The organism is Nocardia sp. NPDC050412, assembly GCF_044458825.1.
Lineage (GTDB): Bacteria > Actinomycetota > Actinomycetes > Mycobacteriales > Mycobacteriaceae > Nocardia.
Window position 1 is genome coordinate 57,672 of record NZ_JBITIJ010000005.1, and the last position, 57,671, is coordinate 115,342.

The 57,671-nt window shown below is 65.4% G+C and carries 46 protein-coding genes and 1 pseudogene (2 of these 47 cut by a window edge); 26 read left to right on the plus strand and 21 right to left on the minus strand.

The window, feature by feature from the left end; translation table 11 throughout:
* Positions 1–765: the 3' portion of an ABC transporter ATP-binding protein gene (locus ACIBI6_RS14745; protein ID WP_396956546.1), read on the plus strand. It extends 348 nt beyond the left edge of the window; 765 of the gene's 1,113 nt are visible here — the last part of the coding sequence; its start codon lies beyond the left edge, outside the window; the stop codon is at positions 763–765.
* A gap of 26 nt (positions 766–791) precedes the next feature.
* Positions 792–1,742 (plus strand): carbohydrate kinase, encoded by a 951-nt coding sequence (locus ACIBI6_RS14750; RefSeq protein WP_396956548.1) that lies wholly within the window; start codon positions 792–794, stop codon positions 1,740–1,742.
* A gap of 64 nt (positions 1,743–1,806) precedes the next feature.
* Here ACIBI6_RS14750 and ACIBI6_RS14755 read toward each other — a convergent pair whose 3' ends face one another.
* The 7 genes from ACIBI6_RS14755 to ACIBI6_RS14785 all read right to left on the minus strand — a co-directional run bounded on the left by ACIBI6_RS14755 (position 1,807) and on the right by ACIBI6_RS14785 (position 25,209).
* Entirely contained in the window at positions 1,807–2,529 is a 723-nt protein-coding gene (locus ACIBI6_RS14755) for a hypothetical protein (RefSeq protein WP_396956550.1), read from the minus strand.
* Positions 2,530–2,557: 28 nt separating this feature from the next.
* Positions 2,558–3,922 carry a flavin monoamine oxidase family protein gene (locus ACIBI6_RS14760; RefSeq protein ID WP_396956552.1) on the minus strand — a complete coding sequence of 455 codons (1,365 nt, stop codon included), beginning with the start codon at positions 3,920–3,922 and terminating at the stop codon, positions 2,558–2,560.
* Positions 3,923–4,145: 223 nt separating this feature from the next.
* Positions 4,146–5,135, minus strand: coding sequence for a hypothetical protein (locus ACIBI6_RS14765; protein WP_364345787.1), 990 nt, complete (start codon positions 5,133–5,135; stop codon positions 4,146–4,148).
* A gap of 574 nt (positions 5,136–5,709) precedes the next feature.
* A complete protein-coding gene (locus ACIBI6_RS14770) occupies positions 5,710–6,777 on the minus strand; it encodes a serine hydrolase domain-containing protein (RefSeq protein ID WP_396956555.1) in 1,068 nt (355 codons plus the stop codon).
* Between the two features lie 108 nt (positions 6,778–6,885).
* A complete protein-coding gene (locus ACIBI6_RS14775; protein WP_396956557.1) occupies positions 6,886–23,430 on the minus strand; it encodes an amino acid adenylation domain-containing protein in 16,545 nt (5,514 codons plus the stop codon).
* Positions 23,431–23,745: 315 nt separating this feature from the next.
* Entirely contained in the window at positions 23,746–24,150 is a 405-nt protein-coding gene (locus tag ACIBI6_RS14780) for a hypothetical protein (RefSeq protein ID WP_396956559.1), read from the minus strand.
* Between the two features lie 156 nt (positions 24,151–24,306).
* The gene (locus ACIBI6_RS14785) at positions 24,307–25,209 is read right to left on the minus strand and encodes a class I SAM-dependent methyltransferase (protein ID WP_396956561.1); all 903 of its coding nucleotides are present in this window, start codon (positions 25,207–25,209) and stop codon (positions 24,307–24,309) included.
* Positions 25,210–25,560: 351 nt separating this feature from the next.
* On the opposite strand from ACIBI6_RS14785, the gene ACIBI6_RS14790 reads away from it, so the two are divergent.
* From ACIBI6_RS14790 to ACIBI6_RS14800, 3 genes are all read left to right on the plus strand, one after another.
* Positions 25,561–25,791 (plus strand): hypothetical protein, encoded by a 231-nt coding sequence (locus tag ACIBI6_RS14790; protein WP_396957044.1) that lies wholly within the window; start codon positions 25,561–25,563, stop codon positions 25,789–25,791.
* 170 nt (positions 25,792–25,961) lie between these two features.
* Positions 25,962–26,240: an acyl carrier protein gene (locus tag ACIBI6_RS14795; protein ID WP_396956563.1), complete on the plus strand. Its 279-nt coding sequence runs from the start codon at positions 25,962–25,964 to the stop codon at positions 26,238–26,240.
* Entirely contained in the window at positions 26,237–26,593 is a 357-nt protein-coding gene (locus ACIBI6_RS14800; protein ID WP_396956565.1) for an acyl-CoA dehydrogenase family protein, read from the plus strand. The genes ACIBI6_RS14795 and ACIBI6_RS14800 overlap by 4 nt, the downstream gene beginning before the upstream one ends.
* Before the next feature lie 54 nt (positions 26,594–26,647).
* On the opposite strand, the gene ACIBI6_RS14805 is transcribed toward ACIBI6_RS14800, so the two are convergent.
* Positions 26,648–27,970, minus strand: a complete 1,323-nt coding sequence (locus tag ACIBI6_RS14805) for a CHAD domain-containing protein (RefSeq protein ID WP_396956566.1) — start codon at positions 27,968–27,970, stop codon at positions 26,648–26,650.
* Here ACIBI6_RS14805 and ACIBI6_RS14810 point away from each other — a divergent pair.
* The 3 genes from ACIBI6_RS14810 to ACIBI6_RS14820 all read left to right on the plus strand — a co-directional run bounded on the left by ACIBI6_RS14810 (position 27,960) and on the right by ACIBI6_RS14820 (position 31,575).
* The gene (locus ACIBI6_RS14810; protein ID WP_396956567.1) at positions 27,960–29,303 is read left to right on the plus strand and encodes a hypothetical protein; all 1,344 of its coding nucleotides are present in this window, start codon (positions 27,960–27,962) and stop codon (positions 29,301–29,303) included. The genes ACIBI6_RS14805 and ACIBI6_RS14810 overlap by 11 nt on opposite strands.
* Before the next feature lie 164 nt (positions 29,304–29,467).
* Positions 29,468–31,099: an MDR family MFS transporter gene (locus ACIBI6_RS14815; protein WP_396956568.1), complete on the plus strand. Its 1,632-nt coding sequence runs from the start codon at positions 29,468–29,470 to the stop codon at positions 31,097–31,099.
* A 44-nt stretch (positions 31,100–31,143) separates the two neighbouring features.
* On the plus strand, positions 31,144–31,575 hold the full coding sequence (locus tag ACIBI6_RS14820; protein WP_364345809.1) for a MarR family transcriptional regulator: 432 nt from the start codon (positions 31,144–31,146) through the stop codon (positions 31,573–31,575).
* On the opposite strand, the gene ACIBI6_RS14825 is transcribed toward ACIBI6_RS14820, so the two are convergent.
* The 7 genes from ACIBI6_RS14825 to ACIBI6_RS14855 form a co-directional block, all read right to left on the minus strand.
* The gene (locus tag ACIBI6_RS14825) at positions 31,553–32,461 is read right to left on the minus strand and encodes a bile acid:sodium symporter family protein (RefSeq protein ID WP_396956570.1); all 909 of its coding nucleotides are present in this window, start codon (positions 32,459–32,461) and stop codon (positions 31,553–31,555) included. The two genes, ACIBI6_RS14820 and ACIBI6_RS14825, sit on opposite strands and share 23 nt — an antisense overlap.
* A 94-nt stretch (positions 32,462–32,555) precedes the next feature.
* Positions 32,556–33,860, minus strand: a complete 1,305-nt coding sequence (locus tag ACIBI6_RS14830; RefSeq protein WP_396956571.1) for a dihydrolipoamide acetyltransferase family protein — start codon at positions 33,858–33,860, stop codon at positions 32,556–32,558.
* An 11-nt stretch (positions 33,861–33,871) separates the two neighbouring features.
* Positions 33,872–34,855 carry an alpha-ketoacid dehydrogenase subunit beta gene (locus tag ACIBI6_RS14835; RefSeq protein WP_364345815.1) on the minus strand — a complete coding sequence of 328 codons (984 nt, stop codon included), beginning with the start codon at positions 34,853–34,855 and terminating at the stop codon, positions 33,872–33,874.
* Between the two features lie 41 nt (positions 34,856–34,896).
* Positions 34,897–35,964 carry a pyruvate dehydrogenase (acetyl-transferring) E1 component subunit alpha gene (gene pdhA, locus ACIBI6_RS14840; RefSeq protein WP_396956572.1) on the minus strand — a complete coding sequence of 356 codons (1,068 nt, stop codon included), beginning with the start codon at positions 35,962–35,964 and terminating at the stop codon, positions 34,897–34,899.
* A gap of 9 nt (positions 35,965–35,973) precedes the next feature.
* On the minus strand, positions 35,974–37,428 hold the full coding sequence (gene lpdA, locus ACIBI6_RS14845) for a dihydrolipoyl dehydrogenase (protein WP_396956574.1): 1,455 nt from the start codon (positions 37,426–37,428) through the stop codon (positions 35,974–35,976).
* A gap of 155 nt (positions 37,429–37,583) precedes the next feature.
* Positions 37,584–38,783, minus strand: a complete 1,200-nt coding sequence (locus ACIBI6_RS14850) for a PucR family transcriptional regulator (RefSeq protein WP_396956575.1) — start codon at positions 38,781–38,783, stop codon at positions 37,584–37,586.
* Positions 38,784–38,794: 11 nt separating this feature from the next.
* The gene (locus tag ACIBI6_RS14855) at positions 38,795–39,286 is read right to left on the minus strand and encodes a MarR family winged helix-turn-helix transcriptional regulator (RefSeq protein ID WP_396956577.1); all 492 of its coding nucleotides are present in this window, start codon (positions 39,284–39,286) and stop codon (positions 38,795–38,797) included.
* A gap of 87 nt (positions 39,287–39,373) precedes the next feature.
* Here ACIBI6_RS14855 and ACIBI6_RS14860 point away from each other — a divergent pair, with 87 nt between their 5' ends.
* From ACIBI6_RS14860 to ACIBI6_RS14930, 15 genes are all read left to right on the plus strand, one after another.
* On the plus strand, positions 39,374–39,745 hold the full coding sequence (locus ACIBI6_RS14860) for a VOC family protein (protein ID WP_364345825.1): 372 nt from the start codon (positions 39,374–39,376) through the stop codon (positions 39,743–39,745).
* 174 nt (positions 39,746–39,919) lie between these two features.
* Positions 39,920–40,609: a hypothetical protein gene (locus tag ACIBI6_RS14865; RefSeq protein WP_396956578.1), complete on the plus strand. Its 690-nt coding sequence runs from the start codon at positions 39,920–39,922 to the stop codon at positions 40,607–40,609.
* A 5-nt stretch (positions 40,610–40,614) separates the two neighbouring features.
* On the plus strand, positions 40,615–41,757 hold the full coding sequence (locus tag ACIBI6_RS14870) for an SRPBCC family protein (RefSeq protein WP_396956579.1): 1,143 nt from the start codon (positions 40,615–40,617) through the stop codon (positions 41,755–41,757).
* Positions 41,754–42,164, plus strand: a complete 411-nt coding sequence (gvpJ, locus tag ACIBI6_RS14875) for a gas vesicle protein GvpJ (protein WP_364345831.1) — start codon at positions 41,754–41,756, stop codon at positions 42,162–42,164. Before ACIBI6_RS14870 ends, gvpJ begins: the two co-directional genes overlap by 4 nt.
* Positions 42,164–42,922: a GvpL/GvpF family gas vesicle protein gene (locus tag ACIBI6_RS14880; protein WP_364345833.1), complete on the plus strand. Its 759-nt coding sequence runs from the start codon at positions 42,164–42,166 to the stop codon at positions 42,920–42,922. Before gvpJ ends, ACIBI6_RS14880 begins: the two co-directional genes overlap by 1 nt.
* A 3-nt stretch (positions 42,923–42,925) precedes the next feature.
* The gene (locus ACIBI6_RS14885; protein WP_364345835.1) at positions 42,926–43,183 is read left to right on the plus strand and encodes a gas vesicle protein GvpG; all 258 of its coding nucleotides are present in this window, start codon (positions 42,926–42,928) and stop codon (positions 43,181–43,183) included.
* Positions 43,184–43,197: 14 nt separating this feature from the next.
* Positions 43,198–43,524: a gas vesicle protein GvpO gene (gene gvpO, locus ACIBI6_RS14890; protein ID WP_364346089.1), complete on the plus strand. Its 327-nt coding sequence runs from the start codon at positions 43,198–43,200 to the stop codon at positions 43,522–43,524.
* Positions 43,521–43,916 carry a gas vesicle protein gene (locus tag ACIBI6_RS14895; RefSeq protein ID WP_364345837.1) on the plus strand — a complete coding sequence of 132 codons (396 nt, stop codon included), beginning with the start codon at positions 43,521–43,523 and terminating at the stop codon, positions 43,914–43,916. Before gvpO ends, ACIBI6_RS14895 begins: the two co-directional genes overlap by 4 nt.
* Positions 43,909–44,703: a GvpL/GvpF family gas vesicle protein gene (locus tag ACIBI6_RS14900; protein WP_364345839.1), complete on the plus strand. Its 795-nt coding sequence runs from the start codon at positions 43,909–43,911 to the stop codon at positions 44,701–44,703. Before ACIBI6_RS14895 ends, ACIBI6_RS14900 begins: the two co-directional genes overlap by 8 nt.
* Positions 44,700–44,936, plus strand: a complete 237-nt coding sequence (locus ACIBI6_RS14905) for a gas vesicle protein (RefSeq protein ID WP_364345841.1) — start codon at positions 44,700–44,702, stop codon at positions 44,934–44,936. Before ACIBI6_RS14900 ends, ACIBI6_RS14905 begins: the two co-directional genes overlap by 4 nt.
* Positions 44,929–45,219: a gas vesicle protein K gene (locus tag ACIBI6_RS14910; protein ID WP_364345843.1), complete on the plus strand. Its 291-nt coding sequence runs from the start codon at positions 44,929–44,931 to the stop codon at positions 45,217–45,219. The genes ACIBI6_RS14905 and ACIBI6_RS14910 overlap by 8 nt, the downstream gene beginning before the upstream one ends.
* 52 nt (positions 45,220–45,271) lie before the next feature.
* Positions 45,272–46,564 (plus strand): ABC transporter substrate-binding protein, encoded by a 1,293-nt coding sequence (locus ACIBI6_RS14915; RefSeq protein ID WP_396956581.1) that lies wholly within the window; start codon positions 45,272–45,274, stop codon positions 46,562–46,564.
* Complete coding sequence (locus ACIBI6_RS14920) at positions 46,561–48,381, plus strand: hypothetical protein (protein WP_396956582.1); 1,821 nt, start codon at positions 46,561–46,563, stop codon at positions 48,379–48,381. Before ACIBI6_RS14915 ends, ACIBI6_RS14920 begins: the two co-directional genes overlap by 4 nt.
* Positions 48,378–50,006, plus strand: coding sequence for a tetratricopeptide repeat protein (locus ACIBI6_RS14925; RefSeq protein ID WP_364345849.1), 1,629 nt, complete (start codon positions 48,378–48,380; stop codon positions 50,004–50,006). Before ACIBI6_RS14920 ends, ACIBI6_RS14925 begins: the two co-directional genes overlap by 4 nt.
* Before the next feature lie 244 nt (positions 50,007–50,250).
* Positions 50,251–50,943, plus strand: coding sequence for an FHA domain-containing protein (locus tag ACIBI6_RS14930; protein ID WP_396956584.1), 693 nt, complete (start codon positions 50,251–50,253; stop codon positions 50,941–50,943).
* Between the two features lie 11 nt (positions 50,944–50,954).
* Here ACIBI6_RS14930 and ACIBI6_RS14935 read toward each other — a convergent pair whose 3' ends face one another.
* On the minus strand, positions 50,955–51,617 hold the full coding sequence (locus ACIBI6_RS14935) for a S1 family peptidase (RefSeq protein ID WP_364345853.1): 663 nt from the start codon (positions 51,615–51,617) through the stop codon (positions 50,955–50,957).
* A 46-nt stretch (positions 51,618–51,663) separates the two neighbouring features.
* The gene (locus ACIBI6_RS14940) at positions 51,664–51,912 is read right to left on the minus strand and encodes a hypothetical protein (RefSeq protein ID WP_364345855.1); all 249 of its coding nucleotides are present in this window, start codon (positions 51,910–51,912) and stop codon (positions 51,664–51,666) included.
* 283 nt (positions 51,913–52,195) lie between these two features.
* On the opposite strand from ACIBI6_RS14940, the pseudogene ACIBI6_RS14945 reads away from it, so the two are divergent.
* Positions 52,196–52,678: pseudogene (locus tag ACIBI6_RS14945) on the plus strand (dynamin family protein); the annotation flags it as partial.
* Between the two features lie 69 nt (positions 52,679–52,747).
* Here ACIBI6_RS14945 and ACIBI6_RS14950 read toward each other — a convergent pair.
* The 4 genes from ACIBI6_RS14950 to ACIBI6_RS14965 form a co-directional block, all read right to left on the minus strand.
* Positions 52,748–53,389, minus strand: coding sequence for a DUF305 domain-containing protein (locus ACIBI6_RS14950; protein ID WP_396956585.1), 642 nt, complete (start codon positions 53,387–53,389; stop codon positions 52,748–52,750).
* Complete coding sequence (locus ACIBI6_RS14955; protein WP_364345859.1) at positions 53,386–54,957, minus strand: hypothetical protein; 1,572 nt, start codon at positions 54,955–54,957, stop codon at positions 53,386–53,388. Before ACIBI6_RS14955 ends, ACIBI6_RS14950 begins: the two co-directional genes overlap by 4 nt.
* 231 nt (positions 54,958–55,188) lie before the next feature.
* Positions 55,189–55,512 carry a hypothetical protein gene (locus ACIBI6_RS14960; RefSeq protein ID WP_396956587.1) on the minus strand — a complete coding sequence of 108 codons (324 nt, stop codon included), beginning with the start codon at positions 55,510–55,512 and terminating at the stop codon, positions 55,189–55,191.
* Positions 55,513–55,687: 175 nt separating this feature from the next.
* On the minus strand, positions 55,688–56,224 hold the full coding sequence (locus ACIBI6_RS14965) for a VOC family protein (protein ID WP_396956588.1): 537 nt from the start codon (positions 56,222–56,224) through the stop codon (positions 55,688–55,690).
* Between the two features lie 536 nt (positions 56,225–56,760).
* Here ACIBI6_RS14965 and ACIBI6_RS14970 point away from each other — a divergent pair.
* Entirely contained in the window at positions 56,761–57,597 is an 837-nt protein-coding gene (locus ACIBI6_RS14970; RefSeq protein ID WP_396956589.1) for an LLM class F420-dependent oxidoreductase, read from the plus strand.
* A 71-nt stretch (positions 57,598–57,668) separates the two neighbouring features.
* Positions 57,669–57,671, plus strand: the beginning of a protein-coding gene (locus ACIBI6_RS14975) for a hypothetical protein (protein WP_396956590.1). Its footprint extends 624 nt past the window's final position; 3 of the gene's 627 nt are visible here — the first part of the coding sequence; its start codon is at positions 57,669–57,671; the stop codon falls past the right edge of the window.

Sequence of the window (57,671 nt, forward strand, 5' to 3'; positions counted from 1 at the left end):
GCCGAGGCCGCCGAACTACTCGGTCTCATCCCGTATCTGGACCGCAAACCTGCGAAACTGTCTGGCGGACAACGGCAACGGGTGGCGATGGGGCGCGCGATCGTGCGTGAGCCGCGGGTGTTCTGCATGGACGAGCCGCTGAGCAACCTCGACGCCAAATTGCGCGTGCAGACCCGCACCCAGATCGCCGCGCTGCAGCGACGGCTGGGCACCACCACCGTCTACGTCACCCACGACCAAGTGGAGGCCATGACCATGGGGGACCGGGTGGCGGTACTGCGTGACGGCCGGTTGCAGCAGTTCAGCACCCCCGCCGAGCTCTACGACCGGCCCACCAACGCGTTCGTCGCCGGGTTCATCGGATCACCGTCGATGAACCTGTTCCGGGTGCCTCTCACCTCCGGTGGCGTCGACATCGCAGGCACCACAATGGAATTGTCGCGCGAGCAGATGACCCGGCTCGCCGAAGCGAGCTTGGACACGGTGACCATCGGCATCCGGCCCGAACAGCTCGAACTCTGCCGCGACGGAACAGGTTTCACGGTCACCGTGGAACTCGTCGAGGAACTCGGCAGCGAATCGTATGTGTACGCGCGCATACCCGGTGCGCCGATCACCGGCCTCGACGGCGAGCCGTTCACCTTCGTCGCCCGCTCGGCGAGCCGTGCCCCGGCCAAACTCGCTGAGACGGTAACACTCCAGGTCAACGACCCCGCCGCAGTACATCTGTTCCATCCCGTGAACGGAACGCGAATCGCGGCCTGATACCCGGCACAAGGAGGACCACACCGGTGATCACAGTGGTTGGCGAAGCGTTGCTGGATCTCATCGCCGACTCGGATGCGCAGGTCTTCGCATCTCGCCCTGGCGGCAGCCCGGCGAACGTCGCGGTCGGACTGGCACGTCTGGGAGCGCAGGTCACCTTGGCGACCCAGCTGGTCGACGACCTGCCCGGTCGCATCGTGGGAAAGCATTTGCGGGCAAACGATGTGGTTGTCCAACGCTTGCCCGCCCAGTCGTCGGCGACCAGCATCGCCCTCGCTGCGTTGGACAACGACGGCGGCGCCACCTACGACTTCCGGATCGCCTGGGATGTCACCGAACCGCCGCGGATCCTGCCGGATTGCCTATGCCTGCACACCGGATCGATCGCAACCGCCCTATACCCCGGAGCAGCCGTTGTCGAAGACCTGATGCGGACACAGCGAAGGAGTGGTTCGGTGACGATATCGCTGGACCCGAACATTCGCCCTTCCCTACTGGGATCAATCGACGGCGAACGCGCCAGGGTCGAGCGCCAAGTCGGCCTTGCCGACATCGTCAAGGTCAGCGCGGAAGACCTGCGATGGCTGTATCCGGGCACGGACCCGCGCACCGTAGCGCGGGACTGGCTCGCCAGGGGGCCAGCGCTCGTTGTGGTTACCCTGGGCGCCGACGGCGCTTACGCCCGCACTCCGCGATTCGCGGTGACGCGGATTGCCCCGCAGGTCAGCGTGGTGGACACCGTCGGCGCGGGCGACGCCTTCACAGCGGGCCTTCTCGACGCACTCGGCGGAGCCGGGTTACTGGGGAGATCCCGTCGAGAGCAGTTGGCGGCCATTACCCGGTCCGGGTTGGAAGAAGTTCTGGATTTCGCGATCGCAGTGGCCAGTGCGACCTGTAGCAGACAAGGTGCGGACCCACCGCATTGGAGGTGGGCGGCGAACCGGCATTTCGGGCCGCGCGCTGGGCGCGATTTCTGAACGGACTCATGGCTGCATGCCCCAGTGTGCATAAGAGCGGTTCACGCAGTCCTGATCGTGGTCATCATGAGCTGGAGCGGGCCGCCTGATGGCGCAGCGCATCGTATGGCTCGAAATATGCCTCGCCCACGATGAACATTCCGCGTTGCGGCAGCCAGAAGTCACCCAACCTCGCCTGCTCGGCCAGCGGCCCAGGAGGACCGATATCGATGCCGTCGATCCGTGCAGCACTGTTCTCGACGGTCCACAGCATCCGCGGGTTGGCACGGAACCATTGACCGTTCGGGGACGTCCCGCTGAGCCGGACTCGCCCGACGCCGAGGGCCGGACCCGCAACCCGCGACATGAGCGCCAGGACGGCAGGGCGTCGCCACAAAGGCGCGGGCAGTATGCGACCGAGACCCGTCATCGCCGCCGTCGCCGCCGATCGTCCCAGTTCGAGATCCCACACAAGCCTGTCTGGCACCTCCACTGTGAACGCGGACGGACCCGTCCACGTCACCGAGATGTGTTCGACCCGTGCGTCTTCGAGGGCTGAGCCGAAATAGCGGGCGCAGCTGGCCTCCGGGGAAATATTGCTGTAGATCACCCATTCGCCGGCCGGGTCTCGATGCCACACCGAGTCGTACCCTGCGCCGACCGAGCTGGCAGGGAAGTGCCGAAGCGCCAAGTAGTGGCCGCTGACGAATGGCATCCCCATCACCCCGTAGCCGGAAAATCGCTCCTGTTCCTCACCTGATGGGAGCGTTGTGTGGACTTCGGCGATCGATCGTGGGCTTTCGGTCATCGCCAGCCTCCTCGAGGAGTCTCGAATGTCATACCGCGCTCGCGGTCTCGTACTCGAGCACTTCACTTGCCGCCCGTTCTCCCGAGCGAACGGCTCCGTCGACCCAACCGCACATGACGGCAGAGCTCTCGGTTCCGGCCCAGTGGATGCGGCCGCACGGTTCACGCAGAGCATGGCCGAATTGGCTGAGGACACCGGTGGGTGCGTGACTCAGCATCCCGCCGCCGGAGTAGCGCTCGACACTCCAATTCTGCTCGATGTAGTCGACGGGGGCGCTGGCCTTTTCACCGAACCGCTCCACGAGTGCACCGAGTATCGCTTTCCTTCGATCGGACTCATCGAGTCGTCCGATCTGCCGCGCGATGGGTCCCTCGGTGATGACACACATGACCCCGGGCCGCCCAGCGTCGGTGCAGGCATCGATGGTGATGGTTGCGGGCGACCCCGGTGCGGCCGATTGTCCCGACAACCCGTCCGCACGCCAGAACGGCTCGTCGTACACGACGGCAATCTTGACGATCGAGCCGCTCGGCATCCGCTGATGTAGGAACGATCGGTCGACCGGCAGCATCGGCTCGTAAAGGATCTGGCTCGCAATCGCCAGGGGAACCGCCACAATGACGCGGCGTGCGCGCACGGTCAACTCGTCGGAGCGTACCGTCACTCCGTCGGCGTCCTGATGGATGTGCCGGACGGGCTGTGACAGGTGGATCGAGTCGCCGATCTCGGCCGCCATCGGACCAGAGATGGCACCCATGCCGCCAACCGGTCGCGCATCTTCGGCGGCGTCCTTGACTCCCAAGACGAAGCCGGGCCCGCCCCCCGACGCCATCTGGTACAGCACAAACAGCAACGACACCTCCGAGGCGTCGGAGGTGTAACAGCCGGCTATCGCGGTCTCGAGGAGCTCATGGGCGGGCTTGGACAGGGTGTTGCTATCCAGCCACTGCGCCAGGCTGATCCGATCCCACTTGTCAGCATTTTTCGCTGTCCACGGAGCTTCGAGGGGAATCGACTTGCACATATGACCCAGCTCGAGAAACACCGCACCGAGGTTCATCGCCGCCCAAGGGCTCATCGTCCACGGGATCGTGCCCGTGTAGCGGTGTTGCTTGCCGTCGACCACCATCATGGCCTCGCCGTCGGTGTACTGCTTGTAACTCGATACCCCGAACTCGTTCATCAACGCATAGATCCGGTTCTGCCCTGGCCCTATCCAGGCGCCACCACGATCGATCCAGGCCCCGTCCGGGCGCATCTCGGTGAACGTGCGCCCGCCGGACCGGTCGCGAGCTTCCAGCAGCGAAACTGTTCGACCCGCCTGTTTCAGCCGCAGCGCGGCCGTCAATCCAGCAAACCCGCCACCAACTACGCAATAATCGACGTCTGTCATGGAGCGCCGCCCTCGGGTTGAAGTTCCGCGCAAGGCCGCCGTGCGGCCACGCGCACTGCTCACCGCACCCTCGACACAACGGGTGCAAAATCGCCGTCGATCAGGTAGAGCGTCGGATATTCAGCAATTCTAGAGCGAATCCCGAGGCAGGATAAGCCAGTGGGCCGATCCGAGCCGCCGTGCAGACGGCTCGGCCAGTGTCGTCGCATTCGAGATCGGCAGGTCAGCGGTCCGGCGTGAACGGCTCGGTGCCGAGCACCAAGCGCAGACCCGAGATGCCGGAATGCGCTCGCGCGTAGGCCAGTTCGTGGCTGATGTCACCGATGTTGTTGACGATGGGAAGCGAAATGGCGAGCGTTGACAGAGTGCCGAGCGCATAGCCATCGCGGTCGAGCAAGGCGCTGCCGCTGTCGCCCGGGATGCCGGGGATAGGCGCGATAAAGACGTGGGTCCAGCCACCGGCAGCGATATCGTCGATCTTGCTTTCACCGATCTGAGGGGACAGGCTGGCGATTCCGCCACGCAGCAGGGAGTTCCAGTAGCTGTAGAGGCGGTCGCCGGCATTCGTGCCGCTGGTATTGATGCCGACCGGGCCGCCCCAGTGCGGCAGGCTCGGATTGACTTCAGCGGCGGCCTCCGGCGCGAGGCGCACCAGCGCCAAGTCGTTGTAGGCGCAGGTATTGCGGTCCTTCTCACCAATTTCCTGCATGGTCAGCCAGCTGCTATATGCGAGCTGACCGGTGGTGGTGGTCGTCGCCCCGGAGACCGGCGATAAGTTGCGGTTGAAACTCACGGCGGTCCCGAGGGGAAGGCTACCGGCGGTGCAGCCATCGGTATCGGTGACCAGTCCCGTGGTGGCGCAGTGAGCCGCCTGGCCGATGTACACATGGCCGGTGTCATCGACGAAGACGTAGTTCGCCGTGCATTGGACCGCGCCCTCGGTATAGGTCTGTATCCCAGGGGTGATTGCGGCGGCGGCGGCGGGTGCCCATCGATGTCCGGCCTGGTCGGCGGCAACGGTCGGTCCGTAGCTGGCGCCGAAGGTGAAGGCCGGCCGTTGCGGCGACGCAGGAGTCGAAGCCGAAGCATGGTTTTCTGCCGTGCTGTCGGTGCCGGGCTGGCTGCCACAGCCGGCGGCCAAGTACGTGCCGGTCGCGGCGAGTACGCAGGTTACCGGAATGGCGAACGCGCGGCGAAAACTGGACAGCAGCATGGATGGTCTCCTAATCGTTGTGAGGTTGCCGATCTAGCCCGGGGGTGCGGTCGCGGACAGCAAAGTGCCGAGCGCGACGACGTCGCCTAGCGATTGCCATCCGGTCTCCTGCTCGCATTGCTTCCTTGGACAGCGTTGCGCAAACTCGTGGCGATGCTCGAACAAGTTTCAGAGCCCGGCAGGGCAGCTGCCGGGTAAGTCGCGATGACCAGCTGATCTGAACCGTATTCGTTTGCCATCGCGAGGTGATCAGGTATCGCTCAGAAGTAGACCAGACACTGAGATGAAATCTCGCAAATTCCCAGCATAACTACCTGAACCGGCTCGGCGAATCGCGACGCTCCCACCGAGGCGATCATGTCCGCGATACGCCTCCGGTCCTCGGCCGCGCGCGTCCCGGCTGTAATTCCAACTCTGTCAGGGGAACTCGCTTGACGAACGCGCGTGCACCAGCAATGTCCGCCGCCGCCGACCTGCCGCCGATACTGGGCCGACTGCGTGGGGGATCCAACACATTCGCCCAGCGACCACTCGGCTCGCGGTTTCGTGCTCGCCGTCCTGAGCGGATGCGCCGTCAGGCTGTCAGGGCATCGTAGGCGGCGATCAGTATGCTCAGGGCTCGCATATTGTCGTCGGTCCACAGCACCTGGTTCATCACGTACGACACCGTCATCCGGTGCTCGAAATCGACCAGAACCAGTGAACCGCCCCAGCCGCCCCACGAGCAGGTGCGACCCTCGAGTCGATAGCCCATGCCCCAGCGGATCGGCCGTTCGAGCACACGGTCCCGGCCTTGGAATTGTTCTTCGAACACGCGCTCACAACCGGGCTGCGACAGCAGGCGGACACCGCCGACGCTGCCGCCGCACGCGAGTATCGACTGGACTGCGGCGACTGAGCGTGCGTTGCCGTGACCGTTGATAGCAGGGATCTCCGCGCGCCGCCACGCCGGAGTGTTGGCATCGGACACTCCGACCGAGAATCCCTCGGGGCGGTCCCCCTCGGGCGCGGGAATGAGCGCTGCGACGCGATGGTCGTGTTCGGGGCCGAGCCCTATGTGGAAGTCCGCCCCCAATGGCACTGCCACTTCCTCGGCGAAGAATGCGCCTACGCTGCGTCCGGTCACCCGGGCGATGACCTCACCGACGAGGAAGCCGAAGGTGATCGAGTGATAACCCCCTTCGGTGCCCGGTTCCCATTCGGGTGACTGTCCGGCAAGACGCGCGGTGACGGTCGGCCAGGAGTACAGGTCGGCGGCCGTGACGGGGTCGTCCCATACCGGCAGACCCGCGGTGTGACCGAGCAGGTGACGTACCAGCACTTCATGTTTGCCCGCCGCCGCGAACTCCGGCCAGTACCTGGCGACCGGCGCATTCAGATCGAGTACGCCACGGTCGGCCAGTATGAGCGCGCACAATGCCACCATTGTCTTGGTCGTCGACCAGACGTTGACGAGGGTGTCCGCCTGCCACATCACCGTGCGATCCGCGTCGGCATATCCGCCCCAGATGTCGACCACAGGTTCGCCGTCCACGTACACCGCCGCCGACGCACCGACATCGTCGGCGTTCAGCGATGCCGCGAGCGCCTCGGCGACACCAGCGAACCGTGCATCGTAGGAACCCCGTATATCGGTAGTCACAGGCGCACCGTAGACCACGTTCACTCCACGGCGCCAATGGTTTTCACCCACTGCGGCTCGTTTGTCACCAGCGGCGCAGGATGGCGAACCGACGTCTGGCTCGTCGCGTCACAACCACTCGTGCAAGACCTCCGCGATACACCGGAGCGCCGCATCGGTGGTCATCCGCCAGTGGGTGGTGGCCACCGGATGGTTGTGTACGGAACCCGCTACTGCGGGCGTCCAGGTCGCGGCGCCGACCGAACCCGTCGGATCGTCGTGGACCGCGGTCAAGTAGACGAGGTCCCCGTCGAAGGACCGCGCACGATATGCCGCGTTGAGGGCCGCCGAACCGATCGCTGCGGCCACGACCCGTTCGATCCGCGCGGCCCCGAAGGATGCGAACGGCTCGGGGAGCGTGCTCAACCGCTGTGCCAGTTGAGACAATTCCACCGTTTCGTCCAGGCCGAATTCCGCGGCTTGATCACCGAGCAGTCCACCGAGCAGTTCTGGCACCGTAACCTCGATCCCCGCGAGGGTGGTTGCGGCGGCGGTGTCGAGTAGTCGACTGTCCATCATGCCCAGCAGCGCCACCTGTGCGCCCTCGTCCTGGAGTTGGACGGCCATGGCATGGGCGAGCACACCGCCGAGTGACCAACCGAGCAGGTGGTAGGGGCCCTCCGGTTGTACCGCACGAACGTGTTTGACGTAGTGCCGCGCCCAATCCTCGATCGAATCCGGCAGTGGGTCCGCCGAACTCAGCGCGGGTGACTGGAGTCCGTAAATGGGCCGATCCGTATCGAGATGGGCTGCCAGCCCGGCGAACGACCACGCGATACCCCCGATCGGATGGATGCAGAACAGCGGCTCGGCGGCGCCGGAGACCCGCAGCGGCAACAGCACATCGAATGCCGCGTCGGCACCGGCGCCCTCTGCGCCGCGCGCACGCAACTCCGCGACGATGCCCGCGGGGGTGGGTGCGGTGAACACCCACATCACCGGAACCGTTTCGGCCATCGCATCGGTCAACCGAGCGGTCAGCTTGGTGGCGATCAGTGAATTGCCGCCGAGTTCGAAGAAGTTGTCATCCAATCCGATGCGATCCAGACACAGTACATCCGCAAAAATCTCGCAGACCATGGTCTCGAGCGCGGTTGTCGGTGCGCGGAAGGCACGGGTCCCGAGTTCTGGTTCGGGCAGTGCCGCGCGGTCGAGTTTGCCGACCTGGGTCAACGGGACACCGTCGAGGACCACGATCGCCGTGGGAACCATATGCGACGGCAAGGTCCGTGCGGCCCAGTGGATCAGCCGATCCGGATCGATCACCCGGTCTTGGGCGGCCACCACATACGACACCAGAACCGTTGCCCCAGCGGAATTCTCCCTGCCGACCGTGACGGCGAAATCCACTGCCGCATGGGCGGCAAGTACTGCGTCGATCTCGCCGAGTTCGATTCGGAAGCCACGGACCTTCACTTGGAAATCGGTTCGGCCCCGATAGTCGAGCTCGCCGTCGCCATTCCATGCCACCAGATCGCCGGTGCGATACATCCGGGCACCCGGCTGGAACGGGTTGGCGACGAAACGATCCGCCGTCAGGTCAGCGCGACCGAAGTAGCCCCGCGCCAACTGCCCTCCGGCCAAGTACAACTCGCCCGTGACGCCGACCGGAACCGGGCGCAACCGCGAATCCAGTATGTATACCTGACTGTTCCACGCCGGTCCGCCGATCGGCACGGCCGGTTCATCGAACCTGCGCACCTGGTGGCTGGTGATCGACACCGCCGCCTCGGTCGGGCCGTACAGGTTGTACAGCGACGTATCGGGCGCCACCGCCGCGAATCGGCGCGCCAGCGCGGCGGGCAAAGTCTCACCGATCGCCAACACCCGGCGTAACGAGTCCGGCAGTCGACCCGTCAGCAATGCGTCCAGCATCGATGGCACCGCGTGCAGTGTGGTCACCCGCTCACGAGTCATCAGTTCGTTCAGGTATCCCGGGTCGCGGTGGCCGTCGGGCGCAGCGATTACCAGGCGGCCGCCGCAGACCGCGGCCGACCAGAATTCCCACACCGACAAATCGAACGTCGCCGCCGTTTTCAGCAACACCGCGTCATCGTCGGTCAATCCGAATTGCGCTGTCTTCCAGAGCAACTGATTGACGATCGCACCGTGGGAGACCGCGACACCCTTCGGGCGCCCCGTGGAACCCGACGTGAAAATCACATAGGCCGCGTGCTCGGGGCGCAACGGCGCGATCCGCTCTGCGTCGGTGATCGGGGCCGCGTCCACCGCGGACAGGTCCAGTCGATCCAGCGGCACCACCGGCGCAGCGCTGGTCCCGAAACCCGCATCGGCGTTCGTCAGCACACAAACCGGTGCCACCGTCTCCAGTATGTAGTCGCTGCGCTGCGCGGGTTGATCCGGATCGACCGGCACGTAGACACCGCCGGCCTTGCTCACCGCATACATCGCGACTACCAAGTCCACCGAACGCCGAATAGCCAACGCCACCCGCGACTCCGGGCCCACACCAAGCGAAATCAAGTACCGCGCAACCTTGTTCACGCGCGCATCCAGCTCACCGTAGGTGGTCCGAGTCCCGTCGGCGGCGACCAGCGCCGTCGACTCCGGTGTGGCAGCGACGGTCTCATCGAGTAGCGACACCAACGTGGTGGCCGTATTCACCTGGTGCGCGGTGTCATTCCACTCCGTGAGGATCCGTGTACTTTCCTCGGTCGCGAGCAGGTCGATAGCTCCGACCGGGACCTGCGGATCCGCGACCACGGCATCGAGCACCCGCACGAACCGGTCCACGAAACCGCGCACCGTCGACTCGTCGAATAGATCCGCGGCGTAGGTGAAGAAGCCACCGATACCCGTCGGCACACCGGCCTCGTCATAGCTGTCGGCCATGATCACATGCAGATCGAACTGCGACAGCTGTCGATCCGTTTCCAATGCCGTGACGGTCAAGCCCGGCAGCTCCATCCTGGCCGGGGCCAGATTCTGGAACGACAGCCCCACCTGGAACAGTGGATGCCGCGCCGTCGAGCGCACCGGATTCAGTACCTCGACCAATTGCTCGAACGGCACATCGGCATGGGCGAACGCTTGGACGTCGATATCGCGTTGCCGCGCAAGCAACTCGGTGAAACCCGTACCCGCGTCCACCCGGGTACGGAACACCAGTGTGTTGACGAACATGCCGATCAGATCGTCCAGCACCGCCTCACCGCGGCCCGCTATCGGTGTACCGATCGCGATATCGTCGGTGCTCGACAAGCGAGCCAGCAACACCGCCAATGCGGTATGCACAACCATGAACAGCGTGGCGCCCTCGGCCCGCGCCAACTTCGTCAGCGCCGTATGCGCACGCGCATCGATGCGTAACTCAACTCGACCGCCGACGAACGACTGTACCGGCGGACGCGGCCGGTCTCTCGGCAACTCCAGCTCATCCGGTAGGTCGGCAAGGGCGCCCCGCCAGTAGGCGATCTGCTCGGCTGCCAGCGACCCCGGCTGGCCCGCGCTGCCGAGCAACGCACGTTGCCACACCGTGTAATCCGCGTACTGCACGGCGAGCGGTGACCAATCCGGAGCCCGCCCCAGCGTACGAGCCGCGTATGCCGCGGCCAGATCACGAGTGAGCGGGCCACCGGAGTAGCCGTCACCCGCGATGTGATCGACGACCATCCCCAGCACGAATTGACCGTCCGCGACCCGGAACAGTACGGCGCGGACGGGCACCTCGACAGTCACGTCGAAAGTTGTCGAAACCAGTTCCAGTACAGCCGATTCGACCTCAGCGGCGCCGACGTTCCGGACCTCCAGCCGCGGCAGGTCGGAGTGTGCGGGAGGCAGGATGACCTGCACCGGATCCGCTACACCCGACTCATCCACTGCAGGCTGCGGATACACCGTTCGCAGGATCTCATGGCGCACAACGACATCGGTGAAAGCCTGCGCCAGCGCGGCGATATCCAGATCGCCGGTCAAACGGATCGCGACAGGAATGTTGTAGGCGGTCGACTCGGTATCGAACCTGTTGAGAAACCACATCCGTTGCTGGGCGGGCGACAGCGGAATACGGTCCGGCCGCGGGCCCGCCACCAGGGCGCGGCGCCTCCCGGTACCGGTGAGCTCGGCCACCTCCCGCGCGCAACCCGCGATGGTGGGCGCGGCGAACAGCACACGCACCGGAACACGGGCATCCACCGCCATGCCGAGGCGGGCCGTCACCCGCGTGGCAAGCAGCGAATTGCCGCCCAACTCGAAGAAATTGTCGTCGGCGCCGATCCGCTCGATGCCCAGCACCTCAGCGAAGACCGCGGCCACGGCTTGCTCCGCGACTGTCGACGGTTCCCGGTAGGTGCGCACCGCGAACTGCGGCTCGGGGAGGGCATTTCGGTCGAGCTTGCCGACCGCCGTCAATGGAATCTGGTCGAGCACCACGACCGACGTGGGAACCATATGCGAAGGCAGGCTCCGCGCTGCCCACCGCGCCAGTTGATCCGGATCCAGCGACCGGCCCGTCACATACGACACCAGAATCGTGGTCCCGCTGGGGTTTTCGCGCCCAAGGGTCACCGCGTAGTCCACGTCGGGGTGCGCGGTAAGCACCGCGTCGATCTCCCCGAGCTCGACGCGGAAGCCGCGGACCTTCACCTGGAAGTCTGTGCGGCCCAGGTACTCCAACTCCCAACGGGTAGTCGCGGCAGCCGGTACCTCGACCCATCGGACCAGATCACCGGTCCGGTACATTCGGTCGCCCGGCGGACCCCACGGATTCGCGACGAAATGTCCCGACGTCGAGCCGCAACGGCCGTGATAGCCGCGGGCGAGTGCCGGGCCCGCCAGATACAGCTCACCGATGACACCTGCGGGCACCGGGTGCAACCGCTCATCGAGCACCGCCGCCCACCCGCCGGGTACCGGACCTCCGATCGTTATCCGTTGTCCCGCGAGCAGAGTCGTATACGTTGCACCGATGGTTGCCTCGGTCGGACCGTATCCGTTGATGAAGCGGCGACCCGGCTGCCACCTGGCCAGCAGTTCGGCAGTGGTGGCCTCGCCCCCTGCGGACACCACCGCCAAGTCGTGCAGACCGGCGGGATCGACGGTGCCGAGCAGCGCGGGAGTGATGATCGTATGGGTCACCCGTTCGCCGCGCAGCAGGTCATGCAGTTCGCTGCCGCCGACGATATCCGGTGCGGCGATAACCAGGGTGGCACCGCTGTAGAAGGCGCTGCACCACTCCTCGACCGATTGGTCGAAACTCGGCGAACACACATGCAGCATCCGATGTTGCGGCCGGAGTCCGAGCAGGTCGACAGTGTGGCCGACGAGTCCACCGAGCCCGGCGTGGGTGACGGCGACCCCCTTGGGCAATCCGGTGGACCCCGACGTGTAGATCACATAGGCCGGGTGCGACATGCGCAGTGGCGCGCGACGGTCCGCGTCGGTTACCGCGGCCGCCGTGTGGGCGGCGCAGCGCGCGAGCAATGCCGGATCGTCGAACACCAGCCAATCCACCGTGTCGGGCAGCCCTGCCTGCTCAGCAACTGTAATGCCCACCACCGCACCGGAATCGGCCACCATGTGCCGCACCCGGTCCACCGGATAGTTCGGATCGACCGGCAGATACGCGCCACCCGCCTTGGCGACCGCCCATACCGCCGCGATCATCTCGTACGAACGTCGCATCGCCAACGCAACCACTGTCTCCGGCGCGACACCTCGATCGATCAGCACGCGCGCCAGACGCGACGACAGCTCATCGAGCTCACCGTAGGTGTACGCCCGCCCCGCGTCGCGTACCGCGACTCGATCACGCCCGAATCCGACGCCGCGGGACAGGAGATCCGGCAGCATCCCGACGGTAGCCGGAGCGCCGCTGCGGATTCGGGTCAGCTGCTCGTATTCGTCGTCGATCAACAGCGGCAGATCGCCGACCTGTGCCGTGGGCTCGTCCACGACCGCCGCCAGCATCCGAACGAACCGCCGGGCAAACATCTGCGCCGTACCGTCATCGAAAAGATCACGCGCGAAAGACAGCTCGCCGTGTATCCGGTCCGAGTCACCATCCGCGGCCGAGATCGACAGTGCCAGATCCCCGACCGCATCCGGTGGACTCTGGAACGACAGAGCCACCTGGAACAGGGGATGTCGATCCGGCGACCGTCGCGCTCCCAACAGATCGGCCAATTCGTCGAACGGAATACCGGCGTGCGCGAACCCTTGCAGCTCACGCTGGTGTGCCTCCGGTAGTAGGTCGGCGAAGCGCGCGCACCGATCCACGCGGTGACGCAGCACCAACTCGGTTCGATGGCCACCTGGCGCCGGAGTGCCGATCGCGATGTCGTCGGAGCTAGAGAGCCGCGCGAGCACTACCGCCAATGCCGTGCGCACCACCGCGGTCCATGTCACGCCCGCCGTGTGCGCAAGCCGTCGTAGACCCAGGTGTACCTCGTTCGGCACCGAGAACTCCACCTGCCCACGGACATCGGACCGCACCGCCGTGCGCGGCCGGTCTGTTGGCAGCTCCAGTCGATCGGGCAAGCCCGCCAATGCCGTGCGCCAGTATCGAGATCTGGTTATCGGGTCGTCCAATTCGGTAGCGCACAGCAGCGCGATATCGGCGGCGGTACGGTCCGGTGTCGCGAGCAGATCGCTGAGCACGCTGCGCAGCCGATCGGCCACGGCCCGCGCCGTCTCGTCGGCGACGATATCGCGCCGGTACTTCACCTGCACCAGCGTCCGGGTATCCAGGAAGACCACAACGGTGATCGGATAGTGCGTGAAGTCGGCCCCGCGCATTTGCTCGATCCGCAACCCGTCGATGGCGCCGCCGGCCTGCTGTAGCCCCTCGGCGTCGACCGGGTAGGACTCGAAGACCAGCATCGTGTCGAACAGTTCGTCACGGGGGATGGCAGCCGACGGAGCCTGCGTAGTCGGCGGGGTGGGTGAATACAGCGGGGTGGCAGCCGACGGAGCCTGCGTAGTCGGCGGGGTGGGTGAATACAGCGGGATGGCAGCCGAGGGAGCCTGCGTAGTCGGTGGGGTGGGTGAGTGCAGCGGGTGCGCGAGGCGTTGGATCGCGGCGAGTCCGAGGTGGTGATGGTCCAACAGCGACGCTTGCTCGGCCTGCAAACCCGCCAGCAGGGTCGGCACCGTCGTGCCGCGATCGAATCGGATTCGTACCGGGATGGCATCCACGAACAGGCCGATCATGTCGCCGATACCGTCGAGTTGCGGTGGTCTGCCGGAGACGGTGGCGCCGAAGACGACGTCGTCGCGTCCGGTGCTAGCGGCGACGACCAGACCCCACGCCGCCTGAATCACCGTATTCGCGGTGACCTCGGCCGTAGCCGCGTACGCGGTGAGCGCCGAGGTCTGTGCGGTCGACAGATCGAATTCACGGACGCCGAACCCGTCGCCGGCCGGTGCGGGCCATGCCAGTTCGGGGGCGAGCATGGTCGCGGTGGCGCCGGTCAACATCTCCGACCAGGCGCGCGCCGCGGCCTCCCGGTCTTGCTGCGCGAGCCAGCGCAGGTAGTCGCGGTAGGGCCGGACCGGTGCGAGCAGCGATGTGTCGCCGCCGGTCGCGTACAGAACCAGCAGCTCCTTCATCAACAGCGGCATCGACCAGCCGTCGAGCAGGATGTGGTGTCCGGTCAACACGAGGTGGCTGTATTTTTGGTGTCCGGAGTCGTTGGTGTACACCGTGAATCGCAGCAGCGGCGCCACCGCCGGATCGAATCCGCGTCGCCGCTCGGCGACCAGCAGGTCCGGCAGCTCGGCCTCGGACACGCCGTCGACAACCTGCCACGGCACCTCGACCCCGTCCACCACCAGCTGCACCGACGTCCCGTCGGCGGTGGGGACGAAGGCCGACCGCAGGTTCGCGTGCCGGTCCAGAATCGTCTGCGCGGCGCGGCGCAACCGGCCCATATCCAGCTCGCCGGTCAGCCGCGCCGCCAGCTGGATGATGTAGGCGTCGACCGAACCGTCCAGTAGTTCGATGAGCACCCGCAACGAGCCTTGCAGCGGTGACAGCGGCAGCACATCCGACAGGCCGGGATAGTTCCGCCGCCACTGGTCCAACTCGACCTGGGAGACCCGCACCAGCGGCACATCCGACGGAGTCAGACCGCCGGCGGCCGGATCCTTCGAGTGGTCGGCGATCGCGGTGAGCGCGGCCAGCCAGTCCTCGGCCAACTCCCGCACCGCCGCTTGGTCGAGGATGGCGGCGGCGAAGGCGAACGACGCCACCATCCGCGGGCCATCCTCGGTATCGCTGACGATCGTGTTGATATCGATCACCGCGGACAGTGGCAGGTCCGGATTCGGCTCAGCGGCAACGGTTCCCAGGTCACCGGTCGGCAACCAGCCCGCATCCGAACCGATGTCCGCCACCGCGGCCGCGGAGACGCGGCCGAGGTAGTTGAAGCTGATCTGCCCGAGATCACCAGCCAGCGCGTCGGCGGTATCCGGATTCAGATGCCGAAGCAGGCCGAAACCGATGCCTCGATCCGGTACGGAAAGCAGTTGCTCCTTCACCGATTTCAGCACTGCGGCGGTCGCCTCGCCACCGGCGAGGGCGGCCTCGGTGTCGGTGCCCGACAGGTCGATGGCCACCGGACTGATGCTGGTGAACCAACCCACAGTGCGGGTCAGGTCGGCGCCGGGTATCGCGTCTTCCTCGCGCCCGTGCCCCTCGAGTCGCAGCAGAGTGACCGGAGCATGGATACCGCGGCGCGCCCGCCAGGAACGCACCGCCATCGCGAGCGCGGCGAGCAGACTGTCATTGGCACTGCCCTGGTATAGCGCGGGAACCTTGGTGAGTACCGCGTCGGCGACCTCGACCGGAACCCGGATATCGAACACACCCCTGGTTTGGAAGGTATCGGCGACCGAGTCCAAGGCGCGCGTGCCGAGCAGCGGATCCGGTGTGGCCAGAACCCGCTGCCAATAACCGAGTTCCTCGGCACGGTCCGGTGTGGCAGCCGCTTCCACCAAACCGTGCGCCCAGCGCCGGAAGGAGGTGCCGACGGTGGGCAATGCCACCGGCTGCCCGGCGCTGCGCTGTGCCCACGCCAGTACGAGATCCGGGATCAGGATGCGCCACGAGACACCATCGGTCACATAGTGATGGACCGCGACCGCGACAGCGTCGCGCGCGTCGGGCCTGCGCAGCCAGGTGCACGTGATCATCCGGCCCGCAGCGGGATCCAACCTGGCCAGCGCGGAATCCATGGCCGCGTTGGCAATCCGGTTCAGCTCGGCCTCGTCGATACCAGCGGGCACCTCGATCTCGGCCACCAGCGCGTCGACCTCGATGGCGCCACGAGCCGATACCTCGAACCGCCACGAGTCGTCCACCTGCCACACCCGCGAGCGCAGCACATCATGATGATCGAGCACCGCACCGACGGTGGCCACCACACCCGCGCGATCGATACCCTCCGGCAAACCGAGCACCATGCTCTGGGCGAACCGACCGAACGAACCGTTGGCGAGGAACCAAGCAAGGACCGGGGTCAACGGAACCGGGCCGACACCACCGCCGGGCAACTCCGCCAAAACCGCCGCCGACTGCGCACCGACCACGGCAACACGAGCCAACCCCGCGACGGTCTTCTGCTCGAACACATCTCGCGTGGTGAACACCATCCCCGCCGCCTTGGCCCGCGACACCAACTGGATCGACATGATGCTGTCACCACCGACCGCGAAGAACGAATCGTCCACCCCGACCCGCTCCACACCCAGCACCTGCGCGAAGAGTTCGGCAAGCCGTGCCTGCACCGTGCCGACCGGAGCACGCGACGCAGACATCGGGAACACCGGCTCCGGCAGCGCTTTACGGTCCAGCTTTCCATTCGAAGTCAACGGAACCCGGTCCAGCACCACAATCGCCGTGGGCACCATATGCGACGGCAGGATTGCCGCCGCATGCTCTCGCAGCCCGGCTGGATCCACGACCCGTCCCGGCGTCGCCCGCACATACGACACCAATACCGTTGCACCACCGGGCATTTCGCGACCCAGCGTGACCACGAAATCGACATCGGCATGTCGCCCGAGCACGGTATCGATCTCGCCGAGCTCGATACGGAAACCACGGACCTTCACCTGGAAATCAGCGCGACCGACATAGTCGAGCTGCCAATCCGCCGACGCAACGGCGAGATTGCCTGCCCGCTGCTCCGGGGCCGCGTACCAGCGCACGAGGTCGCCGGTGCGATACATCCGCGAACCCGGCCCACCCCAGGGATTGGCGACAAACCGCTGCGCGGACAACCCGGCACGGTGCCAGTAGCCGCGAGCCAACCCGGCGCCGGCCAGATACAGCTCACCCGTAACTCCGGGCGGTACCGGATTCAATCGCGAGTCCAGCACGAACGCCGAGCTACCCAGAATCGGCTTACCGACCGTGATGTGCTGCCCTGCAACCAGTTCCACATTCGACGACATGACCGTCGCCTCGGTCGGACCGTAGGCGTTGAACAACCGGCGGCCCGGCTGCCACTTGGCCAACAGCTCCGGGGTAAGCACATCCCCACCCACGAAAAGCACTTCCATCCGGTCCGCAGCGGCCGGATCGACCGTGCCGAGCACCGCCGGAGTGATGATCGTGTGCGTCACCCCCTCGGTCCGCAGCAACTCACCGAGTTCCGTTCCGCCCATGACATCCGAGGGCACGACCACCAACGTCGCCCCCACCGAGAACGCGCACATCCATTCCATCACCGACGGATCGAAACTCGGCGAACAGATATGTAGGTACCGGTGGTGCGGCTCGAGGCAGTACTGGCCGACCGAATGATCGACCAGATCGCTCAACCCGCCATGGGTTACGGCGACTCCCTTGGGTAGGCCTGTCGAGCCCGAGGTGTAGATCACATACGCCGGATGTTGCGTCCGCAACGGCACGATCCGCTCCGCATCGGTAACCGTGTCGGCGGATTTGCCGGCGCACAACACCGCCGTCGCCGGTGCGTCCAGCACCAGCCAATCCACCTCATCGGGCAGCCGGTCGACCTGGTCGGAGCCGGTAATGCCCAGGGCCGCGCCGGAATCGGTCAGCATGTGCCGCACCCGATGCGCGGGATGAGCCGGGTCGACCGGTAGGTGCGCACCGCCGGCCTTGGCGATCGCGATTGCCGCCAGCACCATCTCGTAGGAGCGGGGCAGTGACACCGCGACCGGCAGTTCGGGACCGACACCTCGATCGATCAAGACTCTCGCCAGCCGCGACGACTGTTCGTCGAGTTCGCCATAACTGATCGACCGACCCCGGTATCGCACCGCAACCCGGTCCCTGCCCAAGGCGACTCCACGAGTCAGCAGATCGGGCAGCAACCGGGGTTCCCGCGCGTCATCGTCGTCGACCCGGGTCAGCAGGGCCAATTCGTCATCCCCGAGCAACGGCAGGTCACCGATCGGGTCCCCAGGGCGGTGCACGGCGGCCGCCAGCAGCCGGAGGAATCGTTCGGCGAAAATCTCCACGGTGCGCCGGTCGAACAGATCGCTCGCGAAAGAGAGGTTCGCGGCGATGCGGGCGCTGTCCGGGTTCTCTCGAATGTGCAGGGATAGATCGAACGGCCTGCGTGCGACCGGAGTCCGAGCACCGGCGGACAACATCACCTGTGCCAGTGACCGGGCCGGATCGAGCAATGCCACCAACTCGTCGAACGGCAGGTCTGCTCGTGCGAATGCCTGTAGGGCAATGTCTTTCGCGTTCGCGAGCAGATCATCGAAGCAGATTCCACCCGGCACCCTGGTGCGCAGTACCACGGTGTCGACCGCTCCGGCTATTTCGGCGGGGGTGCCGATCGCGATGTCATCGGTCCCCGATAGTCGCGCAAGTAGTACCGCGAATGCCGCGTGTGCAACGGTGAACACCGTGGTATCGCGTGTCCGCGCAAGCTGGTGTAGCCGGTGCCGCAGATCCGCACCGATCTCGAACTCGACGCACGAGTCCGCAAGGGAAGGCATCGCAACCCGTGGGCGATCTGTGGGCAGGTTCAGCTCATCCGGCAGACCCTGGAGCGCGGTGCGCCAGTAGCGCGTCTGCGAGATCAGATCGCCGCGATCATCGAAGAACCGATTGATTTCCGCCGGCGTGCGCTCCGGCGCCGCGACGAATTCACCGATCAGCACCCGCAACCGCGCGGCGAGCGCCTGCGCGGTCGCGGTGGTGATCATGTCGCGCCGGTACTGCACCTGTACATGCAGTTGGGTGCCCAACTCGACCACTACAGCCACCGGATAGTGCGTGAAGTTGCGACCTTGTAGATCGACGATCTCCAGCCCGTCGATGCTCGCGTGGGCCTGCCGCAAACCATCGGTGTCGACGGGATACGACTCGAAGGCCACCAGAGAATCGAACAACTCATCCGCACCAGCGGCGCGCTGAATATCGGCCAACCCGATGTGATGGCAGTCGAGCAACGAAACCTGTTCGGACTGAAGCCGAATCAGTAGTTGCCGCACCGGCGCATCGGAGTCGAACCGAACCCGAACCGGGACGGTATTCGCGAACAGGCCGACCATTTCGTCGACCCCGTCGACCTGCGGCGGCCGCCCGGAAACCACCGCGCCGAATACGACATCATCGCCGCCGGCACAGGCCGCGAGCACCAGACCCCAGGCCGCCTGGATTACCGTGTTGACGGTGACCTCGGCTGCGGCAGCGAACGCGAGCAGCTCCGCTGTTTCGGCAGGTGACAGTTCGGCCGCGCAGACCCCGTGGCCGTCGGCGGCCGTCGTGGGCGGCGGCAGCGTGGGGGCCAGTCGAGTCGGCGTCAGATCTGCCAGCGCTGCGCGCCACGTCTGCAAGGCAGCGTCGCGGTCGTAGCGCGCCAACCAGGCGAGATAGTCCCGATACGGCCTGACTCGCGGCAGCGGCGTCGAATCACGGTCGGCCGCATAGGAAACCAGCAGTTCCTTCATCAGCAACGGCATCGACCAGCCATCCAACAGGATGTGATGCGCGGTCAACACCAGATGCACGCGTCCGGAGTTCGTGCGATACACCGTGAAGCGCAGCAATGGGGCCACCGTCGGATCGAACCCGAGACGTGCTTCCGCGGCCAGGAGCGAGGCCGGATCGGTGTCGGATGTGTCGACGATCCGCCACGGGACCGCCAGACCCTCGGCAACGACCTGGACGGGGGTGCCCTCGGCCGAAGTTCGGAACGCGGCCCGCAGGATCACATGCCGATCCAACATCGCCTGCGCCGCCCGCCGCAGCCGATCCAGATCGATCACGCCGGACAACTCCACCGCCAACTGCAGCAGATAGGGATCTGCCGAATCGTCGGAAAGCTGTGTCAGGAAAAGCAATCCGAGCTGCAGGGGCGACAGCGGCAGGACATCGAGCAGACCCGGGTGCTCCCGCTGCCAGATATCGAGTTCACTCTGGGTGATTCGCACGAGCGGGACATCCGCCGGCGTCAGGCCACCGGCCGCCGGATCGTGTACATGTCCGGCAAGCATGGTCAGTGCGGCGACCCAGTACTCGGCCAGCTCCCGCACGCAGGCCTCGTCGAGGATCTCGGACGCGTACGCGAAGGACGCGTTCATCTGCGCGCCCGCGTCGGTATCGGTAACGATCGCGTTGATGTCCACCACGGCGGCTGCGGGCATCGCCCGATCCTGGTCGGCTTCCGGGGCGCCCCAGTCGGCGGTCGGCAGCCAACTTCGATCCGTCAGCGATTCCGGCACGTCGCTCGCGGAAATCCGACCGAGATAGTTGAAACCGATCTGGCCCAGTGCACCGCCGAGTTGGCCCGCGGTATCGGTGTTGAGATGACGCAGCATGCCGAAACCGATGCCCTTTTGCGGCACCGCGAGCAGTTGCTCCTTCACCGTCTTGAGCATCGCCGCGGTCGCGTCGGCGGTGTTCCATGCGGCGTCGGCGTCGATGCCGGACAGATCGAGCACCACCGGATACATGCTGGTGAACCAGCCGACAGTGCGGTTCAGGTCGGCGCCGGCGACGGCGGCTTCTTCACGACCGTGGCCCTCGAGCCGGATTCGTGTGGCCGCGGCATCGACCCCTCTTATCGCCCGCCACGAGCGCACCGCCAGCGCCAACGCCGCGAGCAGACCGTCGTTGACCCCGCTGCGATACAGCGTCGGCAACTCGGTCAACACCGCGTGGGTGACCTCGGCCGGCACCGTGACGGTGAAATGTCGCACCGTTGCCGCGGTGTCGACGACCGGGTCGAGTGCCCGCGCGCCCAATAGCGGATCGGTGACGGTCAGAACCTGTCGCCAGTACGGCAGCTCGCTGGTACGGTCCGCGGCCGTCGACGCCTCGACCAGACCGTGTGCCCACCGCCGGAACGACGTGCCGACGCCGGGCAGGGCGATCCGATGTCCACCGTCGCGTTGCGCCCACGCGGTCACCAAGTCCGAGATCAGAATGCGCCACGACACGCCATCGATCACGTAGTGATGCGCGGCGATGATCAGCGCATCCCGGCCGTCCGGCCGAGATAGCCAGGTGCAGGCGATCATCCGGGCCGATGCCGGATCTAGCGTAGCGAGGGCGGAATCCATTGCCGCACTGGCGGTTACGCACAACGCATCGGTGTCCAGTCCCGTGGCCACGTCGATATGAGTGAGCAGCGCGTCCACGTCCACCGCGCCCGGCGGCAGAGTGTGCAGCTCCCATCGCCCGTCGACAGACCACACCCGTGCGCGCAGCATGTCGTGGTGGTCCAGCACCGCGGCGAGCGTGGCCACCAAACCAGACCGGTCGATGTGCTCGGGTAGGGCCAGCACCATCTGCTGGGTGAACCGGCCGAACGACCTCCCTCCGACGAGGTGGGCGGCCAACACCGGTGTCAACGGAATCTCCCCGACACCGCCGCCGGGCAACTCCGCGAGCCTCGGCGCGGATTCGGCACCGATCACAGCGACCCGGGCCAACCCGGCCACGGTGCGCTGCTCGAATACATCCTGGGGGGTGAACAGTAGCCCTGCCGCACGGGCCCGCGACACCAGCTGGATCGATAGGATGCTGTCTCCACCGGCGGCGAAGAACGAGTCCTCCGCCCCGACCCGCACACCGAGCACTTGGGCATACAACTCGGCGAGCCGGGATTCCACGGCGCCCACCGGAGCACGCGACACCGCCGCCTCGAACACCGGCTGGGGCAACGCCTGCCGATCGAGCTTTCCATTGGCGGACAAGGGGATCTCGTCGAGCACAACGATCGCGGACGGCACCATATGGCCGGGCAATGAGCCTGCGACGAAGCGCAGGAGTTCTCCGGCGTCGATGGAAATGCCGTTGCGTGGCAGCACATAGGAGACCAGTACGGTCGCGCCCGAGGGCGCGAGCTTGCCGAGAGTCGCGGCGTATTCGATTTCGGGATGAGCGGTCAGTGCGGCGTCGATCTCACCTGGCTCGATACGGAAGCCGCGGATCTTGACCTGGAAATCCGAGCGGCCCAGATATTCGATCGCGCCATCGACCATGCGGCGCCGCACCAGATCGCCGGTGCGATACATCCGTACGCCAGGAGAACCGGCTTCCCCGCCGAACGGATTGGCCACGAATCGTTCCGCCGTGAGCGCCGCCCGCCCGAGGTAGCCCTGCGCCAGCGCGGGGCCGGAAAGGTAGAGCTCGCCGATCACGTCGGTGGGTACCGGCCGCAACCGCGAATCCAGCACCACCGCACCGACTCCCGGTAGGGCGGTACCGATGGTGATCGGCTGCCGAGGCACCAACTCGGCGCTTTCAGTGGCGAGAATGGTGACCTCGGTGGGCCCGTAAGCGTTGTAGAACGACCGCCCGGCGACCGCCCACCGCTCGACCAGCCGGGGGCCGAACGCATCACCCGCGACGACAACGACCCGCAACGCGTCGAGTCCGACCGGATCCACCGACTCCAGCGCCGCGGGCGTGATCAGCATGTGCGTGACACGCTCACGACGTAGCAGCTCGGCCAGTTCGGCGCCGCCGAACACCGTCGGCGGGGACACCACGAGTGTCGCACCGGAACTGAAAGCGAGCAGCAGTTCGAGCACCGATACGTCGAAGTTCGGCGAGCAAACGTGCAGCACCCGCGAATCGCCATCGACCGCATAACGCTCTCGCTGAGCGTTGACCAGCATCGCAAGACCGGCGTGGGTCACCGCAACGCCCTTCGGGCGACCGGTGGAGCCGGAGGTGTAGATGACGTAGGCCGGATGCTGTTCGGTCGGTGTCCCCACCCGATCGACGTAGGAGATCGGATGGCCGGGTCGTGCCGCGATCCGCTCCCGGTGCAGCGGATCATCGATGTCGAGCCAGTAGATCTCGGTGCCGAGCCGCGAGTGATGCGTAGAGTCGGTGAGCCCCAGCACCGCCCGCGAGTCGGCGACTATGTATGCGCTGCGCTCGGGCGGAAGGGTGGGGTCGACCGGCACGTAGGCCGCACCGGTCTTGGCGATGGCCCATACAGCCAGCACCGATTCGATCGAGCGGGTGAAGCCGACGGCAACGACGTCGCCGGGGCCCACGCCCCGCTCGATCAGTTCCCGTGCCAGTCGCGATGAGGACTCGTCCAGCTGCGTGTAGGTGAGTTCGCGCTGATCAGCCGGTTCGCCGGTCGGGTTGTAGCTGATCGCGATCGAGTCGGCCGCGGATTCGACCGCCGCGGCCAACAACTGCATGAAGAGCGGGCTACTCGATCTGCGGCGAATTCGACCTCGAACAGTGCGACGAACCCTATCCATTCGAGTACTACAGTCCTCTCGCGTCGAGCCCACAGGTTTAGCCGAAACCCACGAACCCGGCCGGATCCTGGCACCATTGGCGGACCAGTGTCGAACAAAGCGAGAAGGAATCGATTTTGGAGTATTTCTGCCCTATCAAATCACAGGCACCGGCGTCATGACGTCACATGGGTCGCATCCGGGGCGGGTCACTCATCGGTTGCTGGATACATGGTGTCTCGATGCCGCGTAGGGCTCGCCCCGGCTGTTCCGCTATGACACGCTGAATAGCTTCGCCTGTCCGGATACAACGGTGTCATTGCGGTCGACGAGGGCGACTCGCACCTGGACCTGGCCCGAACCCAGGGGTGGCTGGCCAGAGGTTGCGGTCATCGGGATGCTCGCGTCGTGTTGGGCGTTGTCGCAGGTGACGGCGTTCTGAATGCCCTGGGCGGCGGGACCATCGGCAGTGGGTTCGCCCATCATCGCCTGAATACTGGCGACTCCGTCGGAGTCGTCGCAACTATAGGTGACTTGAACTATGGTCGGTCCGGCGCGGGAGATGTCGATGGTCGCCGCGGCTAGAGCGGGGGCAGCCGTCACAACCAGCGCGGTCGCCATCGCTGCGAAGCCGGTCGCGACACGGGTGGTGCGCCGACAATTCCGAGTAGTCGTCATGGATCTCGGTTCCTCCTGTGTAGCGGGGATGAATCGCTGAACACAACGGGAAGAGAACGCGGCACTCGCCGTGCCGCACCCATCCATGGTCCCAGCCCGCGGGTCTGCGTGCGTGGGAAATCCGCTAGGGCGCCTCGTGACGCTGCTCCTGTGGGTTCACTGGTGCTTCTCGGCGGATATGTAGGACGCCCGCTGTAATCGGTCGAGGAGCTCGGCGGGCAGGTCGTTAGGCAAGTCGATGATCGGGCGGCCGTAGATGGCGGCCAGGTCGAAGGGGGTGACGCGGTGAACCGACCAGTTGTGCTGAGCCAGCCAGTCCCCGGGATCGGCGCGGGCGTCGTCGTACCACAGGTCGTGCACGTTCAAGTTGCCGAACGGGTTGGGGCCGAAGAACTTTTCCTCCATGTCGAAGTGGCGCTGGTCCATGCCGCGGCCGAAGTCGTCGGTGGCTACGCAGCTGTCGGGCGCGGACAGGGCGTCGATGCGTTCGAACAACGCGTCGTGTGCCGAACCCGGCAGAAACGGCAATAGCCCCTCGGCCGACCACGCCGCCGGCTGCCCCGGATCGAAACCCGCGGTAGTGAGCGCGGCGGGCCAGTCGTCGCGCAGATCGACCGCAAGTGCGCGCCGATCGGCCCTGGCCACGGCACCGTGCTCGGCGAGCACCTGGTTCTTGAACTCCAGCACGCGGGGTTGATCGATCTCGAAGACGACCGTGCTCGCGGGCCAATCCAGCCGATACGCCCGAGCGTCCAGACCCGATGCCAGGATCACTGCCTGCCGCGCACCCCGCTGCCATGCCGCGGCGAAGAAATCGTCGAAGAACTTTGTCCGAACCCCCATGAAGCGCCCGAACAGTCCGACTGTGCCCGCCGATGCCGGGTCGTCCAGTTTCCGCAGAAAGTGCGGTTCACCCGCCGCCTGGACGAACCATGCCGCGTAGTCGTCGTGAATCATCGGCTCGGGATCGAGGGTCTCGAGTGCGCGAAATGTGGCGACGCCCAGGGCGGTCAGACCCACGCTCGTAACGATGTCCCAGCTGTCTCCGTCCGTTCGCATAAATATCACTCCAATCTGTCAGCGATCGATGGCAGGTCGTGCAGCGGTCAGGTGTGGGATCGGAAACGGCGTACACGATGCGCTCGAGGGTCGCCGAATCCGACGCCGTCGTCGCTCGCTTCGAAATGGTTGAGCCCGGTCCCGCACCGAGGGGTATCAGATCCCTCCGGCGAGTACTTCACAAACAGCCTTTCGCCCTTGTGCCCAATTGTCCACCGCCCTCGGCGACCGGAATTTTCAATAATTGGTGAGCCGGGCCGAGGCTGTCCGCCGAATTGCATGACGTGCCCGGCGGCGTTCTGATGCCGCATCTGCTGCGTTCTGTTTTACGGTCACTGATCTGCCCCGGACCTGCGAACTCGGCGCTTTCGGCGTACCCGGCCACGTAATGTGGCGCGTGGGGTCTTCCTGAACCCGAAGTGCTGCAATATCTATCGCAATGACGAGGATGATTTGCGGCGCATGGCGGGCTTTTTGCGTCGTTCATATGCGAAAAACCTTTGCGATCCGGCATGGCAGGATTTCATTTCCGAATCGTACGCGGCGAGTGAGACTTTCGATTCTTTGCGGGGTTCGCAATGATGTTGCGGTGCCGCATAGTCGGACCGAGCGGATCCGTAATTCGGCAGTGGGGCAGCGCCCGCGGCCCGTGGAAACCGGGGCTTGTCGGGTGATCACGGCCCGTGTTGTCGTGTTCTGCAAGGGCGCACGGCCGTTCGCCACCGGGATGACATCGAGAGGTGAGGGTGCGCGTGGAACAGGTGGAGCCGGTCGTGGCACGCCGCGCGGAGTTGGCAGAGGAGTTGCGGGCGTACTTCGGCTCGATCGCCGCTGTCGAATTAGGCAATGACGACGATATTTTCGCGCTGGGGCTGGTCAATTCCCTACGGGCACTGGAGATCGTCGTACACGTCGAGCAGACCTACGGGATCTCGGTCGATGTCGAGGATCTCGATCTCGACAACTTCCGCACCGCGGCCCGCGCGGCCGAGTTCGTCGAGCGTAAGCAGTCCGGGACGGGACCATCGTGATCGATGTCGAGAAGGTGGTCGCGGCCGCGGAATCGGATGCGGCCCAGTGGGATCGCACGTGCTTGCCCGACGAGATGATCACGCTCGCGGCCCGGACCGGGCTGCTGGGTGCCGATCGGCCGGTGACATTCGGTGGCGCTGGTCTGGATGCTCGTGAACTCGGCCGGATCGCCGCGACGCTCGGGGAACACTGCACGAGTTTGCGATCGCTGGTCACGGTGCACGGCATGGTCGCCGCCGCGCTGGATCGGTGGGGAACCGCCGCGCAGCGCCGCGACTGGCTGCCGAGGCTCACCGCAGGGGAGGTTGTTGCCGCGCTGGCGGCGACCGAGGCCGGAGTGGGGCCGACTTAGCCGGTGCTGCAACGACTTTCAATCCGCCGAAAGTGATTCATCACTGAATTCAGGTCACGAATATCTGTTCGCGGCGATTGTGGCGGCCTTGCGACGGGCATCGTCGGCGGCGTGCATTTCGTTTGCGTACAGCAGGCCGAAGGTGAAGCCGTTCTCGCCCGCTGTTGTGCCTGCGGTCGTCGCGGTGCGCCACAGGAATTGTGAAGATACGATGCCGTCGTTGTAGTCGCCGAGCACGCGTTGAATCGTCTTGTAGTACTTGATGTTCGGCTTCGCTTGCTTGCGTTTTCCCGCGGGCTCGAGCAGTTCGGCGGCATAGCGGGCTCGTTTGGCGGCTTTGCGGGCTCGGTGCAATGACGCGTGCCGTTGGTTGTGCAGGCCGGCCGTGAGCCGGTGATCGGCTTTGCGCGCGGCTTTGTGTGTCTGTTTCACGAGTTCACGTCGGCGAACTCGTCGGTCGAACGGTGGCTGCGATTGCCAGGCATGCAGGGTCGCGAGCAACTTCAAGTAGCGCGTCGAGTCCATGGCCGCGGTGAGTGCGTCGCGGCTGGGCACCTGTCGGGCCAGGATCGTGCTGTCGATGCGCGCGGCGATCGGGCCGAGAACGAGTTCGGGCGGCAGTTTGTTCACCTGGTCGGCCAGACGGCGATGTTGGACGTGGCAGTCGCGCACATCGCCGAGTAACCCCGCATACCATTTCAATTCGTCCTCGATGGCACCGATGGCGGAACGGTCCAGCAACTTTCCGAAAACGCGGAGGGTGCTGCGCAGGCGCCGCGTCGCGACGCGGGTGTCGTGGATCGGATCCTGGCCGCGGCGCAAAGCGACGTCGCCAGCGAAGATCATATCGATCTGCGCGGTCATGTAGTTATAGATGGCGCGCTCCGCGGCAGTGTCGGTGTCCGGGCCGGACCGCGCGGGTAGCACGCGAGACAGCTTGGAGGGAAACTCCGACCTGCGTGCGCCCGCCTTGGCGAGGCTGTCCGCCAGCGCCGCGGGTACCGCGTCGGTCCGCGGGCCGAGTTCGACCTCGATCTCGTGCCAGGCGACGGAACCGCTGTCTGCCGGTGTCGTATCGACGATGTCATCGTCGACTTCGACTATCAATTCACCGTCCGGCCCGAGTACGCGGTGGCGATTACGCAGCGTGTGAATTGTGGTAACCGCGTGCAGTTGCTTGCCCAGCGCCGCGCCGGTGACCACCTCGATCAACTCGGGCGGCAGTTCCTCCGAGAGCGGAGCATGCAATTCGGTGCGACCCTTCGGATGGGGAACTTTCAACTGCCAACCGGATTCGTCGGTGCCTTCGCGCCGCCGCAAGGTGAGATTGTGAGCGAGCAGGTCTCGCTCGGGGGTGTCGAAATAGGTGCTGGTCAATTCGACCGATGTTTTTTCGACACGACTGTCGGAGGCCAGGTTGTCCAATGGCGGAAGTGTAAAGACCCCGTCGACCTCCCATTTGCTTTCGCGTTCCACTACTTTCTCCATACACTGGGCGTTCCCGGCCCACCGCACCCGAAACAGCTGGCTTCACCCCGCGATCGATCTCGTCGCGGAGTTGGCCGGTCGCCAGCAAGTGACGTCGCGGCATGGTCATTTCGACCAGGCCGGCTTGCCCCACACCTGGGTGAGCGAATCGTCGACATGGAGGATCCGCACCTCGGCCGAGCGCGCTCGACGCAGCGCCGCCTCGCTCGTCGCGACTCCGGGCGAAGAACCGATCGCGATCCAGTGCGGTGGCCAGTGGATGTCGGTATTCCGCGTGTCGGTGTGCCGGTGGGGGCATACTTGCCAGGCAAAGCTGCATCGAGGAGAGACAAGACCCGAAGGGGCCCGTTGTGACCAGTGCGATCGTCGCTCGTTGTTGCCGAAATCGCCCAACTCGCTACACAACCGGCCTAGCGCGACGAGTGCCTGCGGCGTCGGCGCAGCGAGCTCTGTCGCCGATAGGACTACCCGCGTAGCGGCGAACCGATTCTGCCGCAACAACTCGTCGAACAATCCCGACCCGCGCGGCGGTGTCGCGTTGAAAAGTTCACGCGCACAGCTTTTCTCTAACCTGGATTGCCCGGGACAGCGATCGGGTTCGTTACATCGACCGGAAGCAACGAGCCTCGTCGTTCGACTCTTGCTATTGCCTGGCCGCACGCTCGATTTCGGCGGCGACGAATTTCCGCCACTCGCAAGCTTTCTCACTTTGGAGGAACAGATGAATCCATGGACTGAGCGACTCTGCGTCAACAGGGTCGCTGTTGTGTCCGCCTCGGTCCTCATCGCAGTGGCGGCGGTCGCATCCTTCACGTTCGGACACCATCTGGCACGGTTGGCCGGAACGCCGTCCATCATCGCGTGGCTCTGGCCGATTGTGGTGGGCCTCACGGTCTTTCAGATCGCATACTGCTACGTGATGGTTGGAACATTGCCGTACCCGACCGGAATCATCCGACTGTACTTCGGGGTTTTGCTGCTGAGCGGTGTCGCCGCCAGCGTCGTCGGAAACGCGTTCAACATAACGAATCCCGGTGAGCTCTCGCTGGCCACGAAAGCGATCGTGGGTGCGGTTCCGCCGCTGTGCCTGCTGCTGGTGGTCCTCAACACCTCGATCTTCTTCAGCGCAACCAAACCGTGGCTGCCCAGTGCGGCCGATTTCTCTCGACGTGCCGCAGCTGAAACGCCCGTCGTCGACGCAGCCGGACGGCTTCTGTCGTAGCTCGAAACCTCGGGACGGCCCCGACGAGAGGCTCCGACTAGTTGCCTTGGGCAACTAATCTGATATGGTAGCCCCAAGCAACTATCGACGGGTCCGCGGCAACATCCACTCAGCGGGTAATTCGGTGCCGCGTGCACTAGCGCCGCGAGAGAGTGAGGCCTGCCGTGTCGCAGCAGCCATTACAGGACGCCGGCCAGCAGAGCGCCGCACCGAACCTGAACAAGCACCCCGAGCTCAGCGCCCCGATGACCCACCGTCAGATCATGGAAACGCTGACCGGACTGTTGACTGGCATGTTCGTCGCAATCCTGTCCTCGACCATCGTGGCGAACGCGCTGCCCACGATCATCTCGGATCTGCATGCGGGCCAGACCGCCTACAGCTGGGTGATCACCGCGACCCTGCTCGCCATGACGGTGACCACTCCCATCTGGGGAAAGCTATCGGATCTGGTCGACAAGAAACTACTGGTGCAGATCAGCCTGGTCATCTTCGTCGTCGGCTCGATTATCGCGGGCCTGGCGGCCAACACGGGACAGCTGATCGCGGCGCGGACGATTCAGGGTGTCGGCGCGGGCGGCATGACGGCGCTGACCCAGACCATCATGGCGGTCATGGTCTCGCCCCGTGAGCGCGGTCGCTACGGCGGATACATGAGCGGTCTGTTCGCCGTCGGAACGGTCGTTGGACCGCTGGTGGGCGGTGCCATCGTGGATACTTCCTGGCTGGGCTGGCGGTGGTGCTTCTTCATCGGCGTCCCGATCGCGGCGGTCGCACTGGTCGTGCTCCAGAAGACGATGAACCTGCCGATGGTCAAGCGGCAGACGAGGGTGGACTGGCTCGGTGCGTCTTTCGTGGCCGCCGCCACCTCGCTGCTACTGATCTGGGTTTCGTTCGCGGGTGACAAGTACGCTTGGCTGTCCTGGCAGACCGGCGTGATGCTCGGTGGCACCGTGGTATTGGTCGCGCTGTTGCTGCTGACGGAGTCGAAGACCAGTGAGCCGATCATCCCGCTATACCTGTTCGGCAATCGCACCATCGTGCTTGCCGTCATCGGATCCCTGGTCGCCGGTGTAGCCATGTACTCCGGCACCACCTTCCTCAGCCAGTACTTTCAGCTCGCCCGGGATGCGTCACCGACTGCGGCCGGCTTGCTCACTCTGCCGATGATCTTCGGGCTGGCGATCGTGTCGATCGTGTCGGGGCGGTTGATTTCCCGGACCGGTCGCTGGAAGATCGTCCTCGTCATCGGCAGTGTGCTCATAGTCGTCGGTGTCACCACGTTGGGGACTGTCCGCGCCGACACACCCTACGGACTGCTGGCCATGTACATGTTCTGCGTCGGTGCCGGGGTCGGCATGATCATGCAGAACTTGGTAGTCGCCGTACAGAACCAAGTGCGCATCCACGAGATCGGCGCGGCCAGCGCGACTGTCGCATTCATGCGATCTCTCGGCGGAGCGATCGGTGTTGCCGCACTGGGGGCGGTCATGGCGAACAGCATCACCCGCTACACAGAATCGGGGTTGGCTCGGCTGGGGATCTCCGGCAGCGGCGCACATTCGAGTAGCAGACTGCCCAGCTTGCCCGCGCTGTCGGCTCCGGTCCGCTCCGTAGTGGAAGACGGCTACGGACACGGCGTCGCCGATGCCTTCCTCTACACCGCGCCCCTGGCGGTGCTCGCGCTGATCGCTGTCCTGTTCATCCGGGAGGTCCCGCTGCGCACCACAATTGCCCCCGACCCCGTAGTCGAAGCAGCCGGGTCCGCGTCCGAGAGTAGAGTCGGCCACTGCTGAGTAACCCGTATGCTTCACGCGGCGCTGTGGAGGTGGGTAAGACGGTGAACGAAACGATCGACGAGATCGAGGAACAGCTCATTGTGGCGCTGCGGCGCAGCCGTAGGACCTCGTTCGAGTCCGCCGAACGCGTCCATCCTGGTCTCGAACCCGCCGCCTACGCTTTCCTGATGCGGCTCGATGCGATCGGCCCCAGCCGTCCCAGCGACTTGGCCAGCTATTTCCGCATCGGGAAAGCCACTACCGGCCGCCAACTTTCGGCACTCGAGGAACTCGGACTCATCGATCGGCAACCCGACCCGGACGACGGTCGCGCCCAGCTGCTCGCACTGACCACGCTCGGCAAACAGCGGCTCGACGCCACCCGCGCGGCTCGCCGTCGAGCGCTGCACGAACGACTGTCGAGCTGGCCCGAATCCGACCTGGCAACACTCGCCGAACTCCTACACCGCCTCAATGCCGAATTCGGCGATTGAGTCCCGCACCCTCTTCAGTCCGAGCCACGGTGTGTCGTCGGGTGATGAGCCAACCGACAGCGCCCGCGACCGGCAGCATAATTCCACCGTAAACCCCTGCGGGCACGCTTATTTCGGTGCTGTCGAGAACGCTGATGGCGATAGTGATGGCGATGGCGCTGTTGTGGATGCCGATCTCCATCGAGCATGCTATCGCCTGCCGGATATCGACGCCGAGCCAACGGGGGACGAAGTAGCCCACCGACAAGCTGAGCAGGCAGAAAACAAAGGTGACCGCGCCGACATCGAGGAGATATCCCGGCAGGTCGGCGGCACCGCTGATCACGCTCGCGGCTATGACTAGTACCAGGGTCAGCGCCGACCCGATGCGCACCGGCCGGTCCATCCGGTCGGCGAAATCGGCGGACAGCCGCCGCACCAGCATGCCGATGATGACCGGGATCAGGATCATCGCGAATACCTGGACCACCTTGCCGAACTGCAGACCGAGTCCGCTCGCACCGGCTTCGGGTTCGAAGTAGTCGATCGCGAAGTTCGTTATCAGAGGTGCTGTTCCGACCGCGATGACCGAATTGACAGCCGTGAGCGATACGTTGAGTGCGACATCGCCGCCGAACAGGTGACTGAGCAGGTTGGCCGTAGTGCCGCCGGGCGATGACGCGAGCAGCAGCATGCCGACTGCGAGGGTCGGCGGCAGATCGAAGAGCAGGACCAGACCGAACGCGATTACCGGCAGCACGAGCAGTTGACATACCAGCGCGGTGGCGACCGTCCTGGGTTGGCGCGCGGTACGGGTGAAATCGTCGACGCTGAGCGAAAGACCCAGTCCGAACATGATCACGGCCAAAGCCAGTGGCAGAGCCAGTGATACGAGCGGTGAGTTCACTGGTGTTCCTTCGTCGCGTTGGAGTGGACGCGGAAAACGGTAGCCGGTTGGGGCGGTGAGGTGGCCCGGTCCTTCCGTTCAGCGAGAAGGCCGGTCAGGTGATGATGCGCAGGGGGTGTTCCAGGACTTCGGTCAGCTGCTGGAGGAACCGTGCGGCGGTGGCGCCGTCGATCGCACGGTGGTCGGCGGAGAGGGTGACGCGCAGGATGCTGCGGGTCACGACCTGGGAGTTGTCGAGGCTCAGTTCGTCCTTGGCCGCGCCGACGGCGAGGATGGCGGATTCGGGTGGGTTGATGACGGCGGTGAATTGTTCGATGCCGAACATGCCGAGGTTGGAGATGGTGAAGGTGCCGCCGCTCATCTCGTCGGCGCGGAGTTTGCGGTCGCGGGCGCGTTCGGCTTTGTCGCGGGTCTCGGTGGCGATTTCGGAGACACTTTTGCGGTCGGCGTCGCGGATGACCGGAACCAGGAGCCCGGCGGGGGCGGCGACGGCGATGCCGAGGTGAATTCCGCGGTGCCGCAGCAGTTTGTCGTCGGCGATGGAGACGTTGACGGCGGGGTCGGTGCGCAGTGTGGTGGCGACCGCCTTGACGAGTAGGTCGTTGACGCTGACCTTGGTTTTGCCTGCTTGTTCGAGGGTGCGGTTGATCTCCGCGCGGAAGGCCAGCAGGTCGGTGACGTCGATTGCGCTGGTCAGGTAGATGTGCGGGGCCTGCTGTTTGCTTTCGGTGAGCCGTTTGGCCGAAACCTGCTGGATGGTGCTGAGCGGGATCTCGTCGTAGTCGCCTGCGGGAGGAGCCGCGGCGGTTGCGGATGCCGCGGGCTGGACTGCTGACGGTAGGTCAGGCGTGGATGCGATGGTGCGGTGGGCGGATTCGACATCGTTGCGGGTGATCCGTCCGCCCGGCCCGGTGCCGGTTACGGTGGCGAGGTCGACGTCGAGTTCGCGGGCGATCTTGCGGGCCAGCGGTGAGGACTTCTTGTGCGCTCCGACCCCTCTTGTCGTCGAAACGGCGGGCGCAGTTCCGCCCGCTTCGATCGGATTATCTTGCCTACCAGTGCGTTCCGATTGCGCTGGCAAACTGGCCGCACGGTCCTTTGCCGTATCACTCGATGCCGCACCGCTTTCGGCGGCAGAGTTCGATCCGCCCGCCGCTGACCCGGTTCCGTCGCCGATCAGCGCGATAGTGTTGCCGATCGGGACCCGTGAGCCCGGCTCGAAGAGAATCTGTTCGAGGATGCCGTCCTCGTAGGCCTCGAGTTCCATCAGTGCTTTGTCGGTTTCGATTTCGGCGAGAATATCGCCGCGGCTGATCTTGTCGCCGACCTGCTTGAGCCAGGCGACGACGACGCCTTCCTCCATGGTGTCGGACAGGCGGGGCATGATGATGTCGGGCATGTGATGTCCTCTCAGCGGCGTCGGCCGACGGCCGCGAGTGTCTCCGCGGCGGCGGTGTACAGGGATTCGGCGGACGGCAGCGCGATCTGCTCGAGGGTTTTGGCGTAGGGCAGTGGCACTTCCGCTGCGGCGACTCGCCGAACGGGGGCGTCGAGGTAGTCGAAGGCGCCGTCGGAGATGGAGGCGGCGATTTCCGCGCCGATGCCGTAGGTGAGCCAGTCGTCTTCGGCCACCACGGCGCAGCCGGTCTTGCGTACCGAGTTGACAATGGTGTCGCGATCCAAGGGGCGCAGACTGCGCAGGTCGATGACCTCGGCCGAGATCCCTTCGGCAGCAAGGCGTTCGGCGACCTGGGTGGCGATCGTCGCCATTCGCGAGTAGCCGATGAGTGTGATGTCGGTGCCCGCACGTGTGATCGCTGCCTTGCCAATTCGGGCGGGCGGAAGATCCTCGGGCACTTCGCCTTTGGTGTTGTAGAGGGCGAGGTTTTCCAGGAACAGCACCGGGTCGTCGTCCTCGATCGCGGCGCGCAGCAGCGCACGAGCGTCGGCCGGAGTGCTCGGCGCGACGACCTTCAGGCCGGGCACGAACGCGTAATACAGCTCGATGTTTTGCGAGTGCGTCGCGCCCAATTGCTGGCCGCCACCACCTGGCGTGCGGATCACCAGCGGGACGCTGGTCTGTCCGCCGAACATGCCGTAGATCTTGGCCGCGTGATTGACGATCTGGTCCAAGGCCAGCAGCGAGAAGTTGATCGTCATGAGTTCCACGACGGGGCGCAGGCCGAGCATGGCCGCACCGATGGCCGCGCCGACGAATCCCTCTTCCGCGATCGGGGTATCGCGGACCCGCTTGTCGCCGAATTCGGCGAGCAGTCCGGCGGTGATCTTGTAGGAGCCCTCGAAGACGCCGATCTCTTCCCCGATGAGTAGGACGTCGTCATCGCGACGCATCTCCTCGCGCAGGGTTTCGCGCAGCGCTTCGCGATAGGTCATGACAGGCACGGTGGTGTCCTCAGCGGTCGCGGGAAGTGTTTTCAGAACAGCGGATCGGCGGGTAGCCGTCGAGATTCACCGGCCACCGGGGTGGCGTAGGTGTAGTCGAACAGGCTCGTCGGCTCGGGGTGCGGGCTGGTGTCGGCGAATGCCACGGCCGCGTCGACCCCTTCGCCCACTTCGGCTTCGATAGCGGCAACGGTGTCGTCGTCGAGGAAGCCGGCGGCGATCAGCTCCCGCTGTAGCCGCGCGATCGGATCGGATTCGCGCGCGATCGAAACCGCTTCGGCACTACGGTATTTCGCGGGATCGACCACCGAATGCCCCTTGAGTCGGTGGCTGACGGCTTCCAACAGGGCCGGCTTTCCCTCCCGGCGAGCGGCTTCCACCAGTTCAATGGCGATATCCCGCACCGCGAGTACATCGGTCCCGTCGACTCGTTCGCCCCGCATCCGGTATGCGCTGGCCCGCTTGTAGAGGTCGGGTTCGGCGGAGGACTGTTCGACGGTGGTGCCCATGCCGGTCTGGTTGTTGATCACCACGAACACCACGGGCAGATGCCACAGCGCCGCGATATTCAGCGACTCGTGGAATGCCCCGATATTCGTTGTGCCGTCGCCCATTTGGCAGACCACCACATCGTCGCCCCCGCGATAGTCGATGGCCAGTGCGGCGCCGACGGCCAGCGGCAACTGACCGCCCACGATGCCGTAACCGCCGAGCAGTCGGGTCGCGGTGTCGAACATATGCATCGAGCCGCCCCAGCCCTTGGAGGTGCCGGTGGATCGGCCGTACAGCTCGGCCATCACCCGGCCGGGTTCGATGCCTTTGGCGATCGCGTAGCCGTGTTCGCGGTAGTTGGTGAACAGGTAATCGGTCGGGCGCATCGCCGCGGCGAGTCCGACGACGGTTGCTTCCTCGCCGAGGTTGAGATGGCAGTAGCCGCCGATCTTGGCCTGGGTGTAGCCCTGCGCGGTGCGCTCTTCGAAGCGGCGCACGAACAGCATGTCGCGGAAGTAGCTGCGCAGGGTGTCGGGATCGGTGCCGGCGAATGCCTTGCGGGCTGCGGCCTTCGACGTGAATTTCCGGGGTGCGGTGGTCGTGGTCACGGTGGCTCCTCAGCGTTTGCGTGGCGCGATGTGTACGGGCAGTCCGAGTCCGGCCAGCGCCGCCTCCATGCCGATCTCGCCGAGGGTTGGGTGGGCGTGGATGGTGTCGGCCAGCTCGTCGAGCGTCGCCTCGAGCGAAATCGCCAGTGCGCCTTCGGTGATCAGGTCGCTGGCCGAGGGGCCGATGATGTGCACTCCGAGAACCTCTTGATGCTGTTGCCCGGCGACAATTTTCACGAACCCCTCGGTCTCGCCGAAGGTTTTGGCTCGGCCCAGGGCCGCGAACGGGAAGCGCGCGGTGATCACCTCGTGCCCGGCGGCGCGGGCGGCCGCTTCGGTGAGTCCGACGCTGGCGATCTCCGGATGGGTGAAGGTGGCCGCGGGGATCACCGTGTAATCGATATGCGCCTGACGTCCGGCGATCACGTCGGCGGCGGTGAGGCCTTGGTGGGAGGCCACGTGGGCGAGCAGCGCCCGACCGGTGACGTCGCCGATGGCGTACACATGCGCGGTACCGGTACGCAGCTGCTCGTCGACGGTGATGAATCCGCGGTCGTCGGTGGCGATTGCGGCGATGTCCAAGCCCAGGTCGGCGGTGTTGGGTCGCCGACCGACACCGACCAGTACCACGTCGGCATCGAGCTCGCGCGCCCGCTGGCCGTCGACGGACACTCGCAGTGTCCGATTCGACTCTTGTGCAATGGATTTCACTGTCGAACCGGTGAGCACCGCAATGCCGCGCTTGCCGAAGGAGCGACCCAGCGCGGTCCCGATATCGGCGTCTTCCGCGGGAACGAGCCGGTCCTGCATTTCGACGATCGTGACCTCGGCGCCGAAGGTGGCGAACAGGCTGGCCCATTCTGCGCCGACCGCGCTGCCGCCGATGATCACGAGCCGCTTCGGCACCTCGGTCAACCCGAACGCGCCATCGGAAGTGATCACGCCCGGCAGATCAGCGCCCGGAATCGGCAGCCGAGCGGGCACCGAGCCGGTCGCGATGATCACATCACGCGCACTGACCTGTCGGATCGGCGTGGTCGGAGCGGCGGCGTAGCGCGGGCCTTCCGGGCCGATGGGGGAGGGACCCACCTGGTGCACCTCGACGGTGGTGGGATCGATGAAGCGCGCATGGCCCTCGATGACCGTCACGCCGTTGGCCGCGAGCAATCCCGCGACACCGTCGGTGAGTTCCTTGACGATGCCGTCCTTGCGCTGGCGCACGGCCGGGAAGTCGAAGCGCACATTGTCGGCGTAGACACCGAAATCCGCTGCGGCGCTGACAGTCTGGAAAACCTCCGCGGATCGCAACATGGCCTTGGTCGGAATGCAGCCCCAATTCAGGCAGACCCCGCCCGGCCGTTCCTTCTCCACCAGGGCGACTGTCAAGCCGTGCTGGGCCGCGCGGATGGCGGCCACATAGCCGCCGGGGCCGCCGCCGACTACCAGAAGATCGAAGTCCGGCACTCGTGGTGCTCCTCGTCTCGAACGATTTCGACTCGACACGGGTATGGCGCGAGTCATCATCGACGAGTCTCGTCACCACCCTGCGCACAAACAATCACTCCGAAGCCCAGGAAATCGGTCTGGAAAATGGGCGCTGCGCCCAATTCCGCGGGTGCCTATCGGTAGTGTGGCTCGCCGAGTTGGAGTGCCGCGAGCGCGAGTGACAGCTCCAGGTAGGAGCGTTGCCCCTCGAGCGGACGATCGAGCAGGGTCGAGATACGTTGCAGCCGGTTGATCACGGTATTGCGGTGGCAATGCAGGCGCGGCGCGGCATTGGCCGCCGAGCAGTTCTCCGCCAGCCACACCGCGAGGGTCTGCAGCAGTGAGTCGCGCTCTTTGACCGGCAGCGCCAGCACCGGACCGAGGGTGCGGGTGACCAGCAGCTCGGTCAGGTCGGGCGAGCGGACCAGCAGCGCTTCCGGATAACGCTCGTCGAGAGCGACCAATCCCGTTGCCTCCCTGGGCATTGTCTGCATCGCTATGAGAGCGAGCGCATGCGCGGTATCGACATCCGCGAGTCCCGCGACAGCCGGCGAGACACCGGCCAGTCCGCGTATCTGGGGACGAAGATGAGCCAGCACGGTCGCGCTGTCGTGACGGGCTAGTGAAACGAGCCCGATCGTGGCATCCACCCGGTCATGCCATACCGACCGAATCCCCAACGCGCCCAACGCGGCTTCGGTGCCCGTGCGCAGCGGCCGCCCCTCGCCGCCGCGGACCGCGACCACCAGATACGCACCCTGGACGGGCAGGTTCAGCTCGCGCGCCACCCGTGCGGCGAAGGTCGCATCATGGGCGCGACCGGCGAGCAGATCCTCGATCAGGGCATGCCTGCGGCGCTCGTCGCGGCGCACTTGTTCGAGCTCGGCATTGCGATAGGAGGTGACCAACGACGAGGACAACCCATCGATCACCGTCCACATCGCGGTGCCGGCCTCGCGGACTTCCCGGGCGTCGATCGCATCGGCCTTGTCCAGCAAGGCCTCCCACACGATCGCGCCGCCGAGCCGGAATGTGCGCAACATCGCCTCCAACGGCACCGCTTGCGCTGCGCGATGCCTACCGATCGCCGCGGCCACATCATCGTGTTCGGGATCGGTAGCCGCCCCACCGAGCAGATCCAAAATCCGGGTCAGATATTGTCGACAGCCTTCTCGTAACTCCTTGCGCGGCACCGAGGTGTAATCCGTCCACTCCGGGTTATCGGTGAAAATCGCCGCCAGCAACCGCCGGGTCAGCACTGGAATCTCCGCACGGCAGGCCGCGGCCAACTTCCGCGTACCCGCCGTCGCGACCGGATGCTGGGGTGTAGCCATACCGGTCGACGCTACTCAGCGCCGTTGCGGGTGGTCTCGTCGGCGAGGCGTTGCAGGTAGGCGGCGAATTGGTGGCGGTCGCGGTCGGGCCAGGACGCGGTCAGTCGGTCGAAGCATCGGCGTTGCCAGTCGCGGGATGCGGTGAGCAGGTCTCGACCGTTGTCGGTGAGTTCCAGGACCACTCGTCGCCGGTCGTGGGCGGAGTCGACGCGGGTGAGGTAGCCCGCCGCGACGGCGTCGCGGACCATGCGGCTGGCGCCGGAGTGGTCCAGGCCGAGTTGATCGGCGACTGTCGAGACGGTGGCTTCGTCGGAAGTCCGCAGCCCGGCCGTGACGGCTTCGACGACCTGGATGTGCTGGACCTGGCGCATGTCCTCGTCCTGGGCTGCCGCGGTATCTGTGCGCGCCTGGTTGACCCAGCGCCGTGACCAGAAGCGGACCAGCCGGAACAGCGCCGGCCCACCTTCGGCGGTCTCATGATTTCGCGCAGCACTGACATTCACCCTCGACATTGTATGCGATGCACACGTATATTTATGTGCGTATCGCATACAAATTGGCTCGGGTCGGGTCGAACACAGGAGGTCGCAATGCCAATCGTTCTCAACCACACAATCGTGCCCGCGACCGACAAGCAGACCTCGGCCACGTTCTTCGCCGAATTGATGGGTCGGTCGGTGTCGGCTCCGAACGGACCGTTCGTGCCGGTAACCGTCAACGACGATCTGACTCTCGACTTCGACGACCGTGGCAGTGTCGAACCAGGGCACTACGCGTTCCTCGTCGATGACGAAACCTTCGACGCAGTGCTGCACCGATTGTCGAATTGGCCTGCTGTCGATTACGGTTCCGGTCCCGAGAACGGCTGGGACCGGGATATCAACCACCTCGCCGGAGGGCGCGGGGTATATGTTCGCGACCCCGATGGCCACAGCTACGAACTGTTCACGGCCGTCCCCTGAACCGCGAAGTCCGACCGCTCTTCGCGGGCCGCACCCATGGACCTATCCGGTAACCAGGAATACGCTGAAGTTGCCGAATGTTTTGCGTCCGATCTATCCCACTCTGGGCGTCGTATGTCGGACGTCCCGGCTTCGCTGATGCGTTCGGATGTCGAGGCGAGCAAGGAGTGAGCCGTGCAAGGTGGAGCAAGAATTGCGATAGGGGTGGGCGTCGGGTACCTGCTGGGGCGCACGCGCAAGATGCGGTTCGCGTTGGCGCTGGCGGGTGCGGCGATGTCGAGGGGGTCGACGGGAATGACTGGGGAATTGCTCGAGCGGGGGACATCGTTGCTCAAATCGTCGCAGGAGCTGACCCAGATCACCGATACCGTCAAGGGTGAGTTGCTGGGCGCTGTGCGCTCCGCCGCGGTCACCGCGGCCAGCAACCGCATCGACGCGCTCAACGACCGGTTGCAGCAGCGTGCGATACCCGACTCGCAGGAGGATCGAGGCGAGTCGCAGGAGCCGGATTCAGACGAGGAAGAACGGCCCGAGGACGAATTGGCCGAGGACGAACGGCCCGAGGACGAACGGCCCGAGGGCGAATCGGCTGAGGAAGAACCCGCCGAGGACGAAGACGACGAGGACGCCTACGACGAGGACGATTCCGGCCGAACCCGAGACGAGTACGACGAGGACTCCGAGCAGACCAGCGCGCGGCCCCGGGCACGACGGACGCGGACCGCCGCCCGTGGGACGGGCTCTCGGACCTCGGACCGTGCGCCCCGCTCCGCCGAGCGTAAGGCGCCCTCGGCCCGCCGACGCCGTAGTCGCGTCGATACCGACGAATCCGACGAAGCGCCCGTGCGACGCACGAGGAGATGAGGCCGATGGCGGCCAGAACACTGCGTGATGCGACAACCGGAGTCGGCAAGAAGGCCGCCGACTCCACGGGGCGGGCTACTAAAGCCGCCACCCGTGCGGGATCGACCATCCAGCGGAAAACCCAAAAAGCCGTCCCGACCAGCGCCTTGCAGCAATCGGTGCAGAATCTCACCGCAACCCTGGCTGAACGCGCGGTCTCCGGGCTCTCGGGCACGGTATCGAAGACCGCCGACCGGCTTAATCAATACGCGGAAGACGGTGGGGGAAATCTGCTTTCGGCGATAACGGGAGTGGAAAAACTCAGCCAAGGCGCCTCGCCGCTGCGAGCGACGATGAGTGCGGGCATGGAGAAGGTGAAGCACTCCGTTCGCGACAACTTCGAATCGGTCAAGGAGTCCATGACCGGCGGCAAAGGCAATGGGGGTGGCAAGGAGCGCAAAGCGACCAATATCGTCGAGCAGCTCGATCTCGGCGTCCCGATCGACCTTGCCTACGACCAGTGGACCCAGTTCGCGGACTTTCCGAAGTTCACCAAGAAGGTCGAGCAGGTCGAGCAGGTCGCCGACGAGAAACTCACCTGGACCGGCAAGGTGTTCTGGTCCAGGCGGACTTGGAAATCCACGATCCTCGAGCAGGTGCCCTTCGAGCGAATTGTCTGGCGTTCCTCAGGCGCCAAGGGCTACATCGACGGGGCGGTGAGCTTCCACGAGATCACGCCGGATCTCACCCGCATCATCGTGGTGCTCGAGTACCGACCCCACGGCGTCTTCGAGAAGACAGCCAACCTGTGGCGCGCGGCCGGTCGCCGATGCCGCCTGGAACTGAAGCAATTCGAGCGGCACGTAATGACCGAGGCTGTGCTGCATCCCGACGACGTCATGGGCTGGCACGGCGAGATCCACGACAGCAAGGTCGTCAAGGACGACGAGACCGCGCGGCGCGAGCAAGAGGACGAGAGCGCCGAGGCCGAAACCGCGGACAACGAAGATCGAGACGAAAAGGAACGGAAAGACGAGTCCGACGAGTACGACGAGGACGAGCAAGACGAGGACGAGCAGACCGCGCCCGCGCCGCCCCGTCGTCGATCGGGCTCGCAGCGCCGCACCACGGCAGCTCGCCGGTCGAGCGAGAGGAGAGCACGAACATGACGATCGAACCCGCAGGCGGTGGCGGTGGTGGAGCCGGCACGATGGCGCGCCCGAATTCCTCCAGCCTTGCCGACGTTGTGGACACGATTCTGGACAAAGGGCTGGTCATCGACGCGTTCGCGCGTGTTTCGTTGGTCGGCATCGAACTGGTGACCGTCGACGCCCGCGTCGTCGTTGCCAGCGTCGACACGTATCTGCGCTTTGCCGAGGCCGTCAACCGACTCGAAATTTCCACCAGTGAACCCAAGGGCTTGACCGATATCGTCGGCGACGTTACCGAGGGCGCGAGCAAGCACAAGACCAAGGGTGCGCTCGAAGCGGCGGGCGAGAAGGTCAAGGGCTTCCTCGACGACGTCGAGGACAAGCGCCAAACAGCACCCCGGTCTTCGCGGCGCAGGGAGGAATAATGGCTACCGACCACGCCCTATACGTCTACGGAATCGTCCCCGCGGATGTGGAGCCGCAGCCGCATGCCAGTGGTGTCGGCGATCCCCCCGGCGATGTCGCAGTGGTGCGACACGGCGAGATCGCCGCCCTGGTCAGTGACGTCGCCACCGATCGCCGGCTCGGCGATCCCGATGACCTCGCCGCGCACGCCAAGTTACTGGACGAGTCGGCGGCCGTCGTTCCGGTGCTGCCGCTGCGCTTCGGCGCGGTGATGACCGATGCGGAGGCGGTGGAGAACGAGCTGCTCGGGGAACACGAGGACGAGTTCCGTGCCGCGCTGGCGGAACTGGAGGGTCGTGCGCAGTTCGTGATCAAGGGACGCTACGTCGAGAATGCCGTGCTGCGTGAACTCATCGACGAGAACGCCGAAGTCGCCCGGCTACGCGAGGAGATCCACGACAAACCCGAAGACGCCACCCGCGATGCCCGGATTGCACTGGGCGAAATGATCAATCAGGCGATCGAAGCCAAACGCGCCGAGGACACCCGCAGGGTGATTTCCGAACTCGAGGAATTCGACCCGCTCGTCAACCAGCGCCAGCCCACCCACGAGGAGGACGCCGTGCACGTCGCGGTTCTGGTCGACACGAGTCGGCAAGGCGATCTGGAGGATGTGTTGCGCCGGCTCGCCAGGGACTGGGACGACCGGGTCGAACTGACCCTGCTCGGACCGATGGCAGCCTACGATTTCGTGACCAAGCAGGCACCCGAGAGCTGAACCATGGGTCTGGTCTCAGCGATCTTGTCGTTGCCGCTCGCACCGGTGCGCGGCGTGATCTGGCTGGGCGAACTGATCCAGGACCAGGTAGAGCAGCAGCTACAAAGTCCCGCGGCAGTGCGGCGCGAACTCGAGGAGATCGATGAGGCCGCCGCGGCCGGTCGCCTGTCCGAAGAAGAGCGGAAACAAGCGCAGCAAGCCGTCCTCGATCGCACACTCCCGTCCTCGGACGACGCGACGGCGACCAAACGGAAGGAGTGATTCGCGTGGCACGCATGACCACTCCGGAAAACCCCGAGGATGTCGACGCGGCGCCGGACGAACCGCCCCCCATCACCGCGGCGCAGGCCTCGGCCGCGGCGATCGAGATCCTCGTGGAACTGACCTCGAAGCATGTGGAGGGAGTCACCTCCATGGAGCCGATCGAGGACGGATGGCTGGTCGAGATGGAGGTCCTCGAGGATCGCCGTATCCCGTCATCGGGGGACATGTTGGCGCTCTACGAGCTCGAGCTCGATTTGGACGGAAATCTGCTGGCCTACCGCAGAACCAGACGCTACACGCGCGGCAGCACCGATATCGGCCGAAGAGATCGACGATGACGGTGGTCCCAGGAGGCGAATCGTCCGCACCGCAGCCGTTCGGAGGCGGACATCAGTCGACGAATCTCGCCGACATCCTCGAACGGGTGCTCGACAAGGGCTTGGTGATCGCTGGCGACATTCAGGTGAATCTGCTCGACATCGAACTGCTCACGATCAAGCTGCGACTGGTCATCGCGTCGTTGGAGACGGCCAAGGCGGTGGGCATCGACTGGTGGGAGACCGATCCCTGGCTCAACAGCAAGGCCCGCACACTCGAGCGGCAGGATCACGACCTCGAACTGGAGAACCGGGAACTGCGTGACCGGATCGCCGAACTAGAAGCCGCACGCGAGGTCCCGCAATCTATCGAACGCCGCCGTGAACCCAAGGAATCGAGGCGGCGTGACTGACGAGGTCGGCGTCTGGCTGTACGCGGTGACGCGCGCAACGGACGCCGCGGCGGGAGCCGGCTCGACCACGGGCGTGGCGGGCGAGGTGGTACGCACGGTGGTGTCGGATGCGCTGGCGGCGTTCGTCGGATCGGTGCCGCTCGCGGTATTCGGGGACCAACCACTACGGCAGAACTTCGAGGATCTGGACTGGCTGGCGGCGACGGCTCGGGCACACGACGCCGTCGTGTCGACCTTGGTGCGCCGCGGCCCGACCGTTCCGCTGCGTCTGGCCACTGTCTTTCTCGACGACGAGCGGGTGCGCGAGCTGCTCGATGCGCGGCGTGCGGACTTCATCGCGGCGCTGACCTTGGTGACCGGACGCACCGAGTGGGGCGTGAAAGCCTATACCGACCGCGCAGCCCTCACCGCCGCCGTGGCCGATGCCGAGGCCGCGAGCACAGGGACCGAAAAGGGCAGGGGCACAGCCTATCTGGCCCGTCGCCGCGCGGAACTGTCCGCACAGGCAACTGTGGAGCGCGACGCGGCAGAGCAGGCCGGGGAGATCCATGCGCGCTTGGTTCGACACTCCGTGGCGGGACATCGCCAAGCGGCGACGGATCCGGTGCTGAGCGGACGCCGCGACTGGATGGTGCTCAACGGCACCTATCTGGTCGATGACGACGACGGCGGTGACTTCGCCGCGACCGTCGACGAACTCGGCAAGGAATTTCCCGGCATCCGGCTCGAAATCACCGGTCCGTGGCCGCCCTATTCGTTCGCCGGTGTGGACCAGGAGCCGATATGAGACCGACCGACCAGAGCGTCGACGGCGAGCGCCGGGTCGCACTCGTCGACCTGTTGGACCGAGTGCTGGCCGGCGGGGTAATCATCTCCGGCGATATCAGACTGGCCATCGCGGACGTCGACCTGGTCGCGATCTCGCTGCGAGCCCTCATCTCATCCATCAGTAGCTTGTCTGTCTCCTCGGTCGAGTCCGCGACGGCACACCCTGAACTGGAACCGCCCCGAGATGACTGAAATAGGCGGCATTCCACCGCGTATCGATACCAACCCCGAATCCGTCGAGCGCGGTCTGGTCACGCTCGTGCTCACACTGGTGGAGCTGCTGCGGCAGCTGATGGAACGGCAGGCTCTGCGGCGCGTGGACGACGGCGATCTGACCGAGACCCAGATCGAACGCATCGGCACCACCCTTATGCTGCTCGAACAACGCATGGACGAGCTGCGCGACCATTTCGGCCTCACCCCAGAAGATCTCAACATCGACCTGGGTCCCTTGGGAAAGCTCCTTCCCGACTAGGGGGGTGATGCAATAATCCTCGGCGACACCGTTTCCGCTCTGTTGGGGGAGCATGGGGACCAGAAGAGCTTTGCTGCAAGCGGGTTGGGTGCTGCCGCTGGCCGCGTGTGCGCCGCAGCTGTTGTGGGGCGACTCGGCGTCGATTCGGATCGGGGTCTCGTGGAGTGGCGCGGAGCTGGCGGCCTTCCGGAAGGTGTTGGCGCCGATGCCGTTCGCGCGATCGGTGGATGTGATTCCGATGGGCGACGAGGTCGGTACTGCGTTCAGTGCGGGCGGGAAGTCGGCGCCGGATATCGTGCTGCTGCCGCAGGCCGGTCAGGTTCGCGCGCTTGTCGACGACGGTAAGCTTCGGCCGGTCCCCGATGCGCTGTGGACCGACGACCAAGGGGCGCGGTATCCCGAGTTGTGGCGACAGCTGTTGTACCACAACGGAAAACCGTATGGAGTGCCGTTCAAGGCCGCCGATAAGTCGATGGTCTGGTACGACCGGCAGACCGTCGACAAGTATCACCTCGGCGACCCCGCCGATTGGACGATCGCGGACTGGGTCGACCGGATCGAGGTGCTCGCGGGCACGCCGATGCGGTTGCTCGCGCTCGCCGCCGCGGACGGCTGGGTACTGACCGATGTCTTCGAGAATGTGCTGCGCGCCGAATCTGCGCGCACCTACGACGATTTGACGACAACTTCGCAGGATCGTGTCTGGGACCGGCCTGCCGTGCGCGAAACGTTCGCGAATCTCGCGCGGCTGTGGGGTCGACCGCACGCCATCGCGGGAGGTGTCGCCGTGGCGTTGACCCGTCAGTTCCCGGACGCGATTCGAGAGGTGTTCGAGCACCGTCGCGCCGCCATGGTGATCGCACCCGATTTCGCCGAACCCGTTGTCCGTGACAGCCTTCGGGTCTCCGGGCGCCGATCCGAGGAGGTGGTCGGTATCGCACCGTTCCCGGTCACCGGCCTCGGTGGTGAACGGCCGCGGATTGTCGGCGGCGATGTCATGGTGGTGACCAGATATGCCGGCTCGCACGCCGACGAGGTGGTGACGGCGCTGGCCGCGCCGGAGGCACCGCTGCCGTGGATTCAGGGCGACGGCGGCTTCATCGCCCCGAATATTCGGACTACCGTGCGCTATTCGGCGTTGCTGGATCCGATCGCGCGTGCGCAGAGCCCGTGGAGCGCATTCGATCTGTCCGATCAGCTGGGAGCGGTGGGCGGCCGTAATGGTTTGTGGCGCATTCTGACCGACTTTCTCGTCGCGATCGGTGACGGTGCCGCCGAGCGGCCGGATGCGGCGATCGATCGCGCGATCGCCGCGTTGGACGGATTCGAGCGGAGCCGCCGATGACGGGTGTCGCCGACTTCCGTGCCAACGGATTGCGCATCGAGCTCGCGACGCGCCGGATGCGCGGCCCACTGATACCGGGTGGGCGGCCGCACCGCTGGCTCGGTTGGGCGGGTCTACTCGCGGTCGGGTTGATCGCGGTGTTGCTGGTGGCGCCCGCGGTGTGGACGGTGGCGATCGCGGTGCCCGCGCGTCCACGAATCGTGTTGTCCTGCATGCTCATTGCCTGTGGCGCGGTCGCCTTCACTCTGATCCGCAGGCGAGGATCGTTGAGCAGGGCGCGCCTGTCGGTGCTCGCGGCTTGCGCCGTGCTCACCGCGCTGGGACTCTGGCTGCTCGCCGACGCCCTGGCCGGCGACGGACGATGGGCGTACCTGCTGACCATGCTGTGGGTCGTCTTCGGTCTGGTCCTACTGCTCGTCGCCGTCGGCATCGCCTGGCTGTCACGGGATTCGCGCAGATTGTGGGCACCGCTGATCGTGCCGTTCGGTATCTCGGCGTTCGTCTCCGGTGTCGCCTTCCGGATAATCTTCCAACATCTCGCCGCCTGGTTCGGCATCGAAAGCGTTGGCGGGTACCGGATCTGGTTCGCGCTGATGCTCGGTTCGGCGTTTCTGTGGACCTGGCTCGGCTTTCTGACCGGGTTGTTGCGCGCCGATATCCGGGCCATCGAGGCAGACCCGGTGCGGTCGGGCTATCTGCACGGGCAGGGTAAGCGTTTCCCGCTGCTGCGACTGCTGGAGTTGGTGCGCCCGATCCTGCTGATTCTCGGATTGGTCGTCGGGGTGGCGGCGGCCAGGGTGTTCGATGTGGTGCTGATCGGCGTACCCGGTTCGATGCAGTATCAGCTCGACAGTGCGACGGTGCAGTGGTGGCGGCTGGCCACCGACGGCGATCCCAGCGCGGGCGTCGCCGCGGCATACGCGCTGCCGTTGGCGGTCCTGGTCGGTTTCGTGGCCTGGCTGCCCCGGACCGGTGTGCGCGGACAGCGCGGCGGCCGGACCCACACGGCGGTTTCGCCGCCGGTGGATGCCAGCCGCCGCATCGGTCCGGTGCGCGCGATCGGGATCGGCGTGGTGTCGCTGTTGGCGTTGGTGCCGATCCTGGTTCTGATTGTCGTTTGTCTGAACGGCCCCAAGGGATTCGGACTCTCCGCTCTCACCGGCATGTGGCGCGACGAATCCTTCCGTGCGGCATGGCAGACGACGTTACTGGTGGCCGGGTTGGCGACTATCGTCGTGGTGGCGGCCGCTCTACCGGTGGCGCATCGCCTGGCCGCCGGGCGCCAGCAGGGTGTGGTCTCGCGGATCGCGGTGGTGTCCCTGGTCGTCCTTTCGGTGCTACCTGCGCAGAGCTACCTCGGTTCCCTCGATGCGTTCATCGACACGTTCAACCTGTCCGGCACCAGGATCCCGTTGATCTTCGTGCACGCCGCCGCCGGATTGCCGATCGCGATCCTGATCCTGCGCGGTGCGATGCTGGCCCCGCCGGACAGTCCGGCCGAGGCGGCGCTGCACGGGCTGGCCAGTCCGGGCACCGTTACGCGGCGGCTGCTGACATCGGCGGGTCCCGCCGTGGTCGCGGTCGCGGTACTGGAATTCATCCAGGTATGGAACGACTTCTTCATCGGGCTGATGATGAACGGCGCGGGTGCCAGCCCCTGGTCGTTGCTGTTGTGGGGCGAGGCACGGCAATTCAACGAGAACGCCGCGGAACTCGCGGCCGGGTCGCTGCTGTCGGCCGTGCTGCCCGTGCTGCTGTTGCTTGCCACTTGGCGGCGCTGGCTGGTACCGGGATTGACCGCCGGGACGCGGTCGTGACGGCGCCACGCGGATACGAAGCGCCGCAGCAGATCACGCCGCGCTCGTCGATCTGGGAGGGGGTTCTCGGCACCGCGGAGGTCGTCGCGTGGGCGCTGGTACTCGAACTCGGTCGCAATATCGTGGTCAACTCACTCGGCGACAACGATGTCGTCAAGGTGATCGGCGGGTTGCTGCGTGGGCTCGCCATCGTCGCCGTGCTCGGTGCGGGCACGTATGTGGCCTACCGACGCATCGACAGGTTTCGCGAAACAGCGCGCACCGAAAGGGAACTCGCCCTGATCGCCGAACTGGTCGAGCCCGGCGAGCCGGTACGTGTCGCCGCCAGAAACCGTCCCGATCCGCCGCGACAGCTTTCCGAACTCGATCACGAGCCCATCCTCGCGGCACTGCGGGACCTGCCGGTTCAGGAATTCGAGACGGCCGCTCTGCTCGCGGTGCTGTCGGCCGTCCTCGAAGCGCCGACGCGGTTGCCTGCGGATTCCGCACCCGACGGGCGCACCGCGACCCTGGTGCTGGCGGACCTCGAAATGCGCGGGATCATCGGCTACCTCCGCGCCGACCGATATTGCCTGCGCGAAGCTCCGCGGCTGCCGCCCACCGCGGAGGTCATTCGCGGACCACACTGGCAGGCGGCGTTGCCCGCACTGCTGCACCACTACGCGGACCGGGCCAACCGCTGGGCCGTCGCCTTGGAAACGGTTCGTTTTGCCAAGGGTGCGCGACGCTGGTTCGAAGCGGAAGAAGAATATCTGCGCGCACTCTTCCCGACTCCGGCAACGCGGTTACCGACGGCGGCGGTACACGAACTCGCCAGAATCGCGGACGCCCTCGACGTCTGGTATGCCCGCAAGGGCCTGCCCGAGAATGCCAACGGCGTAGCGCGAGCGCTGGGTGACCTCACCGATCCCGGCGATTTCCCGCTGCGTGGTGAGCTGACCGCGCTCCGGGCCGGCCGGCTGCGTCGACGTCCGCCGAAATATCGGCCACGTGCCCTATCCAGCAGTCTGTCCGCGCGCTGGTCGCACTACTCCGCGCTGCATCGACTCGACGCCGAGCCGCCGAGTCCGCCGGTGCTGTCCGAGTCGGCCGAACAACTGGAAGCTGCCTGGTGGTTGCTGCCGCGAACCGATCTGGCCGGAGTGGTCTGCACGCTGATCAACCTGGCCGTCGTCCACTTGCATCAAGGTCGACTGGACGCCGCCCAAGACCGCCTGGAATTGGCCGAATCGCTGACCCGCGACGGCCGCGACCCCGACGGCCGTGCCCAGACGCGCGAAACGCTCGGCGTCCTCTGGTGGACCCGCGGTGAACCCCGCCGTGCCCTTCGGCAATGGCAACGCGCACTAACCGCCTACCGCGAGCTCGATGACGATCTCGGTACCGGCCGCTGCCTGCAGCACCTCGGATCGGCGGTGGTTCTCGCCCCTGAACACGGTGGTCTGCTGCTGGGTGACGACCCCCCGCTCACCCGTACCGAAGTACTCCGCCAGGCAGGCGGCTGGCTGGCCGCCGCCCGCCGCCTACACCCCCAGGCCCTACACGCCGAATACTATGCGCGCCAAGCCGGTTCGACCCTGCATACGGTGGATCGCTGGCCGCTGCCCGCCCCGGATCCGCAATAGCGGCGACTGAGCGATCTGCCACGGTGTCCTGGGGGCATAGTCGCGACCGAACGATCAACCCGATATTCGGTAACCGCACCATGGTCTGGAATACCCGCAGAATCAGACCCCGGGAACGACCGGACCCCCACCCTTTGCATCAAGTTAGTTGAATTGGCACAAATCACTGGCGGAAAGGCGCATTCTGAGCATACAAAGCGGTGCCCGCAGTTCATGACGTACCTCGGATTGGGAACGACGCATCATGGCCACGCCATACGGACCACAGGCGCTGCGTCACGGACCCTATCCAGACGCAGGCGATGGTGCGTGGCAACAGTCAGCCGTTGGTGGCACTCTCTCCCACCGGATCGGCTATGGAAATTGGCGCGAGATTCCGCTCGATGGCGACATGCACAGCATGACAATCGGGCGGTCGGAGGCCGCCGACATAACCGTGACCGCCGACGCTACGGTCTCGCGCCTGCACGCCATTATCGAGCGGGTGAGCGACTACTGGGTTGTCATCGATAACGGGCTGTCCACAAATGGGACCTTCGTCAACGGCGAGCGCGTCGACGGGTGTCGCAAACTCGAGTCCGGCGATACCATTCGCTTCGGAAAATCGGTTTTCATCTTCACAGACGACCACTCATCCGAAGATGAAGTAACGATTGCCCACGGCACCCTGCCGACCAGGAGTGCGCTGACCGACGCTCAATATCTGATTCTCGAGGCACTGTGTCGCCCGTATGACGCTCGGACCGGATTCACCTACCCTGCATCGAACTGGCAGATTGCACACGACCTATGCCTGAGCGTGGCTACGGTGAAGACCCACATGCGGGCGCTGTTCAAAATATTCGACGTCGAATCCTTCCCGCAGAACAAAAAACGCATGTTTCTGGTTGAACGCGCGCTCGAGAGCGGCGTGATCGTCAATCACCACGGACGGTAGCCCTTCGGCGGCTAAATCGGATGGAAACCCGATCCGATGCCACCGCGCGCGTTGATGTCGTCGATGATGGTGGCGATGTTCGCGCCGAGCTCCGGTCCCAGGCATGGCACCCGCAGGTATCCGTTCACCATGCCGACGAGCGTTGTTCCGACCACGACCGGCGCGCCGGAGTCACCGGGAAGGACACATATCTGCGTCCAGGTCCAAGTGTTGGTCTGGTCCAGATCTCCGTAGGCCAGTCCACAGGTCTGGCCCGTGGTATAGCCCTCCTTGCACGCGACGTCCGGGAACTGCGCCGGACCGCCCAATCCGGTAATCGTCGTATTACCAACGCGATTCACTGGTACTACCTTGTCCGCATCGAAAGCGATGACGGCGTAGTCCATGTCGCGGTTCGAGTAGGCGAAGGTGCCGACGACGCCGGCGTCACGGTTGGCCTCGGCGGTCACCGTGTTACCCGCATCATTGCAGTGACCTGCGGTGATCCCGACCAGCCGACCCGCGGCATCGTGCCCGATCGTGGTGAGCGTGCAAACGCCCTGGTCGTTGACGACAATGCCGGAACCGCCGCCCAGTACCGACGGGCCTGCGGCATGCGCAGTGCCTACTTGCACCCCGGCCAGCGCTGCGCATGCTGCGAGCACAGCCGCAGCTCTCGCGAACTTCCTGAACATGTCCTATCCAATCGCTCGAGCTGCAACTATTCCGTCGTCGAGTAGGTCATACCAGGCAGATGCCCGTTCCGAAGGGGAAGATCGGCGGAACGAAGCAGACCCACCACAGGAACGGGTTCCACCACAGGAAGGCGGGATCGGCCGCCTGGGGGAGTTGTTCTGAAGCGGGCGCCACTTGGACCGGCGCCGGAGGAGCGGCCGGCGCGGGATCGGCGGTCGCAACGCCTGAGCCGAGGGCAATCATCGGTGCGAGCGCTGCCGTCGCTACGGCTGCGCGAATTTTCGTGCTCTTCATGATGGTTCCTTCAATTGAGTGCTTCAGGGACGCCTCGTCCGTCGAAGGCTTCCCACACATGAACACCACCAACTCTCCTCGTAGAGGGCGCGGAAGATCATCCTCCCCCGGGTTGGAAACCCTCAGACCTCGGGTTGTGCCCGGGCCATCGGCAATGGTCAGCGCAGAGAAAGAAGCGTTGGGCAGGCACCGCGGCCGCAGTGGCGCGATGATGTTCGGTATGGGTGAAACCATGCTGGGCGACGCTTCGCGGCAGCCGGAGCGGGGTTACCCGGGTGTCGATATGAACACCGCGGCGCCGATCACGAGGGTCGACAGAATCATCGAGGAAGCCCATCGCGTCTACTTCGGCAACCGGTCCGCTACCGGTCTGCTCGAGGAGGGCGCGCGACGGCTGCACGAACCGCTGCGCATCGCATTGGCCGGTGCCGTCAAGGCCGGAAAGTCGACGTTGCTCAACGCGCTGGTCGGCCAAGATATCGCCCCGACCGACGCCACCGAGTGCACCCGCGTCGTGACCTGGTACCGGCACGGTGCCACCCCGACGGTCATCGCCCGGCTCGCGGGCGGCCGGTCGGAGTATGTACCGATACAGCGAGCCGAGGGTGGTCTGAGCTTCGACCTCGGCAAGCTCATGGCGGTGCAGGTCGATCGAATCGATGTCGACTGGCCGCTGCCTCGACTTGCCCGCACCACGATCATCGACACACCCGGAACCACGTCACTGTCGAGGGACGTCTCCGCGCGAACATTGCGGCTGCTTACTACGAAGAGCGCCGATCGCGTTACCTAATTCTCCGAATTCGGAAATATGATTTGCGTTGTCGGCGGTGGGTCAGCTCGGGGTGCTGCGCTGCGTCAGCAGCATCATCAGGCCGACTTCGCGGCTCTGGGTGTCGATCATGTCGCGGGCCGCCTGTTCGACTATGCCGCTGGACAATTGGCGATCGGCGGCTTGGGCCATCTGGATGCCGCCGACATGGTGGCGCTGCATGAGTCGCAGGAACAGCGCTTCCGCGTCAGCGCCGCGCGCCGCGGCCAGCGCATCGAGTTCGGCCTGGGTCGCCATACCGGGCATGTGGTCGGCGGTGCTGGTCGGTGTCGCGTGCTGGTGTTGCATGAGATTCGGTTGGTCGGTGTGCATCCAAGCCATCGGGTGCGGATTGATCGTGACCACGCGGGCCATTCGTAGCCAGCCGAGCAACATTCCGATCTCGGTGCGCTGGGTGTCCGAAATCTGTTGTGCCAGTGCCCGTACCGTCCCGTCGACTCCCGAGTCGAGCCGCTGCGTCATGAGCAGTGCCTGGCTGTGGTGGGCGACCATATCCTGTGTGAAGCCGATTTCGGTACTGCTCAGCACGGGCGGCGCGGCCTTGCCATCGGTTATCAGCACCGGTCGGATGGCCGCACCGACAGCGAGCAGCAGTACGGCCAGGCTGACGAGTGCGGCACTGCTGATCCAGGTTCGCCGGGTCATGAGCCCATGGTCGAGTGCTGATCGGCCGGCGGGGTGTAGATGCTCGAATCCAGTCGCAACGCCAGGAATCCGCTGTCGGCGCAGGTGGTCCACAGTTGATTGCCACGCCATTCAGGTGCCGAGAAGCACCAGTCCGAGGACAGATCGCCGAAAGCCAGCATGCCGGTGCGCGGACTGGCGGCCTCGGACATATCGAACTGGCCCTGCAATATGGTCTGGACCACTGTCGGCGACGCGAGCAGCGGCGGCCCGATGATCGAGGCGAGTGCATGCGGCGAGTTCGTCAGCTCGGTGTTGTGTCCGGTGCGCGCGGGCGGGTTGTAGTAGGCGATCTCGCGGATGGCGAGCGGGTCGCGCACGTCGAATACGCGGATGCCGGAGGAGGTCCAGCTGCAGGCCAGTGCGGTGGGATCGACGGGCCGATCCGCGGCACAGTAGTGCGCGTCGTAGGCGAACAGCGAACCGCCCGCGGCGGAAGCCATTGCGATGTCCTCGTTCTGGGGTAGATCGATCTCGAGTTTGATGGTGTTGCGCAGGCGTGGATTCGTCGCGTCGGAGACGTCGAACAGCATTACGCCGCCGGATCCGGCCTCGTTGGTGGCGAAGACATACGGTGTGCCTCGATATGTGACCGGGATGTTGTGCTGGGTGGCCCAACCGTCGGTCCAGGAGATGTTGGCCAGTTGGCGCACCTGCGGATCGGTATCGCGGCGCTGGACAGCGCTGATATCGAGGATCATGAGTCCGCCGAAGTTATTGGCGAGATACATGGTGTTCCCGTCGGGACTGAATCCGAAGCCGTGCATGGATAATCCGGGCAGGTTCTGCCAGATAACGCGCGGATTGGCCGGATCGGTGAGATCGACCGCGCTGACCAGGCCCGGGGCGACGCCCGAGCTCCAGTAGGTGTTGCCGTCGGGGGAGAAGCCACCCTCATGTGAGGTGATCGGCAGTGGCATGTTCAGACTGGTTCCGGTGCCCGGGTTGAGCAGACGGGGGTGTGCGCAATCGGAGATGTCGTAGACCGACAGCAGGCCCGCACCGGTTATGACGGGTGCGCCCGTGCCGACGAGCAGTTTGCGAGTCTCGTTGACCTTCAAGCTTTCCCAGGTGCCCGCCAGCATTGCCGGTTCGTTCAACGTTGCGGTGAGCACCGGCGCGGCGGGATCGGAGACGTCGAGCACCTGCACACCTTGTTCGGGCCCCAGCAGGTTGCCCGGGAAGAAGGTGCCGACGTAGACGCAATGTTCGAAGCTGGCCGAGGAGATACCCCCGCCGCGTCCCGGGTAATTGCCGACCTGCGACATATTGCAGCGGTAGCCGCGGGTGCTGCGGCCGTCATTCCGGTCGGCGGCGGGGACGTCGCCCTGGTGTTCGGATTCCGGCTCGGAACCGGGGCCGCACTCGGCGCGGGCGACCGCGATATCGGTGCGGCCGGAGATTTCTCGAACGCTGCCGGTTATATCCGACTGCGGTTGCGCGGCAAGGATTCCGGTCGGCAACAGCAGTGCTGTGGCCGCGGCCGTCACCAGGGAACGCCGAACCAGGGGAAGCAACGATGATGTCATGGTGGCCCTCGGCTATGAGGGTTGCCTTTCGTGTGGATCGATAGTCGATGCCAGGTCGGCCGCGGGCTGGTGGTCCGTCGATCGGCTGCGGAAATCCGTTGAGGGTGCGACGGCCATGGTGGCGGCTGTGCGATCCGACAATCCGGACTGTACTGTCCGGTTGCTACTCGGTAGTGTGCGCGAGGCATCATCTGGAGTCAAGACCTTCCCCCGAATCCCGCGGCGGGGCGCTCACCCTCCGATTGTCAGTCGACCCAACAGCGCACGAGTTGCTTCGACAGCCGGCCTGATCCGGTCGTAATGACTGACGCCGCTGCGCGCCTCGGTCAGTTGCGGAACCTCCAGACTGACCACGGTGCTGGGTGGAATCGCGGAGAGGATCTCGAACAGCGGCAGCTCCCCGGCCCCCGGTCCGAGCCGCTCCGTCATCGATTCCGCCATGTAATCCGGGATGGTCGGATAGCGAGGAACGTCGCAGATCTGAACGTAGCCAATGAGATTCGGATCCAGGGTGGCCAGGTCGCTCGGGGTGGCACCGGATCGGATCAGATGCATCGTATCGATCAGCAACCGGAAGTCGGGACGTCCGACGGCGGCCAGAGCCGTCGCGAGAATATGTTCTGGACACCCAGATCCGCTGCCGGGTCGACGAATTCGATCCGTGGCAGGCCGAAGACGCTGAGATGTTCTATGCCGATCCGCTCCATGCGTTCCCCGTTCTAAGCGCGGGCTAGTCGGCAGTCTCGCCCGCGAGGAAGCGCTGCCAGACCGCATGATCCGTACGCTGGCCGCCGGGCGTATCCGCACCATATCGGGTGATCTCCGCCGCGAGATCGAGCGGCATGGTCGGCGCGGTCATACCTCGCAACTCCTGTTCGATCGCGGCATCCGGCACCAACCAGCACACCTCGAATTCGATGCCGTCGGGGTCGGCTCCGTACAGCGACTTGGTGACCGCATGATTCGACGCTCCGCTCAGAGCGTCCGCCGCCCGCAGTGCGTCCTTGATCCGCCCCAACTCGCGCAGCGTGTCCACCTCCCAGGCCAGGTGGTACAGCCCGACCCGTCCGGTGCGATGCGTAGCGGCCGGTTCGGTGGATCGGAACAAACCCAGGTCATGGTCGTTGGCTGAACCGGCCGCCTGCAGGAAGACCCCACCCGGAATTGCGCCGATCTGTCGGAAGCCGAGGACATCGTGGTAGAACGTGGCCGAGCGCTCCACATCGGAGACGAACAGGACGGCATGGTTCAGGCGCTGGATTGGCACGAAAGTTGCTCCGTTTCCTCAGTGCTCGACCGATGCGAAGGCCCGCAGTTCGCGGGCTACATCGGGACCGGTCGGCATGTACACGACCTCGCGGTACCGTGCTGCGGCCAGGTTAGCCAAGGTCATGGGCGCTGGCCATTGCCGATCTGGCGGTGAATCCGGTACCGAAACACGCGCGGAATCGGCCGCTGGAACAGCCGTGTGATTGTCGCGATCGCACTTGCCATCGCGATTTCCAGGATCACGTATCGCTTCGGCATCAGTTCCTCCCTTCGATCGTCTGTGATCAGTAGGCGGCGCTGCTGTGCGCCCCTCCGCGCGAAAGCTGCACCGGCCGACTGGGCCGCAATCTTCACACCAACGGTTGGATGGCCTATCCCTGATCAGCTTCCGCTGAGTGGAAGATCGGGATCGAACGCCAGGGAGTCGATGACGAAGCGACTGCCGCGGCCGCAGAGATGCAACGCAAAGGTGCTCCACCTCACAATGCCTCGGGTTGACCTTCACATACATGTGAAGGTTCGAATATTCGAGTCATGAAGATAGGCATTACCACCTTCGTTACCGACGAGGGAATCAGCGGTCCGAAACTCGGTGTGGCGCTGGAGGCGCGGGGATTCGAATCGTTGTTCCTGCCGGAACATTCGCATATCCCCGCGAGCCGGAAGTCTCCGGCCCCGGGTGGAGGCGAATTGCCTCGGGAGTACTACCGCGCACTGGATCCGTTCGTCACCCTCGGCGCGATTGCGGCGGTCACCGAACGGTTGATCCTCGGTACCGGGGTCACTCTGCTGATCCAGCGCGATGTCATCCACACCGCGAAGGAGGTCGCCACGCTCGACCGAATCTCGCGCGGGCGCTTCATATTCGGCGTCGGCGCGGGCTGGAACCGCGAGGAGATGGCCGATCACGGTACCGATCCGCGTACCCGCGGCGCGCTGCTCGACGAGCAACTCGACGCCATCCGAGCGATCTGGACCGAGGACGTCGCCGAATATCATGGCCGCTTCATCGATTTCGACCCGATGTATGCCTGGCCGAAACCCATGCAAACCCCGCACCCGCCGATCTTCATCGGTGGCGCGGAAGCGGCGGCCGAACGCGCGATCCGCCACGGCCTCGGGTGGCTTCCCGCCGCGGTCGCCGATCCCGCCGCGATACCGGCCCAATTAGCCCGACTCGACGGATATGACGTGCCTGTCACCGTCGCGTTCGCCGCAGTCGATTCAGCACTGATCGACGGCTATGCCGAGGCCGGGGTAGAGCGATTGGTCTTCAGCGTGCCGACGCTCCCGGAACTGGAAACACTGCGCGCCCTCGACGAAATCACCAAAGTCGCCGACCGGTACCTCGGCCCGACGCTCGCGCCATGACAGATTGACAATGACTGTAGCGATGTAACAAACTCTCCGGGGTTCGCGGTCATCGGAAGAGAGGCTGGCCAATG

Coding starts and splice junctions, on each gene's coding strand:
- ACIBI6_RS14755 (WP_396956550.1), bottom strand. CDS start 2,529: ATGACCGAAAGCCCACGATCGATCGCCGAAGTCCACACAACGCTCCCA.
- ACIBI6_RS14760 (WP_396956552.1), bottom strand. CDS start 3,922: ATGACAGACGTCGATTATTGCGTAGTTGGTGGCGGGTTTGCTGGATTG.
- ACIBI6_RS14765 (WP_364345787.1), bottom strand. CDS start 5,135: ATGCTGCTGTCCAGTTTTCGCCGCGCGTTCGCCATTCCGGTAACCTGC.
- ACIBI6_RS14775 (WP_396956557.1), bottom strand. CDS start 23,430: ATGCAGTTGTTGGCCGCGGCGGTCGAATCCGCGGCCGACTCGATCGCG.
- ACIBI6_RS14780 (WP_396956559.1), bottom strand. CDS start 24,150: ATGACGACTACTCGGAATTGTCGGCGCACCACCCGTGTCGCGACCGGC.
- ACIBI6_RS14785 (WP_396956561.1), bottom strand. CDS start 25,209: ATGCGAACGGACGGAGACAGCTGGGACATCGTTACGAGCGTGGGTCTG.
- ACIBI6_RS14830 (WP_396956571.1), bottom strand. CDS start 33,860: ATGCCCGACATCATCATGCCCCGCCTGTCCGACACCATGGAGGAAGGC.
- ACIBI6_RS14835 (WP_364345815.1), bottom strand. CDS start 34,855: ATGACCTATCGCGAAGCGCTGCGCGAAACCCTGCGCGAGGAGATGCGT.
- ACIBI6_RS14850 (WP_396956575.1), bottom strand. CDS start 38,783: ATGGCTACACCCCAGCATCCGGTCGCGACGGCGGGTACGCGGAAGTTG.
- ACIBI6_RS14860 (WP_364345825.1), top strand. CDS start 39,374: ATGCCAATCGTTCTCAACCACACAATCGTGCCCGCGACCGACAAGCAG.
- ACIBI6_RS14870 (WP_396956579.1), top strand. CDS start 40,615: ATGGCGGCCAGAACACTGCGTGATGCGACAACCGGAGTCGGCAAGAAG.
- gvpJ (WP_364345831.1), top strand. CDS start 41,754: ATGACGATCGAACCCGCAGGCGGTGGCGGTGGTGGAGCCGGCACGATG.
- ACIBI6_RS14880 (WP_364345833.1), top strand. CDS start 42,164: ATGGCTACCGACCACGCCCTATACGTCTACGGAATCGTCCCCGCGGAT.
- ACIBI6_RS14885 (WP_364345835.1), top strand. CDS start 42,926: ATGGGTCTGGTCTCAGCGATCTTGTCGTTGCCGCTCGCACCGGTGCGC.
- gvpO (WP_364346089.1), top strand. CDS start 43,198: ATGACCACTCCGGAAAACCCCGAGGATGTCGACGCGGCGCCGGACGAA.
- ACIBI6_RS14895 (WP_364345837.1), top strand. CDS start 43,521: ATGACGGTGGTCCCAGGAGGCGAATCGTCCGCACCGCAGCCGTTCGGA.
- ACIBI6_RS14905 (WP_364345841.1), top strand. CDS start 44,700: ATGAGACCGACCGACCAGAGCGTCGACGGCGAGCGCCGGGTCGCACTC.
- ACIBI6_RS14910 (WP_364345843.1), top strand. CDS start 44,929: ATGACTGAAATAGGCGGCATTCCACCGCGTATCGATACCAACCCCGAA.
- ACIBI6_RS14915 (WP_396956581.1), top strand. CDS start 45,272: ATGGGGACCAGAAGAGCTTTGCTGCAAGCGGGTTGGGTGCTGCCGCTG.
- ACIBI6_RS14920 (WP_396956582.1), top strand. CDS start 46,561: ATGACGGGTGTCGCCGACTTCCGTGCCAACGGATTGCGCATCGAGCTC.
- ACIBI6_RS14930 (WP_396956584.1), top strand. CDS start 50,251: ATGGCCACGCCATACGGACCACAGGCGCTGCGTCACGGACCCTATCCA.
- ACIBI6_RS14935 (WP_364345853.1), bottom strand. CDS start 51,617: ATGTTCAGGAAGTTCGCGAGAGCTGCGGCTGTGCTCGCAGCATGCGCA.
- ACIBI6_RS14940 (WP_364345855.1), bottom strand. CDS start 51,912: ATGAAGAGCACGAAAATTCGCGCAGCCGTAGCGACGGCAGCGCTCGCA.
- ACIBI6_RS14950 (WP_396956585.1), bottom strand. CDS start 53,389: ATGACCCGGCGAACCTGGATCAGCAGTGCCGCACTCGTCAGCCTGGCC.
- ACIBI6_RS14955 (WP_364345859.1), bottom strand. CDS start 54,957: ATGACATCATCGTTGCTTCCCCTGGTTCGGCGTTCCCTGGTGACGGCC.
- ACIBI6_RS14960 (WP_396956587.1), bottom strand. CDS start 55,512: ATGCATCTGATCCGATCCGGTGCCACCCCGAGCGACCTGGCCACCCTG.
- ACIBI6_RS14970 (WP_396956589.1), top strand. CDS start 56,761: ATGAAGATAGGCATTACCACCTTCGTTACCGACGAGGGAATCAGCGGT.